Annotated in this window: 53 protein-coding genes; 22 read left to right on the forward strand and 31 right to left on the reverse strand. The window is 52.2% G+C overall.

The genetic code is table 11. The features are described from left to right. Positions 1–68: 68 nt before the first annotated feature. Positions 69–638, forward strand: a complete 570-nt coding sequence (locus OGV69_RS02330) for a recombinase family protein (protein WP_032174449.1) — start codon at positions 69–71, stop codon at positions 636–638. Between the two features lie 19 nt (positions 639–657). On the opposite strand, the gene OGV69_RS02335 is transcribed toward OGV69_RS02330, so the two are convergent. The 6 genes from OGV69_RS02335 to OGV69_RS02360 are packed head-to-tail and all read right to left on the reverse strand — an operon-like array spanning position 658 to position 6,357. Further along, positions 658–1,146: a phage tail protein gene (locus OGV69_RS02335; RefSeq protein WP_032174450.1), complete on the reverse strand. Its 489-nt coding sequence runs from the start codon at positions 1,144–1,146 to the stop codon at positions 658–660. A gap of 12 nt (positions 1,147–1,158) precedes the next feature. After that, the gene (locus OGV69_RS02340; RefSeq protein WP_286469049.1) at positions 1,159–4,140 is read right to left on the reverse strand and encodes a phage tail tape measure protein; all 2,982 of its coding nucleotides are present in this window, start codon (positions 4,138–4,140) and stop codon (positions 1,159–1,161) included. After that, entirely contained in the window at positions 4,127–4,288 is a 162-nt protein-coding gene (locus OGV69_RS02345; RefSeq protein WP_032174462.1) for a GpE family phage tail protein, read from the reverse strand. The genes OGV69_RS02340 and OGV69_RS02345 overlap by 14 nt, the downstream gene beginning before the upstream one ends. Then, the gene (locus OGV69_RS02350; RefSeq protein WP_032174452.1) at positions 4,288–4,599 is read right to left on the reverse strand and encodes a phage tail assembly protein; all 312 of its coding nucleotides are present in this window, start codon (positions 4,597–4,599) and stop codon (positions 4,288–4,290) included. Before OGV69_RS02350 ends, OGV69_RS02345 begins: the two co-directional genes overlap by 1 nt. Before the next feature lie 54 nt (positions 4,600–4,653). Then, positions 4,654–5,166, reverse strand: a complete 513-nt coding sequence (locus OGV69_RS02355) for a phage major tail tube protein (protein ID WP_032174453.1) — start codon at positions 5,164–5,166, stop codon at positions 4,654–4,656. Then, on the reverse strand, positions 5,167–6,357 hold the full coding sequence (locus OGV69_RS02360; protein ID WP_032174454.1) for a phage tail sheath subtilisin-like domain-containing protein: 1,191 nt from the start codon (positions 6,355–6,357) through the stop codon (positions 5,167–5,169). It abuts the gene before it with no gap. 177 nt (positions 6,358–6,534) lie between these two features. Between OGV69_RS02360 and OGV69_RS02365 the strand changes: the two genes are divergently transcribed. The 4 genes from OGV69_RS02365 (at position 6,535) to OGV69_RS02380 (ending at position 9,540) form a co-directional block, all read left to right on the forward strand. Beyond that, positions 6,535–7,644 (forward strand): phage late control D family protein, encoded by a 1,110-nt coding sequence (locus OGV69_RS02365; protein WP_286469061.1) that lies wholly within the window; start codon positions 6,535–6,537, stop codon positions 7,642–7,644. Positions 7,645–7,682: 38 nt separating this feature from the next. Continuing rightward, entirely contained in the window at positions 7,683–7,931 is a 249-nt protein-coding gene (locus OGV69_RS02370) for an Ogr/Delta-like zinc finger protein (protein WP_286469050.1), read from the forward strand. A 115-nt stretch (positions 7,932–8,046) separates the two neighbouring features. Beyond that, entirely contained in the window at positions 8,047–9,060 is a 1,014-nt protein-coding gene (locus OGV69_RS02375; protein ID WP_286469051.1) for a DNA-binding protein, read from the forward strand. A gap of 12 nt (positions 9,061–9,072) precedes the next feature. Further along, the gene (locus OGV69_RS02380; RefSeq protein ID WP_286469052.1) at positions 9,073–9,540 is read left to right on the forward strand and encodes a type II toxin-antitoxin system death-on-curing family toxin; all 468 of its coding nucleotides are present in this window, start codon (positions 9,073–9,075) and stop codon (positions 9,538–9,540) included. Between the two features lie 200 nt (positions 9,541–9,740). Here OGV69_RS02380 and OGV69_RS02385 read toward each other — a convergent pair whose 3' ends face one another. Further along, positions 9,741–10,199: a DUF3757 domain-containing protein gene (locus OGV69_RS02385; protein ID WP_069324866.1), complete on the reverse strand. Its 459-nt coding sequence runs from the start codon at positions 10,197–10,199 to the stop codon at positions 9,741–9,743. A 325-nt stretch (positions 10,200–10,524) separates the two neighbouring features. Between OGV69_RS02385 and fieF the strand changes: the two genes are divergently transcribed. The 6 genes from fieF to OGV69_RS02415 all read left to right on the forward strand — a co-directional run bounded on the left by fieF (position 10,525) and on the right by OGV69_RS02415 (position 17,587). After that, positions 10,525–11,427 (forward strand): CDF family cation-efflux transporter FieF, encoded by a 903-nt coding sequence (gene fieF, locus OGV69_RS02390; protein WP_038635968.1) that lies wholly within the window; start codon positions 10,525–10,527, stop codon positions 11,425–11,427. A gap of 185 nt (positions 11,428–11,612) precedes the next feature. Then, positions 11,613–12,575, forward strand: coding sequence for a 6-phosphofructokinase (gene pfkA, locus OGV69_RS02395; protein WP_006686196.1), 963 nt, complete (start codon positions 11,613–11,615; stop codon positions 12,573–12,575). Between the two features lie 204 nt (positions 12,576–12,779). Further along, positions 12,780–13,769: a sulfate/thiosulfate ABC transporter substrate-binding protein Sbp gene (gene sbp, locus OGV69_RS02400; RefSeq protein WP_038635971.1), complete on the forward strand. Its 990-nt coding sequence runs from the start codon at positions 12,780–12,782 to the stop codon at positions 13,767–13,769. Positions 13,770–13,873: 104 nt separating this feature from the next. Further along, positions 13,874–14,623, forward strand: coding sequence for a CDP-diacylglycerol diphosphatase (locus OGV69_RS02405; protein ID WP_038635973.1), 750 nt, complete (start codon positions 13,874–13,876; stop codon positions 14,621–14,623). A gap of 73 nt (positions 14,624–14,696) precedes the next feature. After that, the gene (locus OGV69_RS02410; protein WP_069324865.1) at positions 14,697–16,001 is read left to right on the forward strand and encodes an SLC13 family permease; all 1,305 of its coding nucleotides are present in this window, start codon (positions 14,697–14,699) and stop codon (positions 15,999–16,001) included. Between the two features lie 113 nt (positions 16,002–16,114). Continuing rightward, the gene (locus tag OGV69_RS02415; RefSeq protein WP_038635979.1) at positions 16,115–17,587 is read left to right on the forward strand and encodes a DASS family sodium-coupled anion symporter; all 1,473 of its coding nucleotides are present in this window, start codon (positions 16,115–16,117) and stop codon (positions 17,585–17,587) included. Positions 17,588–17,627: 40 nt separating this feature from the next. Here the strand turns inward: OGV69_RS02415 and tpiA are convergent, their stop codons facing one another. Both tpiA and OGV69_RS02425 read right to left on the reverse strand, forming a co-directional pair. Then, positions 17,628–18,395: a triose-phosphate isomerase gene (gene tpiA, locus OGV69_RS02420; RefSeq protein ID WP_038635981.1), complete on the reverse strand. Its 768-nt coding sequence runs from the start codon at positions 18,393–18,395 to the stop codon at positions 17,628–17,630. Between the two features lie 111 nt (positions 18,396–18,506). Continuing rightward, positions 18,507–19,103: a YiiQ family protein gene (locus tag OGV69_RS02425; protein ID WP_069324864.1), complete on the reverse strand. Its 597-nt coding sequence runs from the start codon at positions 19,101–19,103 to the stop codon at positions 18,507–18,509. Positions 19,104–19,203: 100 nt separating this feature from the next. Here OGV69_RS02425 and OGV69_RS02430 point away from each other — a divergent pair, with 100 nt between their 5' ends. Next, positions 19,204–19,632 carry a DUF805 domain-containing protein gene (locus OGV69_RS02430; protein WP_038635986.1) on the forward strand — a complete coding sequence of 143 codons (429 nt, stop codon included), beginning with the start codon at positions 19,204–19,206 and terminating at the stop codon, positions 19,630–19,632. Positions 19,633–19,702: 70 nt separating this feature from the next. On the opposite strand, the gene fpr is transcribed toward OGV69_RS02430, so the two are convergent. The 4 genes from fpr to OGV69_RS02450 form a co-directional block, all read right to left on the reverse strand. After that, entirely contained in the window at positions 19,703–20,449 is a 747-nt protein-coding gene (gene fpr, locus OGV69_RS02435; RefSeq protein ID WP_038635988.1) for a ferredoxin--NADP(+) reductase, read from the reverse strand. 95 nt (positions 20,450–20,544) lie between these two features. Beyond that, the gene (gene glpX / locus OGV69_RS02440) at positions 20,545–21,555 is read right to left on the reverse strand and encodes a class II fructose-bisphosphatase (RefSeq protein ID WP_038635990.1); all 1,011 of its coding nucleotides are present in this window, start codon (positions 21,553–21,555) and stop codon (positions 20,545–20,547) included. A gap of 140 nt (positions 21,556–21,695) precedes the next feature. Next, complete coding sequence (gene glpK / locus OGV69_RS02445) at positions 21,696–23,204, reverse strand: glycerol kinase GlpK (protein WP_069324863.1); 1,509 nt, start codon at positions 23,202–23,204, stop codon at positions 21,696–21,698. Positions 23,205–23,226: 22 nt separating this feature from the next. After that, positions 23,227–24,072 carry an MIP/aquaporin family protein gene (locus OGV69_RS02450; protein ID WP_038635996.1) on the reverse strand — a complete coding sequence of 282 codons (846 nt, stop codon included), beginning with the start codon at positions 24,070–24,072 and terminating at the stop codon, positions 23,227–23,229. A 428-nt stretch (positions 24,073–24,500) separates the two neighbouring features. Between OGV69_RS02450 and zapB the strand changes: the two genes are divergently transcribed. Continuing rightward, entirely contained in the window at positions 24,501–24,746 is a 246-nt protein-coding gene (gene zapB, locus OGV69_RS02455) for a septal ring assembly protein ZapB (protein ID WP_019077914.1), read from the forward strand. Between the two features lie 206 nt (positions 24,747–24,952). On the opposite strand, the gene OGV69_RS02460 is transcribed toward zapB, so the two are convergent. From OGV69_RS02460 to priA, 11 genes are all read right to left on the reverse strand, one after another. Then, positions 24,953–26,884, reverse strand: coding sequence for a sigma 54-interacting transcriptional regulator (locus tag OGV69_RS02460; protein ID WP_069324862.1), 1,932 nt, complete (start codon positions 26,882–26,884; stop codon positions 24,953–24,955). A gap of 159 nt (positions 26,885–27,043) precedes the next feature. Beyond that, positions 27,044–28,003 (reverse strand): 2-keto-3-deoxygluconate permease, encoded by a 960-nt coding sequence (locus tag OGV69_RS02465; protein WP_038636001.1) that lies wholly within the window; start codon positions 28,001–28,003, stop codon positions 27,044–27,046. Positions 28,004–28,089: 86 nt separating this feature from the next. Further along, positions 28,090–29,253 (reverse strand): UxaA family hydrolase, encoded by a 1,164-nt coding sequence (locus tag OGV69_RS02470; protein WP_038636004.1) that lies wholly within the window; start codon positions 29,251–29,253, stop codon positions 28,090–28,092. A 21-nt stretch (positions 29,254–29,274) separates the two neighbouring features. Continuing rightward, entirely contained in the window at positions 29,275–29,565 is a 291-nt protein-coding gene (locus OGV69_RS02475) for a UxaA family hydrolase (protein ID WP_038636007.1), read from the reverse strand. A gap of 227 nt (positions 29,566–29,792) precedes the next feature. Next, positions 29,793–30,278: a ribonuclease E activity regulator RraA gene (rraA, locus tag OGV69_RS02480; protein ID WP_008787034.1), complete on the reverse strand. Its 486-nt coding sequence runs from the start codon at positions 30,276–30,278 to the stop codon at positions 29,793–29,795. Positions 30,279–30,370: 92 nt separating this feature from the next. Continuing rightward, a complete protein-coding gene (gene menA, locus OGV69_RS02485; protein ID WP_038636012.1) occupies positions 30,371–31,300 on the reverse strand; it encodes a 1,4-dihydroxy-2-naphthoate polyprenyltransferase in 930 nt (309 codons plus the stop codon). Between the two features lie 67 nt (positions 31,301–31,367). Then, on the reverse strand, positions 31,368–32,699 hold the full coding sequence (hslU, locus tag OGV69_RS02490; protein WP_038636017.1) for an ATP-dependent protease ATPase subunit HslU: 1,332 nt from the start codon (positions 32,697–32,699) through the stop codon (positions 31,368–31,370). A 9-nt stretch (positions 32,700–32,708) separates the two neighbouring features. Then, entirely contained in the window at positions 32,709–33,239 is a 531-nt protein-coding gene (hslV, locus tag OGV69_RS02495) for an ATP-dependent protease subunit HslV (RefSeq protein WP_003028805.1), read from the reverse strand. Positions 33,240–33,330: 91 nt separating this feature from the next. After that, positions 33,331–34,305: a cell division protein FtsN gene (ftsN, locus tag OGV69_RS02500; RefSeq protein WP_074458535.1), complete on the reverse strand. Its 975-nt coding sequence runs from the start codon at positions 34,303–34,305 to the stop codon at positions 33,331–33,333. Positions 34,306–34,398: 93 nt separating this feature from the next. Further along, entirely contained in the window at positions 34,399–35,424 is a 1,026-nt protein-coding gene (cytR, locus tag OGV69_RS02505) for a DNA-binding transcriptional regulator CytR (RefSeq protein WP_003028807.1), read from the reverse strand. 154 nt (positions 35,425–35,578) lie between these two features. Beyond that, positions 35,579–37,777 carry a primosomal protein N' gene (priA, locus tag OGV69_RS02510; protein WP_038636023.1) on the reverse strand — a complete coding sequence of 733 codons (2,199 nt, stop codon included), beginning with the start codon at positions 37,775–37,777 and terminating at the stop codon, positions 35,579–35,581. A gap of 257 nt (positions 37,778–38,034) precedes the next feature. Between priA and rpmE the strand changes: the two genes are divergently transcribed. The 3 genes from rpmE to OGV69_RS02525 all read left to right on the forward strand — a co-directional run bounded on the left by rpmE (position 38,035) and on the right by OGV69_RS02525 (position 40,780). Then, complete coding sequence (gene rpmE / locus OGV69_RS02515; RefSeq protein ID WP_038636025.1) at positions 38,035–38,247, forward strand: 50S ribosomal protein L31; 213 nt, start codon at positions 38,035–38,037, stop codon at positions 38,245–38,247. Between the two features lie 338 nt (positions 38,248–38,585). Beyond that, on the forward strand, positions 38,586–39,266 hold the full coding sequence (locus tag OGV69_RS02520; protein ID WP_286469056.1) for an oligogalacturonate-specific porin KdgM family protein: 681 nt from the start codon (positions 38,586–38,588) through the stop codon (positions 39,264–39,266). A gap of 89 nt (positions 39,267–39,355) precedes the next feature. Beyond that, on the forward strand, positions 39,356–40,780 hold the full coding sequence (locus tag OGV69_RS02525) for an MFS transporter (RefSeq protein ID WP_069324859.1): 1,425 nt from the start codon (positions 39,356–39,358) through the stop codon (positions 40,778–40,780). Positions 40,781–40,833: 53 nt separating this feature from the next. Here the strand turns inward: OGV69_RS02525 and metJ are convergent, their stop codons facing one another. Then, the gene (gene metJ / locus OGV69_RS02530; RefSeq protein ID WP_003825168.1) at positions 40,834–41,151 is read right to left on the reverse strand and encodes a met regulon transcriptional regulator MetJ; all 318 of its coding nucleotides are present in this window, start codon (positions 41,149–41,151) and stop codon (positions 40,834–40,836) included. A gap of 265 nt (positions 41,152–41,416) precedes the next feature. Here metJ and metB point away from each other — a divergent pair, with 265 nt between their 5' ends. Further along, on the forward strand, positions 41,417–42,577 hold the full coding sequence (gene metB, locus OGV69_RS02535) for a cystathionine gamma-synthase (protein ID WP_069324858.1): 1,161 nt from the start codon (positions 41,417–41,419) through the stop codon (positions 42,575–42,577). 2 nt (positions 42,578–42,579) lie between these two features. Further along, complete coding sequence (gene metL / locus OGV69_RS02540) at positions 42,580–45,012, forward strand: bifunctional aspartate kinase/homoserine dehydrogenase II (RefSeq protein WP_069324857.1); 2,433 nt, start codon at positions 42,580–42,582, stop codon at positions 45,010–45,012. Positions 45,013–45,038: 26 nt separating this feature from the next. On the opposite strand, the gene OGV69_RS02545 is transcribed toward metL, so the two are convergent. Beyond that, a complete protein-coding gene (locus OGV69_RS02545; RefSeq protein WP_227409106.1) occupies positions 45,039–46,223 on the reverse strand; it encodes an IS1/IS1595 family N-terminal zinc-binding domain-containing protein in 1,185 nt (394 codons plus the stop codon). A 133-nt stretch (positions 46,224–46,356) separates the two neighbouring features. On the opposite strand from OGV69_RS02545, the gene OGV69_RS02550 reads away from it, so the two are divergent. Next, positions 46,357–47,913, forward strand: coding sequence for a bifunctional metallophosphatase/5'-nucleotidase (locus OGV69_RS02550; protein ID WP_069324855.1), 1,557 nt, complete (start codon positions 46,357–46,359; stop codon positions 47,911–47,913). A 38-nt stretch (positions 47,914–47,951) separates the two neighbouring features. Here OGV69_RS02550 and OGV69_RS02555 read toward each other — a convergent pair whose 3' ends face one another. Next, entirely contained in the window at positions 47,952–48,329 is a 378-nt protein-coding gene (locus OGV69_RS02555) for a carboxymuconolactone decarboxylase family protein (protein WP_061382562.1), read from the reverse strand. Between the two features lie 89 nt (positions 48,330–48,418). Here OGV69_RS02555 and OGV69_RS02560 point away from each other — a divergent pair, with 89 nt between their 5' ends. The 3 genes from OGV69_RS02560 (at position 48,419) to katG (ending at position 52,720) form a co-directional block, all read left to right on the forward strand. Continuing rightward, positions 48,419–49,327 (forward strand): LysR family transcriptional regulator, encoded by a 909-nt coding sequence (locus tag OGV69_RS02560; protein WP_069324854.1) that lies wholly within the window; start codon positions 48,419–48,421, stop codon positions 49,325–49,327. A 157-nt stretch (positions 49,328–49,484) separates the two neighbouring features. Beyond that, positions 49,485–50,372: a methylenetetrahydrofolate reductase gene (gene metF, locus OGV69_RS02565; RefSeq protein ID WP_038636049.1), complete on the forward strand. Its 888-nt coding sequence runs from the start codon at positions 49,485–49,487 to the stop codon at positions 50,370–50,372. Positions 50,373–50,539: 167 nt separating this feature from the next. Beyond that, positions 50,540–52,720 carry a catalase/peroxidase HPI gene (gene katG, locus OGV69_RS02570; RefSeq protein WP_069324853.1) on the forward strand — a complete coding sequence of 727 codons (2,181 nt, stop codon included), beginning with the start codon at positions 50,540–50,542 and terminating at the stop codon, positions 52,718–52,720. An 84-nt stretch (positions 52,721–52,804) separates the two neighbouring features. On the opposite strand, the gene gldA is transcribed toward katG, so the two are convergent. The 4 genes from gldA to OGV69_RS02590 form a co-directional block, all read right to left on the reverse strand. Continuing rightward, positions 52,805–53,908: a bifunctional L-1,2-propanediol dehydrogenase/glycerol dehydrogenase gene (gldA, locus tag OGV69_RS02575; protein ID WP_038636055.1), complete on the reverse strand. Its 1,104-nt coding sequence runs from the start codon at positions 53,906–53,908 to the stop codon at positions 52,805–52,807. A gap of 12 nt (positions 53,909–53,920) precedes the next feature. Next, a complete protein-coding gene (fsa, locus tag OGV69_RS02580; RefSeq protein WP_038636057.1) occupies positions 53,921–54,583 on the reverse strand; it encodes a fructose-6-phosphate aldolase in 663 nt (220 codons plus the stop codon). A gap of 245 nt (positions 54,584–54,828) precedes the next feature. Further along, positions 54,829–55,689 carry an AraC family transcriptional regulator gene (locus OGV69_RS02585; protein WP_069324852.1) on the reverse strand — a complete coding sequence of 287 codons (861 nt, stop codon included), beginning with the start codon at positions 55,687–55,689 and terminating at the stop codon, positions 54,829–54,831. 85 nt (positions 55,690–55,774) lie between these two features. Continuing rightward, positions 55,775–57,508 (reverse strand): phosphoethanolamine transferase CptA, encoded by a 1,734-nt coding sequence (locus tag OGV69_RS02590; RefSeq protein WP_069324851.1) that lies wholly within the window; start codon positions 57,506–57,508, stop codon positions 55,775–55,777. Positions 57,509–57,671: the final 163 nt, after the last annotated feature.

The raw sequence follows: 57,671 nt of genomic DNA on the forward strand, positions 1-57,671 counted from the left end.
AACGTTTAAGAAAATGCAGATTTGCACCCTGGCTGGCATCATTCCGGCTTTTGCATGAGGGAAAGCAAATGCAGGTTGGCTATGTACGCGTATCAACAAATGACCAAAACACTGCATTACAGCGTGACGCGCTGGAGCGCTCAGGATGTAAGCTGATATTTGAAGATAAAATAAGCGGCAAAACGTCAGATAGACCGGGGCTGAAGAAATTATTAAAAAGCCTGTCTCCAGGGGACACGCTTGTTGTCTGGAAGCTGGATCGGCTTGGACGAAGTATGCGGCACCTGGTTGTACTTGTGGAGGAGTTGCGCCAGCGATCGGTAAATTTCCAAAGCCTGACGGATAGTATTGATACATCAACTCCTATGGGGCGCTTTTTCTTTCATGTTATGGGGGCGTTAGCTGAAATGGAGCGTGAATTGATTGTTGAGAGGACTCGAGCGGGCCTGAAGACTGCCAGAGAGCAGGGGAGGATTGGCGGGCGTCGCCCAAAGCTATCTGATGATCAGTGGGCGCAAGCGGGGCGGTTGATTGCTGCCGGTGAGACTCGCCAGCGGGTTGCCTTGCTTTTTGATGTCGGGATATCGACGTTATACAAAAAATTCCCCGCCACGGTGAGGGTTGAGGCGGGGAAATGAAAGCCAGTAATGCAGTTGTTTAGAACAGGCTTGATGCGGCAGCGCTGATATTATTCAGCGCTGAGTTGGCTGTGTTTTGTAGGTTGCCGAGTAGGTCACTCACTGATGAAGACTGGAGGCTTTCGCGCAGGTCTTCATCTTGCCTTTGAAACGTGATCGTAAACTCTATTTTCTTCGGCTCCCCATACTGGTCAAATTCAGTATCGGTGGTCTGAAGCTGTGTTATCGAATACATGCCATATATCCGCCCGGTGCCGCTGATAAGAGGCCAGGGGCGTCCGGTGTATGCCTGTGTATCGAGCACAGTTAGACTCACCTTACCGCCGGTCACTGATGGGTACAAAACGCCGGATAGTGTGATTTGATCGTCACCCGCGCCAATGTATTGCCACTTTGCCGATCGGTTTATGCGTTCGTTCTTCACATGCCGCCAGGTCTTTGACTGCTGCAACTGTTGGTGGGGAACGGTTTTTAACTCAAAGACGAACATTCCGTAAACCATCATCATTGTTTTGCTCTCCTAATCGTTGTCTCTGAAACTGCTACCAGAGCGGGAACGTTTGTTTAGTTCCGCCCCAACTGCATCAGCCACCATCCGTGCAATGTCGCGGGCGTCGTTGCTGAGATTGCCGTGCATATGAATGTGAATATGCATTTCATCAGGCGCGGTGTTTTGCGCCGGTTTGCTGGCTTGTTTACTGGATTGCCCGCCAATAGCCTGGACTTCAGCCGCCGGTTTAATCGGTGCTGATGCCGCTGCGATAACCGGGCGCGCGCTAAGTTGGGCCAGGTTAGCGCCTGGGGCGGATTGCGCTTCCTGCCATGCGCCGTGGACGGCTAATGCGCGGGGCAGATTTTTAAACACAATATCGCCGGGGCCGATCCGCTTTTTGGTTTCATCCAGCATCCCGCCGGTGTTGTCGGCAATTTTCTGTAACCGCCGTTGCGTTCCTGTATCAGCGGCAATTACTGGTGATGGTGGGGTGGAGGCGGCTGGTTTATCGTCACTTTTTGGTGACCAGTTCCATTCCTTTTTCACCATCTTTTTCTGTTTGTCGTCCCATTCCCACGCTACCGGCTCTTTTGTCAGTGCCTGAGCTTTTGCGTGTGCCGCGTCGATGCCGTCAGGGATGATGTCCAGCTTTTTCAGTATCCAGACGATCATGTTAGCCAGCCCGGTCAGAGGCAGCATTAGTCCCTGAATTGCCAGGCCAAGCACTTTGCCGAACGTCTCCCCAGCGCTTGCGCATTTATCAAGCGTCTCTTTGCTGGTTGTCATTGGTGAAAGCAGGTTGCTGAACCACTGCCACAACTGAGAAACGGCATTTGAGATCACATCAAAGACGGGGGCCAGTCCGGCGAAGGCATCACGGAACGGCGTAAGCGCCTGCATTACACCGGCAAAGAAGCCCGCAAAGAAGGCTTTGATCGGCTCCCAGAATCGCCAGATAAGCAACCCTGTGGCAATGAAGGCCGCGCCAATCAGCCCGATCGGGCTTAACAGCAATGACAGTGCACCGCCGAGCACTGAGAGGGCCGAGCTAGCGCTCCCCATGATTGCAGGTATACCGGTCAGGCGGAGCAGGAGACTAGAAAGCCCTTTTACAATTCCTCCCAAGGCGGCACCTGGCGAGATAAACGCGGCGGCAAGCAGCCCGCGCAATGGGGCAAGCGCGCCAGCCAGTTTTCCGGCGTTGCCGGTCATGCTACTGAAGACAATGCCCCAGCCACGGACGCCGCCAAGCGGCCCGGATATAACGCCAGACAGGCGGCTGAAAAGTGTCACCGCGCCACCCAGCCCGCTCCCGCTGGTTAGCAGGGCAAAGCCGAGTTGAAGTTTTGCCAGTGGCCCCAGAAGTAAGCCAATAGCCAGGGATGTTGCGCCAATCCCGGCGGTAAGGGCCAGCGCACTGCCGCCAACAGCCAGAAGGGTTTTTGATAGCTGCGGATTCTTATTTGCCCATTCAGTCATCACGCCGATCGTGCCGGTCAGTGCTTGGGTGAGTTTCCGAAGTGCGCCGTCCGCCAGTTCTTCAATCTGGATACGGAATGCTTCCCAGGCGCTATCGAGTTCTTTTAGATCTCCGCCCAGGTTGTCCGCCATTTTTTTTGCGACGGTAGCGGATTCACCGGCAGCGCCCTGAAGTTCTTTTGTGAGCTTTTGTAGCTCTCCCGAACCTGCCGCCTGTACCAGTGTCTGAAGGCCCACAAAGGCCTCTTCACCGGCGATGTTTTTGATGAAAGATACCTGATCAACCTGCCCGTATTTCTTCGTGGCTTTGAAAAGGTCTAACAGTACCGTTTCCATCGGGCGCATTTTCCCGTTGGCGTCGGCAACCGACACGCCTAGCTCTTTCAGAGCATCAGCTGCGGCTTTTGGTGGTGAAGCAAGGCGGGATAGGCTGGAACGTAATGCTGTACCCGCGTCACTGCCGCGCAGACCGTTATTGGCAAGCATACCCGCCATCGCTGAGGCCTGTTCAAGGCTAATCCCCAGATTAGCCGCCACTGGCCCCGCGTATTTCATTGTGTCGCCCAGGGCGCGCAGGTCGGTATTGGTACGGGTAAAAGCGGCGGTTAACGTATCGCCAACCCTGTCCATCTGATCTGATGACAGCTTGAATTGGGTCAGGATGTTTGAACCGATATCAGCGGATTCACCCAGATCCATGCCACCGGCTAGCGCCATATTCAGAACGCCAGGCAACGCGGCCTGAATTGACTGTGGTGTAAAGCCAGCCATTGCTAAGAAGGCTTGCCCGCTGGCGGCGTCTCGCGTGGTAAATGCGGTTTCAGCGCCAAGTTTTTTGGCCTGGGCGCGGAGGGCGGCAAATTGTTCATCGCCTTTGTCCAGGCGAGTCAGTGCGCCTACGCGCGACATTTCCTCATCAAAACCAACAGCAGGGGCCAGGAAGCGCCCGGCGGCGTAACCCGCCCCCGCGCTTGCGCCAACTGCCATTGCGCCGCCGGTGCGTAATTTGCCCGCTGTGGTGCTCAGTCGGTCGTAACGGGCGCGCGCATTGGTCACGGCGGCAAGTTGTCGCCGTTCTCTCTCAAGCGCCTGGTTGTATTGCTCAGTGCGTCTGATGGCGCTTTGAATTGTGCGATCACCGCTAGCCAGCGAGACGCCGTGCGCGCGCAGTGCCTGGGACGCTTGCTGGAGTTTTGCGGTTTCCTGTGACCGGCTGGCATTCAGGCGATCAAGTTTTGCCGCCAGCGCTGTCATGCGCTCGCGCTGCGCGTCGGTCAGAACGGTGCCGGTCTTCTGGGCTTTATTCAGGCCATCAAAAGCGCGCTGTGTTGTGGTGAGTTGCTGGGCTGTCTTTTTAACGCGCTCATTCAGGCGGTTGAATGCCTGGGATTGCGTTTCCAGATCCTTGATAGAGGACTGTGTCTTTTTGAGGGATTCTGATAAGCCGCCCACTGAGTTACGGGCGGCATTTACCGGGCGGGTTAACTTATCAATCGCACTGAAGGCGACACGGATATTAAGGTCTTTCATCTTCACTGTTTCCGCTTCGGATAGCCGCCCGTTCACGCCAGGCTATCACCTCACTCAGGGACATAGTGAAAACCTCTGAGGGCGGCCAGTTGAAAATAACTGCAATGTCAGCAACCAGATCATCGATCAGGTCAAAGTGGGGTGCGATTACTCGCTCTCCGTCTCCGTCTCGCTCTTCGTGCCAGGCTCCTTCGGTGCCAAAAAAGGCGTTAGCACCTCACAAAGTTCAACAAAGTCAGATGTTTCCATTTCGCTGATTTCTTTGAGCTTCAGGCGTGGGGAGGTGCAGCGGGTTAACAGGGTGCTGATGCTGTCCACGTCCATATTCATGACGTTCACCAGGCGAAGGCCGCGCAGGGTGCCAGCCTGTTTTACTTCGTCAGTAATCGTGACGGTTTTGATATCTTCGTCGCCACGGGAAATCCAGCGGGTCAGTGTTACGGTGTTTTCTTTGGTCATTGTTTTAATCTCCGAGCGGCATCATCACGACGCCGCACCTGTAGTGGTTGTTTGTTACCCCATGCCCAGCGCAGACATCACGCGGGAAGGGTAAATATTTTCGCCGTTGCGTTTGTAGACGAAGTTAAGCAAGTCGATTTCCCATAGGGGTTTATCGTCAATTGACAGCTTGTAGTACGTGTTTTTAATGGCGTAGGTCACGGATGTGTCTTCACCCTGTTTGCTTTCGCCGCCGTCGATTTCAGTGAACTTGCCGCGCATTTCCACATCAACGATCTGGCTCTCGCCAGACGTGTAATACTCCCCGGTAAAGCGGATTAGCGTACCGTCCAGATCGCCGCCGTACTCCAGAAGTAGAGCCTGAACCAGACCGCCAACAACCATCGTTGCATCAAGTGCGCCGCTATCCAGTCCGAGATCGACGGCAACGGAACCAATCATGCCGCCGCCCTGGTAGTCTTCCGTTTTCCGGGTCAGTTTTGGCAGCGTCACAGATGTCACTTTGCCGATATTGTTTACGCTGTTCACGAAGCAGGTGAACAGCCGCAATTTTGCTGGAATCGCCATTTAGTTACTCCCCAGAGACGAAAACGCGCCTTCAAAATATTCATCGGTGAACGTCTGGATCAGCGTTAAATCTTCCATCGGCGGTACTGGCGTATACTTGTAACGGATCGCCACTTTTCCCTGAATCAGGTTTGCGGTCGGGTTGTCCACAATGTCAAACCACGCCTCCGCGCCAAGCAGCTTGCCAGCGGTCACAAGTGCGCTGAGTTTCTTGTTAATTGCACTCACCACGTCTTTCACGTTGGTTGGAGTAAGTGGCCCGTCAACGGTTTCAAACTGTGCCTCTGCGATGGTGTCCGCCAGGATTTGCGCCGTACGGGTGTACACCTCAAAAGTAAATTCATTGGTGTCAGTGGTGCGGTTGCCCCAGAAGCGGAAGCCGTTACGCTTGATGATGGTGGTGATTTCATCGTTGTTCAGCGTCTGGGCGTCGCTGTCTTCAGCCTGGAGCGCCCAGAAAACGTCCTTCGACATGCCAAGCACGTTACTGACGGCGATGTTAGACAGAGAACGATGCCAGCCGTATTGGTTGTCAATAAACGCGCGCAGCCCTACCGCATAGGCTGGGGCGGGAAACTCTTCATTTGCCCCGGACACTTGGTTATAGGCAATGTAGTTAGGCCAGATCAGCATGAGTTCACGTGATGCGAAGGTTTCACGATATTGCCGGGCCTCTGCCAGTGTGTTGCAGCCGTTACAGCCAGCATAAACAAAGGCGCGAAGCTGTTTGGCGATCACGCAAAGCTGTGATGTTACTTCTTCGGTATCGTATTCCGGCACCGCCAGGACGCGCGGGCGATATCCCGTTTTTTGTTCGGCGGTCAGTAGCGCATACATGCCGGTGTAGTTACCGTCAGCATCAGAGCCACCAATAATCAACTGCGACTGTGTTTCCGCCGTTTTCCCTTCCTCCGGCGGTTTAGCCGTGGCAACACGAACAACAATGATTTTCGCGCTTGCCTGGTCTGAAATAGCTTTCAGTGTTTTGTACAACGTCCCTGTTTTCCCTGCCTTGCCGAGCATCGACTGAGGCCGCGTGATAAGCGTTGGGATGTTAAGTGGGAAAGCGTCTTCGTCTGCGTCATCAGCGACGACAATCACGCCAATGACGCTGGAGTCAATGTCGTTAATTACCCTCGTGATGTCGGTTTCTTCTTTGGTGCGAGCACCGTGAAAACGTGTCTCAGACATGTTTGTCACCATTACGTTTTGTTGAGTTCGCCACCATGATTGCTGATTGACGTAACGGCTTCACGCCTTTCTGGTTGTGCTATCTCTCTGACAACTAAAACGAATTCTCCCACGCGCGCACGCGTGGAATTATTCAGCAAAACGGGAGGGTATATGAGTGTTTCAGTGATCAGCAGTATGATTTCGGGCGCGGCTGGCGGTGTCGATGACATCCTGACGGAGGCGTTAAAAATACCAGCATTCAGCGTCCGGCAGGGCGGGAAGGTGTTAACAGAATTATCAGATCGCGTGATATCCATCAGCCTGACGGACAACCGGGGTTTTGATGCCGATCAGCTGACATTAGAGCTGGATGACACTGATGGAAGCGTTGCTCTCCCGCCGCGTGGCGCTGAGTTGTCTTTCTGGCTGGGGTGGATGGGTGAAGCGCTGGTTTATAAGGGCATCTACACGGTTGATGAAGTGGCGCACGACGGGCCGCCCGACCGTATCACCGTGACCGCCAGAAGTGCAGATTTCAGAGAAGAGTTTAATGTAAAGCGTGAAGTCTCCTGGCATGATGTGACTGTGGAGCGGGTTGTGTCTGCTATCGCAAAACGGTATGACCTGACGCCGCAAATCAGCGATCTGTTGATGGATGTGGAAATTGACCACGCCGATCAGACTCAGGAAAGCGATATGTCATTTCTTACCAGAATGGCGGAAATGTTAGGGGCCATCGCCACGGTAAAAAATGGAAGTCTGCTGTTTATCGTGCCGGGTGGTGGTTTCACTACATCAGGGAAGGCTATTCCGTCGATTGCCATCACGCGCAGCAGTGGAGATCAGCACCGCTTCCGGGTTGCTGATCGTGACGCTTATACCGGCGTCCGCGCGTACTGGCTTGATCTGAACTACGGGAAAAAGAAAAAGGTTAGCGTTCGTCGCCGTGCCACAACGAAAAAAAAGGATAAGAGCAGCAGCAGGGAAGGTGACTACATTGAAGGCGCTGAAGGTAACGTTTTTATTATGCGTAAAACCTTCCAGAACGAAGAAGCCGCTAGGCGCGCAGCGGCGGCAAAGTGGCAGCAGTTACAGCGCGGCGCGGCGGAGTTTTCGATCACCCTGGCGCGCGGGCGTGCGGAGTTATACCCGGAAATGCATTCGACGGTGACCGGTTTTAAGGCAGATATTGACGCCCAAGACTGGATAATCAGCAAGGTACAGCATGACGTTGATAGCAATGGATTTACTACACAGCTTAACTTTGAAGCAAAAATATCTGACTGGATTGCAGAAACTGAATAGAATGGTGATGAGTTCAACTCCCCAGGGGAGTCACCATTATGTTCAAATGTCCACATTGCGGCGCTACGGCCCGCACCCGCACCAGTAAGCCTCTCAGTGAAGTCACGATCCGTCAGTACCATCAGTGCCAGAACATGGAATGCGGCTTGTCATTCACGACGCTTAACAGCGTTGAAAAAATTGTCACCAAGCGTGAGCGGCGCGATAAATTAGCGCCTGACTTTATTCCTGCAGGAGTCTTTCCCGCCTCGCATTATGGACGCGATCAACTAAATTTAGCGATTTAATGAAGGCCCCGCGGATGCGGGGCTTTGCTACTGATGTTTTTCCTATGCCCATCCCTAAACTGTACCCCTAATCAATGCTATCTTACGCTTATTAAAACCCCACAGAGGAAAGGGCATGGCCAAGGATCTCACCGCCTCCGCACATGATAGGCAAAATATTCTTAATAATTCGTATGCACTTAAGCACGCCGAAAAGCATCTCTCCTTAGGTGGGGTTGAATTTGACGGCGAAATGGTGTTTACCAAAAGCCAGTTAGTTGAGTTATTTGATGTTAGCGATGCGACGATAGAAAGGTATCTGACCAGCAATATCGATGAGTTGAAGAATAATGGTTATATCATCCTTAAAGGTAAAAATTTAAAAGAATTCAAAGAGGTGGCTGATGGTGTCCTCATGAATGAGGGTACCAAAACCTCGGTTCTTGGCGTGTTTAAGTTTCGGGCTGTTTTAAACCTTGCAATGTTGCTTGTTGAAAGCGAACAAGCGAAAGCGATTCGAGCGCGGTTACTGGATATTGTTATTGATACGCTGGCAGAACGTGCGGGGGGGCATACCAAGTTCATCAACCAAAGAGATGAAGATTACCTTGTTGCGGCATTCAAAGAGGAAAGCTACCGAAAGCAATTTACCGATGCCCTCAATGATTATGTTGATGCTAATGGCTGGAAGTTCGGAAAGCTTACCAATGCGATTTATCAGAGCATTTTCCATGAAAATGCAAATGAGTATCGAAAAGTACTGAAACTCCATCAGAACGATAAAATTCGCGACACAATGTATTCAGAGGTGCTTACCCTGATTGCAAGTTTTGAAGCTGGTTTAGCCCACGAGATTAAACAGAAAGCGACCCAACTGGGTAGAAAGCTGACATACAAAGAAGCTGAAGCCATTTTATCAACGATGGAGCAGCACCCGCTGTATGAGCCAATGCTGGTTGATGTACGCACTAAGATGGCAAGTCGAGATTTATGCTTTCGTGATGCCCTGCATGAAAAGCTTGAAGCGTATGTTCGCTCTGTTCCGGAGGGCGATTTTGAACGCTTTCTAGGGGAGAAAAGTAAATCTCTCGAAGATAGGTTGAATGACCCCGAAACCCTCGAAGTGTTTAAACGCTTAAAAGACCGCTAAGAGGGCCGCGTAGTGGATGAGATCCAGTTTAATTATTTTGATATTAAGCACGCCGTAGCGGTACACGATAAGATCATTGAGCGTTCAGGCGGTTTACACGGTATACGAGATCAGGGTGTACTGGAGAGCGTCCTTGACCACATACAGAATGATTGGTATTACCCAAGTTTTGAGTCGAAGCTTACCCATCTATTTTTCTCAGTTAACAAGCTTCATGCTTTTACCGATGGCAACAAAAGGTCGGGGATAATCCTTTCCGCGTTCTTTCTGGAAATAAACGGCTTTGAGCATTGCGTGGATCTGTTCATGAGGGAGATGGAGAACATCGCCGTCTGGGTTGCCGATGGAGCTATAAGTAAGGAGTTGCTCCAGCAGATAATCCATGATTATGTACTTTGTGAGGAGTTGCTGGAGAGCACAAAACTGGAACTCACTATCGCGATAATAGAACATCAGGCTCAGATGGAAGAAGGGGATTAAAGTATGAGCCTCACAATGTGAGGCCCGTCGATGTGGACAATGTGTGGACATCAAGTGAAACAAATCCTTTTGTTTCATTCAGTTATGGTGATATTTAAATCACCATCCCTGTCTTCCCCCACATGATGTGGGGGTTTTTTTTTGCCCAAAAAACGGTCTCTGATGGGGCGTGCTTGGGTGGCAGGCGAAGGGAGAAGGGATCAGTTATTGACTGTCTGCAGTGGTTCGAATCCGCAGGCGTCTGCTGACTTGTCGCAATCATAAAAACGTTCGGTTTTTGCGGCCGATTCAGGATACCAGTTATCGTTTCCTTCAATCGACACAATCAGATTGCTGAGTATATTCTCTTTCCCTTTACGGCTATACGTCAGGTCAATTTCCTGGCCGTTTGCCAGTTCGTAAGTGCAGTTGACTAATACGCCTTCAGCCAGTTTATTTTTTGCAAAATAAAGTGCAGTGACGAAGCGTTTAATGTCCTTCTGTTGGTGTACTTGAGAATTCCAGCTCCCTTCCCATCCGGATAAGGTAACGGGAGAGGTATAAATATGGTTTTCATAAGTGATGTTTTCTGGCGCTGGGCATTGCATGCTTTCCGTCGCGGCTGCCGCAGAGCCTGAAAGCAGGGCGAGCGTAAGCGCAGTACATATACTATGTTTCATTATTTTTTCCTTTATATTCGCTTGACTTATCTATTACTGAGTGAATAAGTGACCTGCAAGGAAAATATAATGAAAAAAGAGTGGTAAAGGCAATATTAATTATGAGTAATTCAGAGGTTGTGCCGATTTTTATTATTATTTAGGTCGTTTGATTTTTAATTGATGCTAAATGATATATATATAAAATGTTTTCTATTATTCACTTTGTTGATAATTGTTTACGCAGGCTGGTGCTAAACGGCTATATCTCATTTTCTACACTTCGCTGTCGTCAGACGATCATCGCTATGAGTTATACTACGCCAAGATGATGGCAGGAGTGTGTATGAATCAAACCTATGGGCGGCTGGTTAGCCGGGCGGCAATCGCGGCGACCGTGATGGCATCGCTGTTACTTTTGATCAAAATTTTTGCGTGGTGGTACACCGGATCGGTCAGTATTCTGGCTGCACTGGTGGATTCTTTGGTGGATATCGCGGCGTCGTTAACCAACCTGTTGGTGGTGCGTTATTCATTGCAACCGGCCGATGATGAACACACGTTCGGACACGGTAAAGCGGAATCATTGGCGGCGTTGGCGCAAAGTATGTTTATTTCCGGTTCAGCGCTGTTTTTATTCCTGACCGGGATTCAGCATCTTATCCAACCCACGCCGATGAAAGATCCCGGCGTCGGGGTGATTGTTACCATCATTGCGTTAGTGTGCACCATCATACTGGTCTCGTTTCAGCGCTGGGTGGTGAAGCGTACGCAAAGTCAGGCTGTTAGGGCGGATATGCTTCATTATCAGTCTGATGTTATGATGAACGGTGCGATTCTCATTGCGCTTGGGCTGGCATGGTACGGCTGGCATCGCGCAGATGCCTTGTTTGCGCTCGGGATTGGCATCTATATTTTATATAGCGCATTACGCATGGGGTATGAGGCGGTGCAGTCATTGCTGGATCGCGCTTTACCCGATGAAGAACGTCAGGAAATTATTGATATCGTGACGTCATGGCCGGGAGTCAGCGGCGCTCACGATCTTCGCACGCGGCAGTCAGGGCCGACCCGCTTTATTCAGATTCATTTGGAAATGGAAGATAATCTGCCGCTCGTTCAGGCGCATGTAGTGGCTGAGCAGGTCGAGCAGGCAATTTTGCGACGTTTCCCGGGATCGGATGTCATTATTCATCAGGATCCCTGTTCGGTCGTACCCAAGGAAGGCAAGATGTTTGAGCTTTCATAATTCGTTGTAAAAAAAGTGAACCAGGCCAGCATTTTGTGTATAAATTACCACCATTTGGCCTGACCTGAATCAATTCAGCAGGAAGTGATTGTTATACTATCTGCATATTCGTTGGATCGTTTCGATATGCGGAATCGACTTCCGGCAGCAGATTTCATTTTGCATTCCAAAGTTCAGAGGTAGTCATGATTAAGAAAATCGGTGTGTTGACAAGCGGCGGTGATGCGCCGGGCATGAACGCAGCAATCCGTGGTGTTGTGCGTGCAGCGTTGACGGAAGGGCTGGAAGTCATGGGGATCCATGATGGCTACCTGGGTTTGTATGAAGACCGTATGGTCCAGCTCGACCGCTATAGCGTGTCCGACATGATCAACCGTGGCGGTACCTTCCTCGGTTCTGCCCGCTTCCCGGAATTCCGCGACGAAAACGTGCGTGCGGTGGCTATCGAAAACCTGAAGAAACGTGGCATCGACGCCCTGGTTGTTATCGGCGGTGACGGTTCTTACATGGGTGCGAAACGCCTGACTGAAATGGGCTTCCCGTGCATCGGTCTGCCGGGCACTATCGACAACGATATCAAGGGCACCGACTACACCATCGGTTATTTCACCGCGCTGGGTACTGTCGTCGAAGCGATTGACCGTCTGCGTGATACCTCTTCTTCTCACCAGCGTATCTCTATCGTTGAAGTGATGGGCCGCTACTGTGGCGATCTGACCCTGGCGGCAGCGATTGCTGGCGGTTGTGAGTTCGTAGTGGTTCCGGAAGTAGAATTCAGCCGTGACGATCTGGTTGCTGAAATCAAAGCCGGTATCGCGAAAGGTAAAAAACACGCGATAGTAGCGATCACTGAGCACATGTGCGACGTTGACGAACTGGCGCATTACATCGAGAAAGAAACGGGTCGTGAAACGCGTTCAACCGTACTGGGTCACATCCAGCGTGGTGGTTCTCCGGTTCCTTATGACCGTATTCTGGCGTCCCGTATGGGCGCGTATGCCATTGAATTGCTGCTCGAAGGTCACGGTGGCCGTTGCGTAGGTATTCAGAACGAAAAACTGGTTCACCATGACATCATCGACGCTATCGAAAACATGAAGCGTCCGTTCAAAGGTGACTGGCTGGACTGCGCGAAAAAACTGTACTGATTGTTTTTTGCGCGCCTGATGGCGCTACGCTTATCCGGCCTTCAGGTTGCTGAGACTTGCAGGCCGGATTAGGCGCTAGCCGCCATCCGGCAATCCCTCAGATTTATTCCTCGAAGTTATAGCAAATCTTTTTTTATTCTTTAATGTTTGGATCGCTTTCTGGCACGCTTTGCTCATCACAACACCACATAAGAGAGCTGGGCGATGAACAAATGGGGCGTAGGGTTAACATTATTGCTGGCATCGACCAGCGTTCTGGCAAAGGACATTCAGTTACTTAACGTATCGTACGATCCAACGCGTGAACTGTACGAGCAGTACAACAAAGCTTTTAGCGCGCACTGGAAGCAGGAAACTGGCGACAACGTCGTGATCCGCCAATCACACGGCGGTTCGGGTAAACAGGCGACTTCCGTCATTAATGGCATTGAAGCCGATGTCGTGACGCTGGCGCTGGCTTACGATGTGGACGCTATTGCTGAACGTGGTCGTATCGATAAAAACTGGATCAAGCGTCTGCCGGATAACTCAGCACCTTACACCTCCACCATCGTTTTCCTGGTCCGCAAAGGCAATCCAAAACAAATTCATGACTGGAACGATCTGATCAAACCGGGCGTATCGGTCATTACGCCAAACCCGAAAAGCTCAGGCGGCGCACGCTGGAACTATCTGGCGGCATGGGGCTATGCCCTGCACCACAACAATAACGATCAGGCCAAAGCCCAGGACTTTGTCAAAGCCCTGTTTAAAAACGTTGAAGTGCTGGACTCTGGTGCGCGTGGCTCAACCAATACCTTCGTTGAACGCGGTATCGGTGATGTGCTGATTGCCTGGGAAAACGAAGCGCTACTGGCGACGAACGAACTGGGTAAAGATAAATTCGAGATAGTGACCCCGAGCGAATCGATTCTCGCGGAGCCGACCGTTTCCGTGGTCGACAAAGTGGTGGAAAAGAAAGACACCAAAGCGGTAGCGGAAGCCTACCTGAAGTATCTCTACTCGCCGGAAGGTCAGGAGATAGCAGCGAAAAACTTCTACCGTCCGCGTGATGCTGAAGTGGCGAAGAAATACGAAAATGTCTTTCCGAAGCTGAAGCTGTTCACCATTGACGAAGAGTTTGGCGGCTGGACGAAAGCACAGAAAGAGCACTTTTCTAACGGCGGTACGTTCGACCAGATCAGCAAGCGTTAAATAAATCTGTGAGTTACCAACCCGGTGGCATAACGCGACCGGGTTTTTTATTTGTCATGGTTTTGCGTTACTCTTGCCCCTCAATAGGATACAGGGAACGCGTAATGAAAAAAGCAGGTTATCTTTTACTGGCGGTGATTGTGGTGGCTGCCGCTGCTGGCATTGGTTACTGGAAATTCACCGGCAACCCGGACGCGTTACGCCAGATTGTTCTTCAGCAATGCTTGCCGCACCAGTTGCAGCAGCAGGATCCCGCACCGTGCGTGGAAGTGAAACCTGACGCCGGATATGTGGTGTTCAAAGATCGTAACGGTCCGCTGCAATATCTGTTGATGCCTGGTTACCGTATCAATGGTACGGAAAGCCCGTTGCTGTTGGAATCAGGCACGCCGAACTTTTTCTGGCTGGCCTGGCAGGCGCGTAGCTTTATGAGCCAAAAATACGGTCAGGAGATCCCTGACAAAGCGGTATCGCTGACCATTAACTCGCGTAGCGGTCGTACGCAAAATCACCTACACATTCATATCTCCTGCCTGCGGACCGATGTCAGAAAACAGCTGGATGACAACATGGCGAAAATCAGCACCCGCTGGTTGCCTTTGCCGGGTGGATTACGTGGGCATGAATATCTGGCGCGTCGCGTCACGGAGAATGAACTAGCGCAACGCAGCCCGTTTATTATGCTGGCGGAAGAAGTACCGGATGCGCGAGAACATATGGGCAGCTATGCGCTGGCGATGGTGCGCCAGAGCGATGAGTCCTTTGTCCTGCTGGCGACTCAGCGTAACTTGCTGTCGCTGAATCTGGCCTCTGCTGAGGAAATTCAGGATCATCAATGTGATATTCTGCGCTAACCCTACCTAATCTGGCGTTTACTCCGTATGCCTGTCCCCGTATTCTTGTTGAAAAAAACAACAGGAGACAGGCATGTCGCTCTGGCTTTCGCACCCTCTGTTTATCCCTTCTCTGGTGGTTGGCATCACCATTCTTCTCTGGGCGACGTCGCTGCTGCCGGAATTTATAACGGCGCTGCTGTTCTTTGCCGTGGCGATGGTGGCCAAAATCGCGCCACCGGATGTGATTTTTGGCGGCTTTGCGTCGTCGGCGTTCTGGCTGGTTTTCAGTGGATTCGTGCTGGGTATCGCGATTCGTAAAACGGGATTGGCGGACAGGGCGGCGAGGGCGCTGTCATCGCGATTGACTGACTCCTGGCCGTTAATGGTAGCGAGTGTGGTACTGCTAAGTTATGCACTGGCGTTTGTAATGCCGTCCAACATGGGGCGCATTGCGCTACTGATGCCGATTGTTGCCGCGATGGCGAAACGGGCTGGAATTAACGACGGCACGCGAGCCTGGTATGGTCTGGCGCTGGCCGTCGGGTTTGGGACGTTCCAGCTTTCCGCGACGATTTTACCCGCTAACGTGCCGAATCTGGTGATGAGCGGCGCAGCGGAAGGTTCCTACGGTATCCACCTGAATTATCTGCCTTATTTACTACTGCATACGCCGGTTCTGGGCTGGCTCAAAGGCGCGATACTCATCGTACTTATCTGCTGGCTGTTTCCTGGTAAGCCCCATGCGCCGCGAGATTTAACGCCGCCTGAGCCGATGAGCCGGGATGAAAAACGTCTGGCATGGATGTTAGCGGTGGTGTTGTTTTTGTGGGTAAGCGAAAGCTGGCACGGCATTGGTCCAGCGTGGACCGGACTGGCGGCGGCGGTTATCACGCTGCTACCTCGGGTTGGCTTTATTAATGGCGAGGAGTTTTCCAGTGGGGTCAATATCCGTACCTGTATCTACGTGGCGGGTATTCTGGGGCTGGCGATCACCGTCACGCAGACCGGTATTGGCAGTGCGGTGGGCGAGGCGCTGTTACAGGTGATGCCGCTGGACGCGGAAAAACCGTTCACCAGCTTCCTCGCGCTGACCGGCATTACCACCGCACTCAATTTTATTATGACGGCAAACGGTGTTCCGGCGCTGTATACCACGCTGGCGCAAAGCTTTGCCGATGCCACGGGATTCCCGCTGCTGTCGGTGATTATGATTCAGGTGCTGGGGTATTCCACACCGCTGCTGCCGTATCAGGCTTCACCCATTGTTGTGGCGATGGCGCTTGGGAAAGTGCCTGCGAGGGCGGGGATGCTGCTGTGTATGGCGCTGGCGGCGGCAACGTATCTGGTGCTTCTGCCGTTGGATTACCTCTGGTTCAGTATACTGGGTAAATTATAACTGTATCTAAATGTTAATTTTTTGTTTTGTGAGATGATGAATTGTTTTATTTGGGCTGATGGCGGTTAATACCGGGGCGCAGATTTGCGCACTGGAAACTCAAGGATTGATTCATGGACAGTTTGACCCCTATCCGCTGTTGGCCTGCCATCATTTCGCTCGCGATCACGCTGACCATCTGGTTTGTTATCCCGTGTCCGCCTGACGTCACTCCGCAAGCGTGGCATCTGCTGGCGTTGTTCATTGGTACGATCGCAGCGATTATCGGTAAAGCCATGCCCATTGGCGCCATTGCGGTTGTGGCGATTATGCTGGTGGCGATGACCGGCGTCACTAACCCCGGTAAACCCTCGGCCGCGCTGAACGATGCCTTGAGCGGCTTCTCTAATCAACTGATTTGGCTGATTGGTTTATCCATCATGCTGTCGCAAAGCCTGTTAAAGACCGGGTTGGGCGCGCGTATTGGCTACGGGTTTATTGCGCTGTTTGGTAAAAGAACGCTGGGTATTGCGTGGGCATTAACCCTTGCGGAAACCCTGATTGCGCCGGTTACGCCAAGCAACACGGCGCGTGGCGGCGGTATTATTCACCCGGTAATGCGGGCGATTGCGGAAAGCCTCGGATCGCAGCCGGGCAACAACGAGAATGGCTCAACGGGCCGCTATCTGGCGCTGGTGAATTACAACATTAACCCCATCAGCTCGGCAATGTTCATCACCGCGACCGCGCCTAACCCTTTAATCGTTAGCTTTTTAACGAAGGGAACCGATGGTGTGCTGAATATGACCTGGGGAATGTGGGCTATCGCCGCGCTGCTTCCCGCGGTGGTCTCACTGGTCGTTATGCCGATTGTTATCTGGTGGCTCTACCCGCCAGCCATCACACGCACGCCAAATGCGCCTCAGTTCGCACGACAAAAACTGGATGCGCTAGGTCCGCTTTCACTGGCAGAGAAAATTACCCTGGCCGTCTTCATTTTGCTGCTCTGCCTGTGGGCGGGAGTGCCCGCGATGTTGATGGGTAGTGGCTGGAGTGTAAACCCTACCAGCGCCGCGTTAATTGGTTTGTCGATTCTGTTGATGGCGGGCGTATTAAGTTGGGATGACATTCTTAAGTGCCGTGGCGCGTGGGATACCATAGTCTGGTTCGCGGCGCTGGTAATGATGGCGGATTTTCTCAGCAAGTTGGGGCTGGTGGGGTGGCTGGCAACCAGCGTGGGTAGCGCAATCGACCATCTTGGTGTGCACTGGAGCATCGCGACGCTATTGCTGATCCTGCTTTACGTCTACTCGCACTACTTTTTCGCCAGTACAACCGCGCATATCACGGCGATGTTCGCTGCATTCTTCGCCGCAGGATTAGGCCTCGGCGCGCCGCCGGCGCTGCTTGGGTTGATGCTCGGCTTCTCCTCCTCGCTGATGATGTCGCTCACGCACTATGGCACGGGTACTGCGCCTATCATCTTTGGTTCAGGCTATGTCACGCTGGCGGAGTGGTGGAAAACGGGGCTGGTAATGAGTGTGGTCAACCTGACCATTTGGGGGATAACCGGCGCCTTCTGGTGGCACTGGCTGGGATACTGGTAAACCTGATGCGACGGGAGGAGTACTCCTCCCGCCATACAACTTAAGCCTGTTTAGCGGCTTCTGCTGCTTTAACGATAACTGCGAAGGCGTCTGCTTTCAGAGAAGCACCGCCAACCAGCGCGCCGTCGATGTCCGGCTGAGCGAACAGTTCAGCAGCGTTGCCCGCGTTTACGGAACCGCCGTACTGGATGATAACCTGTTCAGCGATTTTCGCGTCAGCTTTAGCAATGTGGTCACGGATGAATTTGTGAACAGCCTGAGCCTGAGCCGGAGTTGCAGATTTACCGGTACCGATAGCCCATACTGGTTCGTAAGCGATAACTACGCCTTCGAATGCCGCAGCGCCCTGAGTTTTCAGAACGGCGTCGATCTGACGTGCGCAGACTTCTTCAGTTTTGCCCGCTTCATTTTCTGCTTCGGTTTCACCAATGCACAGAACGGGAGTCAGACCCTGCTCTTTCAGCACAGCAAATTTCTTCGCGATCAGTTCGTCAGACTCTTTGTGGTAAGTACGGCGCTCAGAGTGACCGATAATGATGTACTGCGCGCCGATATCTTTCAGCATTTCAGCGCTTGTTTCACCGGTGAATGCGCCAGACAGGTTCAGGTCAACGTTCTGCGCGCCCAGGATGATGTGGCTACCGGCAGCGGCATGTTTCGCCAGGTCGATATACATTTCCGGCGGAGCAATCGCTACTGCACAGCCAGCAACGCCAGCCAGTTCTTTACGCAGATTAGCAACCAGTTCGTTTACCATATGGCGGCTGCCGTTCAGTTTCCAGTTACCCATCACTAAAGGATGTCGCATTTCATTTCTCCACGCTTGTCAGCGAATTAAGGAATATGGCCGCCCGTCAGGGCAGCATGGTCTGTGAAACAGTATAGAGATTCGTCTGCGGAAAGGCTTTGCTTTTTGTCATCAATTCGCCTTCTCAAGACTTTCTGATAGTGCCAGCTTAATCGGTTCAACAGCGAAGGTCAGCCCCTTTTCACCGTTATCTGCTATGACATAGCGAATAGCGCCTTCTGTTTCGGCGTAATAGTGCTTACCTTTACCGGCGGCGAGCAATTTTTGCAGCTTTTTCTGACTTTGTTCTTTTGTCAGCAGCGGCGCGACGGTGTGAATGACGGCAGTCATGTATTCCAGCGCTTTCGCTTTTGCCGCCTTTTGTTCAGGCCCCTGAATCGGTAGCCAGGTGATCTGCATACTTTTGATTTTCAATGTACCGCGTTCAAGCGCGGATGACGCATACAGATTTTCGTTGATTTTGCTGGCGGCGCGGGTGAGATTCGCCCGGTCGCGGCTGCTGTCGATGGCACGGAATTCATTGAGGATAAGCTTTGGATTCTGTGTATTAAAGTTTTCACGAAACTGACTAATCGATAGATCAAAAGTCGGCGCGCCCGCCAGCAAATAGGGGGCCGTGATTGCCGTCGATGGCTCTTCCGCCTGCGCTGTAGCGCTGACGGTTAAGGCTGAAAACAGTAATAAAAACAGTGTAAATCCTTGCTTCATCAATTGTACCTTTCATTCTCACTGCTCACGATTAAAACGGTAACCGTCCGGCTTGTCAAAAGGGTAAACTGTCCTGGAAGGTAATAATAAAGGAACCTCCATGACCATACAGCAGTGGTTATTCTCATTTAAAGGGCGTATTGGACGCCGTGATTTCTGGATTTGGATAGGTCTGTGGATCGTCAGTATGCTGGCGTTGTTCTCTCTGGCAAGTAAGCAATTACTCGATATTCAAACCGCAGCATTTTGTCTGGTGTGTCTGTTATGGCCGACGGCGGCGGTGACGGTAAAGCGTCTGCATGACCGAGGGCGTTCAGGAGCGTGGGCGTTGCTGATGATTCTGGCGTGGATGCTGCTGGCCGGAAACTGGGCGATGTTACCTGGCGTCTGGCAATGGGCGGTAGGTCGTTTTCTTCCGACGCTGATTCTGGTCGGCATGCTTATCGATCTGGGCGCGTTTGTCGGCACCCAGGACGAAAATAAATACGGTAAAGATACGCAGGACGTAAAGTACAGAGCTGATTCGTAGGCCGGATAAGGCGCGTTAGCGTCGCCATCCGGCAAAATGCCCGGGGTGCTTACCGGGCAGTAAAACGTTCTTACCAGTAGTGTTCAGCGGTCATATGGCCTGGTCGACGGCGCAGGTGTTTGGTCATCTGCCGGGTCTCTTTCAACAGTTGCTGCGTGTCGCGCACCATTTGTGGATTTCCACACAGCATTACGTGGCTGGTTTCTTTATCCATTGGCAGACCTACCGCTTTTTCCAGCTCACCGCTTTCAATCAGCGCCGGCACTCGCCCGGTCAGCGAATTTGCCGCAGTTTCACGGCTAACAACGGTCTGGATACGTAATTTACCTTCGTAGCGTTTTTCCAGCGCCTGCATCAATGGCAGGTAGCTTAAATCGGCGGCATAGCGCGCGGCGTGGACCAGCACCAGATTTTTAAAGCGATCCAGATCTTTGCCTAACTGCAGAATCGACAAATACGGGCCGATAGCCGTGCCGGTCGCCAGCATCCATAGCGTGTCGCAATCGGGGACCTCATCCAGCACGAAGAAGCCAGCGGCTTCACTGACCACCTGAACGTCATCGCCAGGCTTCAGCGCGGCCAAACGAGGGCTAAGCTTGCCGTCGGGAACCGTCACCAGATAAAACTCTAAATCGGGATTGTCGGGCGCATTCACGTAGGAATAGGCGCGCTGGACGCGCTCGCCGTCGATTTCCAGACCAAGCTTGGTAAACTGGCCAGCAGTAAAAGGAAGAACCGGAGCTCGCACGGTCAAACTAAATAAGGCATCGGTCCAGTTCTGCACCTTTGTGACTTTGCCTGTTACCCAATCTGCCATGGTTTTCTCCTGTCTGCTTTGATTGCCTTATCTTCGTTCGTTGGACGAAAGATTTCCAGCCCGGATGGGCTGGAAGGCTCTATTGATCAAATCAATTACAGGATGTGCGCCTGCACATCGGGATCTTTGCGATCGAGATAGTGAATCGACTGAATGCGGCGGATTGTGCGCGATTTGCCGCGGATCAGCAGCGTTTCGGTGGTCGCGATATTGCCTTTGCGGCTAATGCCTTCCAGCAGATCGCCTTTGGTGATGCCGGTGGCAGAAAAAATGACGTTGTCGCTGCGCGCCATTTCGTCCAGACGCAGCGCTTTGCCCGCTTCAATGCCCATCGCGGTGCAGCGTGCCAGTTCCTGTTCGCCAATGCGGCGGTTTTCTTCGCTGTCGCCTTTGACGTCATGACGTGCCAGGAGACGGCCCTGCATATCGCCATCCAGCGCGCGGATAACGGCGGCGGAGACCACACCTTCCGGTGCGCCGCCAATGCCGTACAGCACGTCAACTTCGCTGTCAGGCATGCAGGTCAGAATTGAAGCCGCAACGTCGCCGTCGGGAATAGCGAATACGCGCACGCCCAGTTTCGTCATCTCTGCAATAACGTCATCATGGCGAGGTTTTGCCAGGATAGTGACGGTCAGGTCACTCAGGGGTTTGTTCAGCGCGGCGGCAATGTTACGCAGGTTGGCTTCCAGCGACAGATTCAGGTCAATGGACCCTTTTGCGCCTGGGCCGACAATCAGCTTTTCCATATACATGTCCGGCGCGTTCAGGAAGCAGCCTTTATCGCCCACGGCCAGTACCGCCAGCGCATTTGCCTGGCCCATTGCCGTCATACGCGTGCCTTCGATAGGATCGACTGCGATGTCTACCGCATCGCCAAGACCCGTACCGACTTTCTCACCGATAAACAGCATCGGCGCTTCATCGATTTCACCTTCGCCAATCACGATGGTGCCGTCGATGTTGACCTGGTTGAGCATAATACGCATGGCGTTCACCGCCGCGCCGTCAGCGGTATTTTTATCGCCGCGGCCCAGCCATTTATAGCCAGCCAGCGCGGCCGCTTCGGTCACGCGTGAAAATTCAATGGCAAGTTCTCGTCTCATTGCAAACTCGTAGCTGAAAGGAATGGCGCGAAGTGTAGCACAGGGGAGGGGGCGAGATTATTGATGTGTGTGCGGGGTTGTCCCCGCACGAAGATATTGCCGGATAAGACACCTTAGCGTCGCCATCCGGCAATGACGTATTACTCGTCGTGATCTTCCCACGCCATGGCGCGTTTGACTGCTTTTTTCCAGCCGCTGTAACGGAAGTTACGTTCGGTGGTTTCGATGCCAGGACGGAATTCACGCTCGATGACCGCTTTTTCCTGCAGCTCATCCAGGTTTTGCCAGAAGCCGACCGCCAGACCGGCCAGGTACGCCGCACCCAGCGCAGTGACTTCGCGGACTTCCGGGCGCTCAACGCGTGTGCCGAGAATGTCCGACTGGAACTGCATCAGGAAGTTGTTGGCGACCGCACCGCCATCGACGCGCAGGGCGTGCAAGCGAATGCCGGAGTCAGCCTGCATCGCTTCCAGTACGTCACGGGTCTGGTAAGCGATAGACTCAAGCGTTGCGCGAATGATGTGGTTGGAGTTTACGCCACGGGTCAGACCGAAGATGGCGCCACGCGCATACGGGTCCCAGTACGGTGCGCCCAGACCGGTGAATGCCGGAACGACGTACACGCCGTTGGTGTCTTTCACTTTAGTCGCGAAATACTCAGAGTCGAATGCATCGCTGATGAGTTTCACTTCATCACGCAGCCACTGGATAGAGGCACCCGCCATAAACACCGCGCCTTCCAGGGCGTAGTTCACTTCCCCGGTCGGTCCGCAGGCGATGGTGGTCAGCAGCCCGTTTTCGGACTTAACGGCTTTCTCGCCGGTGTTCATCAGCATGAAGCAGCCGGTACCGTAAGTGTTTTTCGCCATCCCTTCTTTCACGCACAACTGGCCGAACAGCGCCGCCTGCTGGTCACCGGCGATACCGGAGATAGGAATACGAATGCCGCCCTTACCACCGATGTTGGTCTGACCGTACACTTCAGAAGAACGACGTACTTCCGGCAGCATGGCGCGCGGAATATCCAGCGCATCCAGCATCTTGTCGTCCCAGTCCAGGGAGTGAATGTTGAACAGCATGGTACGTGAGGCGTTGGTGTAATCGGTGACGTGTACGCGCCCCTGCGTCATTTTCCAGATAAGCCAGGTATCTACGGTACCAAACAGCAGTTCACCGCGACGGGCGCGCTCACGCGAACCTTCTACGTGGTCGAGGATCCACTTCACTTTGGTACCGGAGAAGTACGGGTCAATCACCAGACCGGTGTTGCTACGGATGTAATCTTCCATACCGTCGCGCTTGAGCTTCTCGCAGATATCCGCGGTACGACGACACTGCCACACAATGGCGTTATAGATAGGTTTACCGGTCTCACGTTCCCAGACGATGGTGGTTTCACGCTGGTTGGTAATACCGATCGCGGCAATTTCATCGGAACTGATATCGGCTTTCGCCAGCACTTCTACCAGCGTGGAGCTTTGGGTCGCCCAAATTTCCATTGGGTCGTGTTCTACCCAACCTGCTTTCGGGTAGATTTGCTCGAATTCGCGCTGTGAAACGGCAACGATATTTGCATCGTGGTCCATGACGACCGCGCGGGAGCTGGTAGTGCCCTGGTCGAGCGCAACGATATATTTTTTTTCAGTCATAATTTTTTGTCCCGTAGTCACATTACTGCGAAGCTTTTTGTTGAGTGTTGGCCGCAACGTCTTTCTCTTCAATCGCGCAGACGTCGCACGGCAAATGACGACCAATCAGTTTGCGATAGGCCCATGCGCCCAAAATTGCGCCGGTAATCGGTCCAAACACCGGTACCAGGAAGTAAGGGATATCACGACCACCCGTGAAGGCAATCTCACCCCATCCGGCCAGTCCGGCGAAGAGTTTCGGTCCGAAGTCACGTGCCGGGTTCATCGCAAAACCTGTTAGCGGGCCCATGGAAGCACCAATAACGGCAATCAGTAAGCCGATCAGCAGTGGCGCCAGCGGACCACGAGGTACACCGTTACCATCGTCGGTCAGGGCCAGAATCAGCCCCATTAGAATAGCGGTAATGACCATTTCAACCGCGAAGGCCTGCACAAAATTGATATGCGGGTTCGGATAGGTGGAGAAAGTACCTGCCAGACCCAGGCTCTCGGTACTGCCGCGCACGATATGGTTGGTTTGTTCGAAATCGAGGAAAAGATTGTAATAAAGCCCGTAAACCAATGCCGCTGCGCAAAAGGCGCCGGCAATTTGCGAAATAATAAAAGGGACGACTTTGCGTTTATCAAAACAGGCAAACAGCCAGAGTGCGATGGTGACCGCTGGATTCAGGTGTGCGCCAGAAACGCCTGCGGTCAGATAGATAGCCATCGCTACCCCCAGACCCCAGATGATGCTGATTTCCCACTGACCAAAAGTAGCCCCGGCCACTTTGAGTGCAGCGACACAGCCCACACCGAAGAAAATCAACAACCCGGTACCGAGGAATTCAGCAATGCACTGGCCTTTTAAGGTTGATGTTTGACTCATAATCGGATCCTGAAGAGAGTTTAATGTTTATTGTGTGCGAGAAGGTCACTGACATCCCCGGAGCCGGTAGGCACACTGTTAATTTATCGTTAACGCTCAAAAACGAGAAATATCGAAATTAAAATGTGTGTACTGCATCAACAAAATGAGCGTTTTCGCGCCATTGCGCGGTATTTGTTATACAAAAATAGTGTGAGCTGAATCATTTCACCGATCAATCTCTTAACACTTAAGCGTTATGACAGTCATGTCACCAGGAGAAAGACTAAAAGTGTTGCAAACCGCAATCTGCGCGGGATGCCGCTGGACAGGGATGACGCGGCTTCATACAATCGGTGTTAAGTAGAGTGCGCTCGTTTTTATTAAGGCGTCGCCGGTTATCGGGACGAGGATTTTTATCCATCAACGCCTTGCAATTCAGGAGAGGTATGACGATGTCATTAGAAGTGTTTGAGAAACTGGAAGCAAAAGTACAGCAGGCGATTGATACCATCACGCTGTTGCAGATGGAAATCGAAGAGCTGAAAGAAAAGAACAACTCACTGTCGCAGGAAGTTCAGTCTGCACAGCAGCAGCGTGAAGAACTGGAGCGTGAGAACAACAATCTGAAAGAACAGCAGAACGGCTGGCAGGATCGTCTGCATGCCCTGCTGGGTCGTATGGAAGAAGTCTAATCCTCGTCATATTTCACGTTATGGCGGCGTTGGCTGCGTGCGTTCACCCCAGTCACATAGTGGCCTATGCTCCTGGGGATTCACTTACTTGCCGCCTTGCCCTGACGCGAAATCTATAGAGGATTTAGTTTGTAGGCCGGATAAGGTGTAAGCCGACATCCGGCAATACTTATCTTTGATAACGGCCTTGCTTGCGGGCTTTCCCATCAATCACCAAGCCAACGGGTGAACGAGCTACGGTCAATATCCAGTTGCTTCGCTGCACGGCTTTTGTTGTTTTGCTGTCGTAGTAGCACCCCTTTGAGAATACGGCTACGGATCCGTTTATACGGCCCTTCGAGCAACTGGCAGTCCGGGCAGTGATGGCGAGGTTGTTGGGGGGAAGACGCTTTATCGGCTTGTAAATCCTCAATCAGTAACGTGGCGGCAGAAAGAGACACCACGCCGGATGAAAACGATAACGCCAGGCGCTCCATAATATTATTCAACTGACGTACGTTACCCGGCCATAAATATTTTTTCAGCTCACTCCATAAACTTTCGCTCAATGCAATGGGAGGCAACTGATAGGACTTTCTCAGCGCATCTAAAGTTATTTGCCCGATAAGTTGGATATCGTCCGGGCGTTCACGTAACGGTAATGTGGTGACCTTGAGCACATTCAAGCGATAAAAAAGGTCTTCTCTAAAATCACCGGCTGCAATCATTGCCGGTAAGTTTCGGTTTGTGGCCGCAATAACGCGGACGTTGACCGGAATCATGTGATCTGCGCCCAGGCGCATCAGTTGGCGCTCTTGCAGAATGCGTAAGAGTTTTGCTTGTAAGAACTTATCCAGTTCGCTGATTTCATCAAGAAAGATGGTGCCGTTATGCGCCAGTTCAAACATCCCTGCGCGGCCTTTTTTAGAGGCACCGGAAAACGCGCCATCGACATATCCAAAGAGTTCGCTTTCCATAATTGAAGCGGGGATTGCGCCGCAGTTAACTGCAACAAATGGCCCATTGCGATGTGAACTGGCGTTATGAATGCTCTGCGCCAGAACCTCTTTGCCGGTACCATTTTCACCGAGTAGCAGTATTGTTGCTTCGGTTTCCGCATATATCCTGGCTAACCTTAAGCGATCCTGCATTTCACGGTTGCAGGTAATAAAATCTTCGAAGTGATACCTGGCGTGAAATCCTAACTTTTTCGCTTCTTTGATTCTTATCTTCTGCTCAGCATTCTGTAAGTTAGATGATGTCTGGAGGGTGATCACTACGCGGTTGAGATTTTCGTTTTCTACAATGGGGAACTGGTTAACCACAAATTCGCCATAGGGTGTGTTGATTAACTCATTTTCTATCGGGATATTATTTTGCAGATCTTCCCAGTTTAGCGTTAAGGAAGGTATTTTTTTACTGATTAAATCATGTTTACTGAGTTGTAAAAGCTCGACGGCTTTATGATTACAGTGAATGACCTTACCGCAATTATCAATGAGAAGAATGAATTTATTGGTGTGGTCAAGTAACAGGTTTAGCTGGTTTTGCTCAATGCGCTCATTAGCGAGCGCCTGATACAGCTGAATTGCCTCATGTAATGCCAGTTCTATGGACTCGACACCTGAATGGAAAGGGATGAAATGTTCCATGCTGTGTGTGCCAAAATAAAGCGGGCAAATGGCATCGCCAATAATAAGATCTATCTGGTTATTTTGTGTGTAATTGACAAAGTCATTTCTGACATTCTCAATGCAAGGGTTGGCCATTTCGTCAATGATAAACTCAGTGAGTTGCAGATTAAGCATCCTGGCTATTTTCATACAGCCGTCGATAACGCTGCGAAACCCAATAACCCCAATATTTTTATTGAGCCCAAGATATGGCCTGAGGGCATCGATAATATCATAGGCGGATGTTTTTATTTCAATGACAGGCTGCGGTATTTTTTGTTTAAGCATCCATGCCATGCCACCGCGACTAATCACAAGATCAGGAGGATTCGTGCGCAATATCGGGATCACGGAATCAACATCGTCGAGGGTGGCATTTAATATCGTTATATTTGCGATGTGATTATATCGGATAGACAGGCGTTCAGCTTCGAGAGAGAGCGCTTGTAAAGGAGAAACGATGTAAATATTAGGTAATTTTAACATGTTGAATCCAGCATGATCATGATGTGAAGTCGATAACGGTGGAAACAGTTGTCGGCATTATTGCAAAAACAGTAATCCATTCACGACTTACTGTTTCTGCAATCTTTTTGTCACATAAATGGTGAACAGCGGAATTGTTTTCGATCAACTCTGTGGAATTTATGTTTTTGATAACTGCTGGCGTTGGGCGATTCTCCTTTGTTCGCGGCGAGCAACCCAGGCGGTTATAAACGGTACGACTAAGGAGGTGACGATCGTAGAGGCGGCAATCTGCGGCGTCGCTACGGCGATTAATGCTGACACGCTGGGGTCAACTGCGGCGATGGCTGCGGGGGTCGCAACGGCGTTACCGGCCGTCGTGGAGACTGCCGCTCCGGCGATGCCTGAACCTCCGACAAAACGGGAGACGGCAACATTAATCAGCGCGCCAATGAATGCGGTCATGAGACCCAGAATAACCCCTGCGAATCCGGCCATCAGCAGGGTGCTGAAATCGATTCCGGTACCCAGACCAAAAGAGAAGAAGGGGATCAGCATCGCGCCGCCGCTTTTCAGGAACGAACGCATATCCTCATCCAGATTTCCGAGCAGCATACCAATCAGTATTGGTAAAACAACGGCGAACAGCTCCATTATTGGGATCGACACCAGCCCAGCGGCACCCATCGCCACCATCGTCAGAAAGGGGCCTTCAAGTACGGAAAGCACAGCGATAGCGCCCGCATCGGTTTCATTGCCAAACTGTTTGGTCAGTGCAGCGTAGAGGCCCATATTCGCATTGGTCATAGCCGCGATAATGGCGAGTGCAGACAAACCAAAGAAGCCGTTGGCGCCGCAAAACTTTGCGACCAGTAAGCCAATTGCTGTCCCGACAACCAACTTGGACAGCATAATGGCGAACCCTTTTTTCAGGGCGACCGGCGCGGCCTGTAGGCGGATTTCAGCGCCCATACAGACAAAAAATACGCCCAGGATAGCGAGAGCGCCATGAGCTACCGCCGTCGAAAAGCTCCCTATTTCTAAAGCACCAGGACAAAATGTCTTTAATAATGCTCCGATCAATAACGGGATTACCATCATCCCGCCTGGGAATTTCTCAATTGTTTGTTTTATTTTCATGAGGAGACTTCCGTGTTTTCGTAACGGATATAAGTGATGGGAATATGTTATTTATTCCCACCGTATAGGGTTATATTTCTATCGTCTTAAAATGTTGGTGCGATCTTGTAAATAGAGAATTCCTTATGCCCAAGATCTTCAGCTTTGGTTGTTTTACCATTAGAAACCTTAATGATTTCCTGATAAATCACCTCGCCCATCTCATTAATAGAAGATTCTCCCCGCATAATCGATGAAACATCAATATCAATGTTGTCGCGCATTTTGGTAAATGTTTCTTCGTTGGCGGTGATTTTGATCACTGGCGCAATCGGGTTTCCCGTGGGGGTTCCGCGCCCGGTAGTAAAGATAATAATTTGTGCGCCGCCGGCCACCATCCCGGAGATGGATTCGATATCTTGTCCAGGGGAGTCCATCACCCATAGTCCACGACCGCCAGGGAAATCTGCGTATTGCAGGACGCCCTGTAGCGGTGAATGACCCGCTTTGTGCATGCAGCCCAGAGATTTTTCCTCAATGGTGGTGATACCGCCCTGGATATTACCTGGCGTCGGTTGCCCGCCCCTGATATCTGCGCCCAGGGCTTTCGCTCTTTCTTCACACCCCACAACCAGCTTGATTAAATCGTCTGCGACTTGTGAATTAATGGCCCGACGAGCAACAACGTGTTCTGCGCCAATGAATTCGGTGGTTTCTGAAAGAATCGATGTGCCACCATCGTTAACTAACAAATCAGATGCAACACCACAGGCAGGGTTGGAGGCGAGGCCAGAGGTGGTATCAGAACCTCCGCATTCCATTCCGAGGATCAACTCGCTGACGCTTATTTCTTCGTAGTCTTGCTGGGACAAATCCTGCGCATACTGACGTGCGATTGAAATTCCGCGCGCCTGACACTGCAAGGTCCCCCCTTCATTCTGAATTGTGATGCAGGAAACCGGCTTACCAAATTTCGTGATTTCTTGCGCAATGTGAGTAGGTTCAGCGCCTTCACAACCCAATCCGACAACGAGTATGGCGCCAACGTTGCCGTTCCTGGCAACGTTGATCAGTGTTTTTTCGGTTAATGCAGCATCACCAGCAATCTGGCAGCAACCAAAATCATTATTAAGCCAGGTTGAGCCATGAACCTGAGCGGAGATGTCCTGAGCCACTTTATTGGCGCAAACGCTGGTAGGTAAAATTAAGACGTAGTTGCGAATACCCACGCTGCCATCCGGACGACGATAACCTTTGATTGTTTTTTTCATTTTCACTTATTCCTTCAGCCTTTATTTCCAATCCCCACGGCCACGTTCACTTTCAACATTATGAACATGAACATAATCTCCGGTCTGGATAGGCTTTGTTGCCCGACCAATGGATTCACCGTATTTGTAAACTTCGCCATGAAGCGCAACGGCTTTAATGGCAAATTTATGACCGTAAGGGATGTCATCCCGTAAGGTGATGGTCAGATTTTCATTGCCAACAAACATGTTGGCGACGTCTCCGGCCTTGAGGGGCTGGATAGCAGTAGCAACGCTATCTTGCGGGTTAATAACCACTGCATTTTTCTTCATAAAAAATCCTTATGCGCTTTGATTGGATACAGTGGTATAAAGCATAAGGCGTGCCATGTTTTTAACTTATTGTTTATTAAGACAAATAATATGCAGAGTGGGAAGGGGTGGAGAGAGCCGCTGTAAGTAGCTTCATCAGTTGCGGCAAATAGCTACAGTTGCAAGGCGTGCAAAAGGTGGGTACGACGGAAACGCATAAAAAAAGGCACCTTGCGGTGCCTTTTTGATCACTCGATATCGAGCGGGTCTTCGGAGAGGATTATCCCGGTGTTGTCGGCGTACAGGTGGTCGCCGGAGAAGAAGGTCACGCCGCCAAAGTTGACGCGCACATCGCTTTCCCCAATGCCTTCACCTGAAGCGCCTACCGGAATTGCGGCAATCGCCTGAATGCCGATATCCAGTTCTTCCAGATCGTCTACCTGGCGTACTGAGCCGTAGATGACCAGACCTTCCCATTCATTCTGTACGGCCAGCCGCGCCAGTTCGGCATCGACCAGCGCGCGGCGAACAGAACCGCCACCATCGACCAGCAGAATGCGACCACGGCCGTTCTGTTCGAGCAGATCGTACAGCAACCCGTTGTCCTCGAAACATTTTACCGTGATGATTTGTCCGCCAAACGACGACCGTCCCCCAAAGTTAGAGAACAGCGGTTCCACGACGTTGACATCTTCCTGATAGATGTCACAAAGCTCGGATGTATCGTATTTCATAGGCTTAACGTTTAGTTGCTGCGAGAATTTTTAGTATATCGCGCTATGTGTACTGTTGGCAAAATCATCAATTGTTAATTGATATTTGTCAGTTAAAGAGACCACTGACTTAAGAAAATTCCAACGACAAACAGCAGGTTAGTTAATAGTGCCGCTTTTACGGTGCGTTCCAGCATCGGGCGCATTGCCTCAGGGTTCATCTCACGCATCACGTAACGCGCCTGTTTGAAAAGCAGCGGAGCGGCGAGAATAAACAGCCATCCCCACAGGCTTTGCAGCGAGAACAGGTTAAACAGCGCCAGACAGACCAGCGTACCCATCAGCAGGCAGGCATGGTAGCGGCGGGCATTCACGGCGCCTAAACGCACGACCAGCGTGTTCTTGCCATTCTCTCTGTCGCTGTTGATATCGCGCAGATTGTTGACGTTGAGCACAGCGGTTGCCAGCAGGCCGCAGGCGGTGGCAGGCAGAATCAGCGCCGGAATCAGCGTATGGGCCTGTAAATACCAGCTTCCCATCACGCTGAGCCAGCCGAAGAATACCAGCACGGAAATATCGCCCAGACCGATATATCCGTAAGGGCGATTACCCACGGTGTAAGTGATCGCGGCGATAATCGACAGGCCCCCGAGCACCAGGAAACCGACAAAATCCGCCAGCGTGTGACAGGCCACGGCAACCAGGGCCAGACCAGACAGACAGATCAACACTACGGTGACGATCAGCGCGCGCTTCATCTGCTCTTGGGTGATAACCCCTTTTTGCATCCCGCGCAGCGGTCCAATGCGATCGGGCTTGTCGCTGCCTTTGACGGCATCGCCATAGTCGTTAGCGAGATTGGACAGAATTTGCAGCAGTCCCGCCGTAATCAATGCCAGCAGAGCAACCAGCGGATCGAAGTATCCTTGCCACCATGCTAATGCCGTACCGACGATGATCGCCGCGAAGGCGAGCGGTAAGGTCTTAGGTCGTAAACTTTCCAGCCAGGCTTGTGAGCGGCTAATTTGTTGTTGTTCAGTCATATTTAGCGCCAATAAAAATGGGGCTTTATCAGCCCCATCAACAGTGATGAAAATGCATTGAACGCGATTATAGGATAAAACGGCTCAGATCTTCATCTGCGACCAGCGCATCCAGATGTTTGCTCACATAATCGGCATCAATTGTGATGCTTTGGCCGTTCAAATCGCTCGCATCATAGGAAATATCTTCCATCAGACGTTCCAGAACGGTGTGCAGACGACGCGCACCGATGTTTTCGGTGGTTTCGTTAACCTGCCATGCTGCTTCGGCAATGCGTTTAATGCCCGATTCGGTGAAGTTAATGTCCACACCTTCGGTCGCCATCAGCGCTTTGTACTGAACGGTGATGGAGGCATTCGGTTCGGTCAGGATACGCTCAAAATCGCTGGTGGTCAGAGCCTGTAGTTCAACGCGAATCGGTAGACGACCCTGCAGTTCCGGGATCAGGTCCGACGGTTTCGCGACCTGGAATGCGCCAGAAGCGATAAACAGAATGTGATCGGTTTTCACCATGCCGTGCTTGGTGGAGACTGTGCAGCCTTCAACCAGCGGCAGCAGGTCGCGCTGTACGCCTTCACGGGACACGTCCGGACCAGAGGATTCGCCGCGCTTACAGATTTTGTCGATTTCGTCGATAAACACGATCCCGTGCTGCTCAACGGCGTCGATAGCTTCCTGTTTCAGCTCTTCCGGGTTCACCAGTTTAGCCGCTTCTTCTTCAATCAGCAGCTTCATCGCGTCTTTGATTTTCAGCTTACGCGGTTTTTGCTTCTGACCGCCCAGGTTCTGGAACATGGACTGCAACTGGCTGGTCATCTCTTCCATGCCCGGAGGCGCCATGATTTCAACGCCCATCGGTGCGGCAGCGAGATCGATTTCGATCTCTTTATCGTCGAGCTGGCCTTCGCGCAGTTTTTTACGGAACGCCTGACGTGCGGCAGAAGGTTCCTGCGGCTGCTCAGACTGTCCCCAGTTATTTTTAGCTGGTGGGATCAGCACGTCGAGAATGCGCTCTTCCGCCATCTCTTCAGCGCGGAAGCGGTTTTTCTCGATGGCCTGAACGCGAACCATCTTAATGGCAGCGTCGGTCAGATCGCGTATGATCGAGTCAACTTCCTTACCAACATAGCCAACTTCGGTGAATTTGGTTGCTTCAACCTTGATGAACGGCGCGTTGGCCAGTTTTGCCAGGCGACGGGCGATTTCGGTTTTACCGACGCCGGTCGGGCCAATCATCAGAATATTTTTCGGCGTCACTTCATGGCGCAGCTCTTCGTTGAGCTGCATACGGCGCCAGCGGTTACGCAGGGCAATCGCCACGGAACGCTTAGCGTTATCCTGGCCGATGATGTGTTTGTTCAGTTCGCTGACAATTTCGCGTGGGGTCATTTCAGACATGGGGGATCCTTACGCTTTGGAGTTCAATTCTTCGATGGTATGGAAGTGGTTGGTATAAATGCAGATATCCCCTGCAATATCCAACGCTTTCTCAGCAATCTCGCGCGCGCCAAGCTCGGTGTTTTCCAGCAGAGCGCGTGCAGCAGCCTGGGCGTAGGGACCGCCGGAGCCGATGGCAATCAGATCGTTTTCTGGCTGGATGACGTCGCCGTTACCGGTGATGATGAGTGATGCCGTTTCATCTGCGACGGCCAGCAGCGCTTCGAGTTTGCGCAGCATACGGTCGGTACGCCAGTCTTTTGCCAGTTCAACTGCCGCTTTCACCAGGTGACCCTGGTGCATTTCCAGCTTGCGTTCGAACAGTTCAAACAGCGTGAATGCATCCGCAGTACCGCCCGCAAAGCCCGCAATGACTTTGTCGTTATACAGACGGCGGACTTTCTTCACGTTGCCTTTCATTACGGTGTTACCCAGTGTGGCCTGACCATCACCGGCGATTACCACATGGCCGTTACGGCGTACGCTTACTATTGTTGTCACGAGCAGACCCCTTGGTTACAAATGCAGAATACAGGCCCCGCACAGGATGCGGGGCGTAATGCATGTATAGATGGGGGGGATTTTGGGGGTTTCAACCCCCAGTAGCGAGTCGAATGCAGTTTGTGTGACCAGCAACCTTCAGGCGGCTGATGGTGTTGTCGGCATTCTCTTTGCCTTTGAGCGGACCAATAACCACGCGATTCCAGCCGTTATTAGTGGTAATTCGCGAGTTGAACCCTTCAAAGGCCAGCTGTGCGCGCACGGTTTCTGCCTGCTCAGCGCCTTTAAATGACCCGCACTGAACCATCCAGCGGCGTTCATCTTTTTTCTCCGCCGTCTGTTTTGGCGGCTGCGTTTCATTCGTTATTGGCGCGGCCGGTTGCGTTTTCGGCTGAGCGGCGGTGGTATGCGCAGGCGTTTGCAGCAGATCCTGATACGGCTGTTGCGCCGCCGGTTTTGGCTGCGGTTTCGGCTGTTGTACCGGTGCGGTTTGCGCCGTACGCGTTTGCGGCTGCTGGTACGGCTGTTCCGTTGCCCGTTGGCGTGGCTGTTGAGCCTGCTGCTGCGTAGTGTTCCACTGCTGCTGTTGCACCTGACGCTGACGCTGCAGCGTTTGCTGGCGTTGCTCAGGCGTTTGTTCGTTCCATGGTACTTCGTTGAGCTGCGTTGGCTGTTGACGCATATCAGCCTGCATTTGCGCTAACAACTGGCGCTGCTCATTGGTTAACTGGTCGGCGTTCAGCACCTCGCCGCCGGCAGACGGTTCGGTAGGCGCGCGTACGCCAGGCTGACGGCTTTCCAGCTCTTTGATGTATCGCCAGCGCTCTTCCGGTTTTGGTGGAATGCCATTCCCGGTGACTTTCTGGTTTTGCAGCGTTTCGGACTCTTCTTTCTTGTGATGCGTAATGAAGTACAGACCACCGATAAAGGTCACGAGTACGGCTGCAGCAATAGCAACCATAGCGGGCGATACCGCAGGCGTATTGCGTTGTTTTTTCCGTGATGTGCTCTTTTTGCGCCGCGAAGGTGCCGGTTGGCCGCGACGTACATAATCTCGTTGTGCCACTATCGTTTCGCTGTATTTATTCGTTCGTCAGCCCGCCATGTTACTTAAGCGGCGGGCCTTTGACCAGACAGGGGAGTCCGAAAGCACTTTACTTTACGTCAGTGCCCGGGTTGTACCCCGAATAATAAGCTCGCAGTCCAGTAAACGTGAGCCACTGCTGACGTTCTGCCCTTGTAATTGATCGAGCAGTAACAGCATAGCTTCGCGTCCGATATCGAAACGCGGCTGTGCGACGGTTGTCAGGGGTGGATCACAAAATTCCGCGAGCGAAATGTTATCGAAGCCAATGATCGATAAATCGTCGGGTACTTTCAGGCCCTGACGTTTGGCGTAAGAGAGGGCGCCAAGCGCCATGACATCGCTGTGGCAGAAGACTGCGGTAGGCGGCTGTGGTAGCGCCAGGAGCTGTTTAAGCGCATTAGCTCCCGCTTCATAGGTAAAGTCTCCGCGCGCGATGAAATGCGGATCGACCGTAATTCCGCTGCGGCGCAGTGCCTGAACGTAACCTTGCAGACGGTAATGGCACAGCGGCATATCCTCTGGTCCGGCGATACAGCCAATGCGTTTATGTCCCAACTCCAGCAGATAATTCATCGCGTTGAAGGCGGCGGTGAGGTTATCAATGTGCACGGTGGGGAGTTCCAGCTCTGGCGCGAACTCGTTGGACATAACCATCGGCGGTAAATTACGCTGCTCTTCAACGCTGGCATCAAACGGCAGGCGCGAGCTGAGCAGGACCATGCCATCGATCTGCTTGGTGATAATGAGGTTAAGAAAGGTCTTTTCCTGCTGATTCTGGTGCGCGCAATCGCCGATAAGCACCAGATATCCCTGTTCTGCGGCGGTGACTTCTATGCCACGAATGACTTCGCTAAAAAACGGATCGCAGATATCAGGCACAATCACCAGAATGGTACGTGACTCATTACGCTTTACGTTGCGTCCCATCGATTGAGGTAGATATCCCACTTCCAGAGCTGCCTGCTCAACCTTGTTACGGGTTGACTGCGAAACTTTGTCTGGATTCATTAATGCGCGGGATACGGTTGCCGTTGAGACTTTCGCCTTCAGGGCAACATCTTTCATCGTAGCGGCGGCAACCTGCTTATTCGGTTTCACTCTTTCTCCTCGCCAGGGCGGCTGGCACAGACTCGTCCCTGGATAACCTTCATCTGAAACATTTTTATCAGATAGTGAATGGAAGCGGTTACAGAATTTTCATAAAAAGTGTGATGGATCTTTAATTTTACGATCCGCCTCGCATCGTGAGGGATTATCCCTCGATGGGATCGACATCCAGCACCCATTTAACTTTACGCGCATCGGGTAACGTATTGATCAGCGCCAGTGTGCCGCTGACGATATGCTGCAGGCGAATTCGCGATGGGTGCTGCAACAAAATTTGCCAGCGATAGCGACCGCCACGTTTGGGCGCCAGGGCGGGAACCGGGCCTAACACCCACAGTTTTTCATCGGCCAGCGGACTGGCCTGAATCAGATTTCGTAACTGCTGCAAGAACATCGGCGCATGCTGGTTGTTGTGATCTTCTGCCCGCACGATCACATGGCTGGTCCATGGGGGAAGCTGGAGCGTTTGTCGCTCGGCCAGCGCCTGCTCGGCAAAAGCGTCATAACCTTTATACAGTAAGGTTTGCAGTAGCGGATGTTCAGGGTGGTGCGTTTGCAGCACCACTTCACCCTGTTTCCCGGCGCGACCGGCACGCCCGGAAACCTGCGTGTAGAGCTGGGCGAAGCGTTCTGCCGACCGGAAATCTGCGGAGAACAGCGCGCCGTCAACGTCCAGTAGCGCCACCAGAGTGACGTCCGGGAAATGGTGGCCTTTCGCCAGCATTTGTGTGCCGATCAGGATTCGCGCGCCGCCGCGATGCACTTCCGCCAGATGCTGCTCCAGCGACCCTTTACGGCTGGTCGTGTCGCGATCGATGCGTGAGATGGGCACGCCGGGGAAAAAAGGCGCCAGAACCTGCTCAAGCTGTTCGGTGCCGAGTCCTACCGGAACCATATGCGTTGAGCCGCAGGAAGGGCACTGACGCGGTATCGGACGCTGACTGTCGCAGTGGTGGCAGCGCAGATGGTGCTGCGCCTGATGCAGCGTGTAGTAGTGATCGCAGCGCGGGCATTCAGCAATCCAGCCACAGTCGTGGCACAGCAGGGCAGGAGCAAAACCCCGGCGGTTTAAAAACAGGATCACCTGGTTATCCGCCTGCAGGTGCTGACGCATACGGGCGATAAGCGCAGGGGCGAGTCCGGCCTGTACCTGCTGACCTTTCAGATCCAGCACGTGCTGAGTGGCTGGGCGCGCATTTCCGGCGCGGCGCGTCAGGCGCAGCATGCGGTATTTTTTCTGCCGCACGTTGCACAGCGTTTCCAGCGCTGGGGTGGCTGAGCCGAGAATAATGGGAATTTGTTCGCTATGGGCACGATAAACCGCGAGGTCGCGCGCATGATAGCGCCAGCCTTCCTGCTGTTTATAAGAGCTGTCGTGCTCTTCGTCGATGACAATCACGCCCAGATTTTTAAACGGTGTAAATAGCGACGAGCGCGTGCCGATGACAATCGCCGCTTCGCCATTTTTCGCCTTCAGCCATGCCGAAAGACGTTCGCTGTCATTTAAACCCGAGTGCAGGACTTCGACCGGCGCATTGAAGCGCTCGCGAAACCGGGCAATAGTTTGCGGCGTCAGGCCAATCTCCGGCACCATCACCAGCGCCTGTTTGCCCTGGGCGAGCACATTTTCCAGTACGCTTAAATAGACCTCTGTTTTACCCGATCCCGTCACGCCCGCTAATAGCCAGGCGCTAAAACTGTCCGAGGCGCTGTGGATCGCCCCGACGGCGGTAGCCTGTTCGGTATTCAGCCGCAGACGCTCACCGGAAACCGCGTAGTGTGTACGCCAGTCGCTAAAGTCTGGTGTTTCGCTTGCCAGATCGCACAGGCCTTTTTTACGTAGCGCCTGCAAGGCGGCGTCATTAAATTCCAGCTCTGCCACCTGGTCGCGCCAGATTTTTCCCTGGCGTAATGCTGCCAGCGCCTGCTGCTGCTTGGGAGAGCGTTTCAGGCCGTTGAGATCAATAACCTGGCCCTCTTCAGTGGCAAACCAGTACCACATGGGCGCGTTGGCAGCTGGGCGTCCCTGGCGTAACAGAATCGGCAGGGCATGAAACAGCACGTCGCCAATAGGATGATGATAATAGTCAGCTGCCCACAACAGCAGACGCCAGACGGAGGTCGAATAGACTGGCTCACTGTCCAGCACTTCGAGAACGGCTTTCAATTCGTTGAGCGGCAGTTCGCTGTGCTCGCTAACGGAAAGGACGATGCCCACGCGCTCCTGCTGCTTGCCAAAAGGCACGCGTACACGACACCCGGCTTTGGCGCTCATGCCTTCCGGCAGAAGGTAGTCAAAGGTGCGAGGTAGCGGAACGGGTAAGGCAACGTGCGCAACGGGCATTGAATCATCCTGACTTGAAATCTGGCGGGTTAGTATACACATTAGTGAAGGGTAGAATGCGGATCAGTTTGCATGAGCAGGTTAATTTCTGTATGATTCGCCGCCTTTGATGCAAATTGATTGCGTCAAACAATGACCATTACCCGAGAATTTCAAGCTGTTGATGCAGTGTGAAAGGTGACGGGGAATAATTAACATCGCGTGGTGTCTGGCGTTAGGGCTGGAAGAGCGACGCGGCCTTAAACTGAGGTTTTCCCATGAAAAAAGATATTCACCCGAAATACGAAGAAATTACTGCAAACTGCTCTTGCGGTAACGTCATTAAAATCCGCTCCACCGTCGGTCACGATCTGAACCTCGACGTGTGCAGCAAGTGCCACCCGTTCTATACTGGCAAGCAGCGTGATGTTGCTACCGGTGGCCGCGTTGATCGCTTCAACAAGCGTTTCAACATCCCAGGCAGCAAATAAGTTTCAGCTGTCAGAAAAAAGCGCCTTTCGGCGCTTTTTTTGTTTCTGCGCCTGAAGAATGAAATTTATATTGATGTGTTGAATAGTGTCTTTTATTTAATAAATAAAACAGCGTTTTTATTTTTTAGGTAAAATGTTTCTGCTGGTGATCTGCATCCTTTTTATCTTCTGATTTTTGCCACTCATGCCAATTGTTGGCAAAATACCAAAGGTTTCTGCTTTCTTTCTAAAATACACTTTCGTGGAAATATAAAATTATTCTTAATCTTTCATCGTTTCCCATTAATGGACGGAACGAGATGGATAATTTCCTTGATTTAGTGTGAAGAGGGATGGTCATGAAATTTAAATCTGCGTTATTACTGATTCCATTATTCTCTGTGACCGCGCAAGCGGGTTATGTTGATTATCGTCATGAATATTATGACGATGGGCGCAATTACGATCGTGTTTATATGTCTCATCGTTTTGCGACTGGTTTTGGTGTAGCCGTTGAAGCCATTTCACGTTCCGAAGATACGCAATCTAATGATGCGTGGAATAATATGGAAAGTAATGGCAACAAGTATACTGCAAGCTACCAGTTTACCTGGCGGGATCTTATCTGGCAGCCGGGTATTGCGATCGAAACGGGCGATAACATCACGATTTATAAACCTTATATCCGCGTACAGTACAATATCAATGACAGCTGGTGGACTGCGTTCCGCTATCGTCAGGAGTACATGCGCAGAAGCACTGACGGCAAGGATGATCGCATGGTCTATCGTCCGGAAGCATGGCTCGGTTATAACATTCATGACTGGATGTTTGAGCTGAACGGTATTTATAAAATTGCCGATAGCGAAGATTTATATAACAACCGAAAAGACGATTATGAATATAACTTCCGTGTAGCTTATAAAATAGGTTCCTGGATTCCATTTGTTGAGGTGGGTAACGTTTCCTCCGGTTATAACACCACCACCACAGACGATCGCCAGACTCGTTATCGTGTCGGTCTCGGTTATAACTTCTGACCGTTAATACTCTTCATAGCGGTTTATTACGCTGAGCATCGGTATATCCATATAGTTTGCGTGAATAATGAGTCTAAGGAGTTGATATCATGTCTAATGATGGAACTATAATCGGAAGTAATCAAAGTATTGCTGTCAGGCCTTTCGGATTAAGAGATAAATTTGGTTATTTGTGTGGCGACCTCGGAACCTGTTTTATTCTTGGACTGGTGAACAGTTTTTTAATGATTTATTACACCAACGTACTCGGTATTTCCGGGATTATTGTTGGCTCGCTCTATTTTGTGACCAAACTCTTTGATGCGTTTGTCGATGTTGGCGTAGGGCGCTTATGTGATACCTCTAAACTAACGGTACATGGACGGTTTAACCCGTGGGTGCGCCGTATGAAATATCCGTTTTGCATCATTGCGGTCGTCCTGTTCCTGCCATTTGTGAATGATTTCTCTTATACGGCGAAAATTATCTACATCTGCTGCTCCTATTTTATCTACGGTTCGTTGTTATCGACGGTCAGTATCCCGTATGGCGCCATGTCTGCGGCGATTAGCTCGAACCCGGAAGATCGTGTTTCGCTCTCAACCTGGCGCAGCGTTGGGTCTGCCATCGGCGGTGGGGCAACCGGCTTTTTTATTCCCATTCTGATGTACACCACCCTGGTGGACGGAAGCCAGGTGATTTCCGGGCAGCATTTCTTCTGGATCGCCATGGGTTGCGCAGTACTGGGTTTTCTCTTTTTAACCCTGACCTGTCAGTTAACGACAGAACGTGTGCGTGTGGAGAGAAAAGAGAGCATGCCCGTGTCGGTACTGCTGAAGGGGCTATTACGTAATAAGGCGCTGATTGTTTTGGTTGTGGTGGATCTGCTGATTGTGATTAATCAGGGGTTGTCCGGGACCAATATGACCTACCTGTTTAATGACTATTTCCATAACAAAGAGGCCATGTCCGTTGCATTGCTGTTTACCTTTGGTTCTCTGGTTTTGCTGGCGCCATCGGCATCCTGGCTCACGAAGCGGTTTGGTAAAAAAGAAGCAAGTGTAGGCGCGTTGCTCTTTGCGGTAGCGATGTATCTGATTATGTACTTCGTCCACATTACCGACGCGAAAGTCTATTTGGTTTTCCTGTTTCTGGCGACACTGGGGGCGGGGTTATTCAACCTGATGATATGGGCGTTTATGACCGATGTTTGTGATTATCACCAGTATGTCACTGGCGATCGTGAGGATGGTACCGTTTATGGCGTGAACTTCTTCGCCCGCAAGGTTGGTCAGGCGTGCGCCGGAGCTATTGGCGGCTTTATGCTGGCCATCATTGGTTATCAATCTTCCTCAACGGGTGGGGCTGTACAAACCAGCATCGTGCAGGAAAATATTTATACGATGGCGAATCTCTTGCCGGCTTTGTGCCTGTTTTTGGCGGCGGTCATTCTGATTTATTGCTATCCATTGAACCGTAAAGAAACGCTCAAAATGGAAGAAACATTGAATAAACTCAATGGTATTAGTAAGTAACGTTGTGAAAGATGGCGGGAGCAATCCCGCCTTCTTTCATCTTTCTCTAACGATCAGTATTCCCACGTTTCCGGGTTGATACCCAGTTCACGCATGATTACCTTTGCTTCTTCCGGGATTTCATCACTGCGTTCTTTACGCAGGTCGTCATCGTTGGGTAGTGGTTGCCCGGTAAAAGCATGCAGAAACGCTTCACACAGCAGTTCGCTGTTGGTGGCGTGGCGCAGGTTGTTCACCTGACGACGCGTGCGTTCATCGGTAAGGATTTTTAACACCTTCAGAGGAATGGAAACCGTAATTTTTTTTACTTGCTCACTCTTCTTACCGTGCTCAGCGTATGGGCTGATATATTCGCCGCTCCATTCAGCCATGAGATACCTAATCCTCTTCGTCATTAATATTGAGGCCAGAACCTGAGCCCGGACCATAATTGCGCGTAGTTTATCGTAGTGGCGCGGCCCTGACACGAAGTAAGCCGACGCGGATGTACGCTAATGCATATAATTTTAACGGCTATTTGCGGTTTGCTCAATCTATACGCAAAGAAGTTTAGATGTCCAGATGTATTGACGGCTATCGTAACTATGATTAATCTGGTGCCTGACTTTTCACCGACTCAGCCAGGATCTCCTCTCTATGACGCGTAAACAGGCCACCATCGCAGTGCGTAGCGGATTAAATGACGACGAACAGTACGGTTGCGTTGTCCCGCCGATTCACCTCTCCAGTACCTATAACTTTACCGGTTTTAATGAGCCTCGCGCCCATGACTATTCACGCCGCGGTAACCCGACGCGCGATGTGGTTCAGCGCGCGTTGGCAGAACTGGAAGGTGGCGCGGGTGCGGTACTAACCAATACCGGCATGTCGGCGATTCATCTGGTGACGACGGTATTCCTGAAACCTGGCGATCTGCTGGTCGCGCCGCACGACTGTTACGGCGGCAGCTATCGCCTGTTTGACAGTCTGGCAAAGCGAGGCTGTTATCGCGTACTGTTTGTTGATCAAGGTGATGAGCGGGCGTTGCAGGCGGCGCTGGCGGAAAAACCGAAGCTGGTGCTGGTAGAAAGCCCAAGCAACCCGCTACTACGCGTGGTGGATATTGCGAAAATCTGTCAATTGGCGCGTGAAGCTGGTGCAGTCAGCGTGGTAGACAACACTTTTTTAAGCCCGGCACTGCAAAATCCACTGGCATTGGGCGCCGATCTGGTGTTGCATTCATGCACGAAATATTTAAACGGTCACTCAGACGTGGTGGCTGGTGTGGTGATAGCGAAAGATCCGGAAACGGTCACTGAACTGGCGTGGTGGGCGAATAATATTGGCGTGACCGGCGGCGCGTTTGATAGTTATCTGCTGTTGCGCGGCCTGCGTACTCTGTCACCGCGTATGGAGGTGGCGCAACGTAATGCTCAGGCGATTGTTGATTATCTGCAAACGCAGCCGCTGGTGAAAAAATTGTATCACCCATCATTGCCGAATAATCAAGGGCATGAGATTGCCGTGCGTCAGCAAAAAGGCTTTGGCGCGATGCTGAGTTTTGAACTGGATGGCGATGAGCAAACGCTGCGTCGCTTCCTTGGCGGGCTGTCATTGTTTACGCTGGCGGAATCGTTAGGAGGCGTTGAAAGTCTGATCTCCCACGCCGCAACCATGACACACGCGGGAATGGCGCCAGAAGCGCGCGCGGCGGCAGGGATTTCGGAAACGCTGCTGCGTATCTCCACCGGTATTGAAGATGGCGAAGATTTAATTGCCGACCTGGAAAATGGCTTCCGGGCTGCAAACAAGGGGTAAACATGAGTGTGATTGCGCAGGCAGGGGCGAAGGGTCGTCAACTGCACAAATTTGGTGGTAGTAGTCTGGCTGATGTGAAATGTTATCTGCGTGTCGCAGGCATTATGGCGGAATACTCGCAGCCTGATGACATGATGGTTGTTTCAGCCGCAGGCAGTACCACTAACCAGTTGATTAGCTGGCTGAAGTTAAGCCAGACCGATCGTCTTTCTGCGCATCAGGTTCAGCAGGCGTTACGTCGCTATCAGAGCGAGCTGATTAGCGGTTTGTTACCACCAGAAGTGGCCGACGGCCTGATCGGTGCGTTTATTCACGACCTGGAGCGTCTGGCCGGATTACTCGACAGCGGCGTGAACGATGCCGTTTATGCTGAAGTCGTCGGACACGGTGAGGTATGGTCGGCGCGTTTGATGTCCGCTGTCCTTAACCAACAAGGTCTGGAATCGGCCTGGCTGGATGCGCGCGATTTTTTACGTGCGGAGCGTAGCGCTCAGCCGCAGGTGGATGAAGGTCTCTCCTACCCATTGTTGCAGCAACTTCTGGCGCAACATCCGGGTAAACGCCTGGTCGTTACCGGCTTTATTAGCCGTAACAACGCCGGTGAAACGGTACTGCTGGGGCGTAATGGTTCTGACTACTCGGCGACGCAGGTTGGCGCGCTGGCCGGGGTTTCCCGCGTAACCATCTGGAGTGATGTCGCCGGGGTTTACAGCGCGGATCCGCGTAAAGTAAAAGATGCCTGCTTGCTACCGCTGCTGCGTCTGGATGAAGCCAGCGAACTGGCGCGTCTGGCGGCTCCGGTTCTCCATGCCCGTACCTTACAGCCGGTTTCCGGCAGTGATATTGATCTCCAACTGCGTTGTAGCTATACGCCTGAGCAAGGCTCAACGCGTATTGAACGCGTGCTGGCTTCCGGGACCGGGGCGCGTATCGTGACCAGTCATGACGACGTCTGCCTGATTGAGTTTCAGGTTCCCACCGGTCAGGACTTTAAGCTGGCCCATAAAGAGGTCGATCAGATTTTAAAACGCACCCAGGTGCGTCCGCTGGCGGTCGGTGTGCATCCCGATCGCCAACTGCTGCAATTTTGCTATACCTCCGAAGTCGCTGACGGCGCGTTGAGAATTCTTGATGAGGCCGGATTGCCGGGCGAGCTGCGTCTGCGCCAGGGGTTGGCGCTGGTGGCGATGGTCGGGGCGGGCGTCACCCGTAACCCGCTGCACTGCCACCGCTTCTGGCAGCAACTGAAAGGTCAGCCGGTCGAATTCACCTGGCAGTCGGAGGAGGGCATCAGCCTGGTTGCCGTACTGCGTACCGGACCGACGGAGAGCCTGATTCAGGGTCTGCATCAGTCAATTTTCCGCGCGGAAAAACGAATCGGCCTGGTGTTGTTCGGGAAGGGGAATATTGGATCACGTTGGCTGGAGCTATTCGCCCGTGAGCAAAGTACGCTCTCGGCGCGTACCGGATTAGAGTTCGTGCTGGCGGGCGTGGTCGATAGCCGCCGTAGTCTGCTGAATTATGAAGGGCTGGATGCCAGCCGCGCGTTGGCCTTCTTTGATGATGAGGCAGTGGAACAGGATGAAGAGTCATTGTTCCTGTGGATGCGCGCCCACCCGTATGATGATTTAGTGGTGCTGGACGTAACCGCCAGCGAGCAGTTGGCGGATCAATATCTGGATTTCGCCAGTCACGGTTTCCATGTTATCAGCGCTAACAAACTGGCGGGTGCGAGCAGCAGTAATAAGTATCGCCAAATTCATGATGCGTTTGAAAAAACTGGTCGTCACTGGCTGTATAACGCCACCGTGGGCGCTGGTTTGCCGATCAACCATACCGTGCGCGATCTGATTGATAGCGGAGATACCATTCTGTCGATCAGCGGGATCTTCTCTGGCACGTTGTCGTGGTTGTTCCTGCAATTTGATGGCACGGTGCCGTTCACCGACCTGGTGGATCAGGCGTGGCAGCAGGGGCTGACCGAACCAGACCCGCGGGTGGATCTTTCCGGCAAGGATGTGATGCGCAAGCTGGTGATTCTGGCGCGTGAAGCGGGTTACGACATCGAGCCGGATCAGGTTCGCGTGGAGTCGCTGGTGCCTGCGCATTGTGAAGAAGGCTCTATTGACCATTTCTTTGAAAATGGCGATGAACTGAACGAGCAGATGGTGCAGCGTCTGGAAGCGGCGCGTGAAATGGGGCTGGTGCTGCGCTATGTGGCGCGTTTTGACGCTAACGGTAAAGCACGTGTGGGTGTTGAAGCGGTACGTTCTGAGCACCCGCTGGCGGCATTGTTGCCGTGCGATAATGTGTTCGCCATTGAAAGCCGCTGGTATCGCGATAACCCGCTGGTGATCCGCGGACCTGGCGCAGGCCGCGATGTGACCGCCGGAGCCATTCAGTCGGATATCAACCGCCTGGCGCAGTTGCTGTAGTTTGCGTTGCCGGATGGCGCTTACGCTTATCCGGCCTGGCTATGACACGAACCATAGGCCCGGGAAGCGGCAGCGCCACCGGGCAAATCGCTCTGGGTGATCAGGATGTTGTATTTCTCCGTCAGCGTCCTTATCGTCTGAAACACCGCATGGGCTGAGTAACGGGCGCTATACCGAAATTCCGGCTGTTGCTGTAGCCAGGCGATAAAATGATGACTTGCCCTCAGGGTTATCGAGGCCCCTTTTTCAACCTGACCCTCCGTTAACAGACACACCATTTTACGCCTGTTGCCCTGTTGCCAAATCTGCCACTGGTTTTGCAACCATCCCTGATAACTTTTACCCAGTAATTGCCAGGGCCTGGTGTGTTGATCGTCGCCCATTTCTTCATCCACAAACCAAAGCGAGGCGTGATTTTCGCGAAACTGTTCCGCCCATGCGGTAATCACAGCGCCGCGCAGAAAGCATTCGTGGGCGATGATGTGCATTTTAATCGTAGGCCAGAGATGGCTCAGGACGCGGAAATGCCCATGCGCGGTAATGACCGGGCGTAAAATCTCACCGCTGGCGTTACGTTTGAGCATCGCGCTGCCGTACTGAATTTCGTCAAACTGGCTGCGGCGTAAAAACTGCGTTTCTCGCTGATTTACACGCTGGATCTCATCGTCATGATTCACTGTGGCCTCGACCATCCCGCGCCAGCGGTAAACTAATGACTCGCCAACAGAATGAGGAGTGAAGTTGCTGGAAATATGCAAAATATTGCCGCGAATAGCATCAAAACTGAGTAATACATACAGTTTCTGATCTGCACTTGCGCCCTGAAAAGGGACGATCAGTGGCACCGTCACTATTTGTTCTGGCGGATCAATAGTCGTCAATGGCGGTTGTCTGGGGGTCCAGACTTTTCTACAGCTCCGGCACTGTAGGCGCTGGGTTCCCTGTGGGTTATGTCCATAACGGATCAGTTCCCGCTGATAGCAATTTGGGCAAAAAAGACCGCTGTTAATTGCAAAATGTGTAAAACAGGCGGCCAACCACTCGCGGAAATGTTCAGCGTTAAACAGCGGGGGATAACTTCCGCATGCCCGGCAGTGCAGGGCGGCGTAGCCCAGTCGGTAATCGGGCCAGCTGTAATCAACGGAGTTTGCCAGCCCCAGATTTTTGCAGCCAAAAGACTTGCAGCAGTTGATGGTGAACAGAGAAGTCATCGCATTACCAACGATTTTTAATGGTCGTTGATTTTGCCCTGCAACTATTACCGATGGGTGTGAGTCTTCTCACATAAAAAAACCTTTCAGAACGTAACGTAGCGATTCTTTATATGACTGAAAGGGATTGATTATGAAGTTAAAAATGCTTGCTGTCGGTGTTCTGGTATCGCTGCCGTTATGGGCGTCAGCGAAAGACGTCACGATTATCTATACCAACGATCTCCATGCCCACGTCGAACCTTATAAAGTCCCGTGGATTGCTAATGGCGCACGCGATATTGGCGGTTGGGCCAATATCACGACGATGGTGAAGCAGGAAAAAGCGAAAAATAGCGCGACCTGGTTCTTTGACGCGGGTGATTACTTCACCGGGCCGTACATCAGCAGCCTGACAAAGGGCAAGGCGATTATCGATATTATGAATACGATGAATTTCGACGCCGTCACTATGGGTAATCATGAGTTCGATCACGGCTGGGATAATACGTTGTTGCAACTGAGCCAGGCGAAATTCCCCATTGTGCAGGGCAATATCTTTTACCAGAACAGCAGCAAAATGTTCTGGGATAAGCCCTGGACCATTATTGAAAAAGATGGCGTAAAGATTGGCGTCATAGGTCTGCACGGTGTGTTTGCTTTTGATGATACGGTTTCGGCTGCGACGCGCGTTGGCATTGAGGCGCGGGATGAGGTGAAGTGGCTGCAACGTTATATCGATGAATTAAAAGGTAAGGTCGATCTGACGGTGGCGTTGATCCACGAAGGTACGCCGGCGCGTCAGTCCAGCCAGGGAAGTACAGATGTGCGTCGTGCGCTGGATAAAGATATCCAGACTGCAGGTCAGGTGCATGGCCTGGATATCCTGATCACCGGCCATGCGCATGTGGGCACGCCAGAGCCGATTAAAGTCGGTAATACCTTAATTCTCTCCACCGACAGCGGCGGTATTGATGTCGGTAAACTGGTGTTGGATTACCAGCAAAAACCGCATCAATTTACCGTGAAGAATTTCGAGCTGAAGACGATCTACGCCGATGAGTGGAAACCCGATCCGCAGACGAAACAGGTGATTGATGGCTGGAATAAGAAGCTTGATGAAGTGGTACAACAGACGGTTGCCAACTCTCCGGTTGAGCTGACGCGTGCTTACGGGGAATCCTCCTCGTTGGGGAATCTGGCGGCGGATGCATTACTGGCTGCGGCGGGTAAAGATACCCAGTTGGCGCTTACCAACTCAGGCGGCATTCGTAATGAAATCCCGGCAGGTGCGATTACGATGGGCGCAGTTATTAGTACCTTCCCGTTCCCGAACGAGCTGTCTACGATGGATCTTACCGGTAAGCAACTGCGTAGTTTGATGGAGCATGGCGCGGGTTTAAGTAACGGCGTACTACAGGTATCCAAAGGGTTTGAGATGAAGTACGACAGCAGCAAACCGGTTGGCCAGCGGGTCACCGTATTGACGCTAAACGGCAAGCCAATTGAGGACGCTGTGATTTATCACATTGCCACCAATAGTTTTCTGGCAGACGGCGGTGATGGTTTTACGGCATTCACCGAAGGCACAGCGCGTAATACATCCGGCGGTTACTATGTCTCTAATGCCGTCGTTGATTATTTCAAAGCGGGAAATACGCTGACGGATGAGCAACTGAAAGGCATGCGTGTGGAAGATGTGAAAAAGTAACGCGTTCAGGCCAGCAGACAAGCCGCTGGCCTGTTGTTTTAGCCTCTGTGGGAGGCAAACACCTCTTTCGCGGCGAACAGACCATTCAACGCGGCCGGAAAGCCAGCGTATACGGCCATCTGCATAATCACTTCGACGATCTCATCCTGTGTTAAGCCAACGTGTAATGCCGCGCCAATATGCACCTTCAATTGCGGGGCGGCATTACCCAGCGCCGTTAACGCCGCGACGGTAGCAATCTCTCTACTGCGTAAATCCAATCCCGGTCTTGAATAGATGTCGCCAAAAGGAAATTCAAGCAGGTAGCGGGCGAAGTCTGGCGCAATATCTTGCAGACTTTCGATGACCGCATCGCCCCCTTTACCATCCACTTTTTGCAGCATCTTCTGACCGGTAATAAAGCGTTCTGAATGCATAATCTCTTCCTCATTTGTCTGGTATATAGCCTGAGGATAGAGCGTGCAGAATGATTGGGATAATACCGTTTCCGTGATACCTTTTTGGTATGACAACATCGCCTTTGCACTCTCTGGATATTCGTCTGCTGCGTTACTTTTCCGTAGTAGCGGAAGAGAACAATATGAGCCGGGCGGCGCAACGTTTATTTATGTCGCAGCCGCCGCTGAGTCGCCACATTCGCCAGCTTGAAGAACGTCTGGGGATGACGCTTTTTGTCCGTCATACCCGTGGGCTGACGCTGACGGAAGACGGTCTGCGCGTACTTGAAATAGTGCGTCCAGTGCTGACGATGTACGAAGAAACCTGCGCGACGTTGAGCCAGTTAGCGCAAGCTGGGGAGCACTCTCTGCGCCTGGGGCTAAGTACAGCGTTTGAACAAGGTGTTTTTGCTCCGCTTGAATCGCAGCTACACGGGCGTACGGAGAGGCTACATATTGTTCGTCATGGTTCGCCTGAGCTGGTGTGTCAGGTTCGTCGGGGAAAACTGGATGCAGCGCTGGTGGCGTTACCGCTTGAGACTCCCGGGCTTACCGTCATGCCACTCGGCTGGCAAGAGCCGATGATTGCCGCATTACCCGCGATCTGGCCAGAGGCGAGCCTGCCGTCACTCTCATTAACGACGTTGAACCACCGACCACTGTTCTGGTTTAAACGCGAACGGAATCCTGCCTTTTTTGATTACACCCGACATATTTTTCGCCGCGCCGGTTACTCTCCAGCCTGTATTGAAGAGCCGCTGGAACATGACGTGCTGCTGGCGCGGATCGCGCATGGCGACGGTCTGAGTTTACTCCCGGCCTCCTTTTCCGCTATCCAGCGTCAGGGCGTGATATTTCTGCCGCTTACCGATTCCGAATTGCGTATCCACGTGGGACTGGTAATGCTGCCTGAGAGCGAAGCAACGTTGCAGTGGTTGCAGACGGTTGTGAACCAATCCCTCGGTCTTTCAGGTTGATGTGAATTATTTTCACGTTGACTGAGTATTCCTCACCTTTAACGATGATTTTTGTGTTGACGCCAGCGTGCTTTTCCGTCATTTTTACATCTAGACGTCTAAACGTATAGCAGTTCACAACACAACATATAACGACAAAAGATTGATGAGGTAAGGTATGAGCTTTTTTCACGCCAACCAGCGGGAAGCGCTGAATCAGAGTCTGGCCGAAGTACAGGGGCAGATTAACGTTTCTTTCGAATTTTTCCCGCCGCGCACCAGTGAAATGGAGCAAACCCTGTGGAACTCTATCGATCGCCTGAGCAGCCTGAAGCCGAAATTTGTTTCAGTCACTTACGGTGCAAACTCTGGTGAGCGCGACCGCACGCATAGCATTATCAAAGGGATCAAGGATCGCACCGGGCTTGAAGCGGCGCCGCACCTGACCTGTATTGATGCGACCCGCGATGAGCTGCGCACTATTGCTCAGGACTACTGGAATAACGGTATTCGTCATATTGTTGCCCTGCGCGGTGACCTGCCGCCGGGAAGCGGTAAACCGGATATGTATGCCTCTGACCTGGTGACTCTGCTGAAAGACGTTGCGGACTTTGATATCTCCGTTGCGGCTTACCCGGAAGTGCACCCGGAAGCGAAGAGCGCTCAGGCCGATCTGCTGAACCTGAAGCGTAAGGTTGATGCCGGTGCGAACCGCGCGATCACCCAATTTTTCTTCGATGTAGAAAGCTACCTGCGTTTTCGCGATCGCTGCGTGTCTGCGGGTATCGATGTGGAAATTATTCCGGGCATCCTGCCGGTATCTAACTTTAAACAGGCGAAAAAATTTGCCGACATGACCAACGTCCGCATTCCGGCATGGATGTCGACCATGTTTGCTGGCCTGGATGACGATGCGGAAACCCGCAAGCTGGTGGGCGCAAACATCGCCATGGATATGGTGAAAATTCTCAGTCGCGAAGGGGTGAAAGATTTCCATTTCTATACTCTCAATCGCGCCGAAATGAGCTACGCAATTTGTCACACGCTGGGAGTAAGACCGGCATAATCAGTACGTCAGCCCTCTGCGGAGGGTTTTTTATTGATCATTTTGATCTACATCTCTGTAACTAAAAATATAAAAGGATCTGGCTATCGAATCTGTGGGTTATTTCGACTATATCTAATCTCTGGTGGTGTATATCGTAGTCATAACACTGTAAAGGGAGCATATAGATGAGCATGTCCGACGATAGCCAGAACGCATCAACTGCCGGTAAGTGTCCTTTCCATCAGGGCGGGCCGGATCACAGCGCGGGAGCAGGAAGAAATAACCGCGACTGGTGGCCTAATCAACTCCGCGTTGATCTTTTGAACCAACATTCCAATCGTTCGAACCCGCTGGGTGAGGACTTCGACTACCGCAAAGAATTTAGCAAACTTGACTACTCTGCCCTGAAAGGGGATCTCAGAGCCCTTCTGTCCGAATCTCAACCGTGGTGGCCCGCTGACTGGGGCTCTTATGCCGGTTTATTTATCCGTATGGCATGGCACGGCGCAGGGACCTATCGTTCCATCGATGGACGCGGTGGCGCGGGTCGCGGGCAGCAGCGTTTTGCACCACTGAATTCCTGGCCGGACAACGTCAGCCTGGATAAAGCGCGTCGTCTGCTGTGGCCAATCAAGCAGAAATATGGTCAGAAAATCTCCTGGGCCGACCTGTTTATTCTCGCCGGTAACGTGGCGCTGGAAAACTCAGGCTTCCGTACCTTCGGTTTTGGCGCGGGTCGTGAAGACGTCTGGGAACCGGATCTCGACGTAAACTGGGGTGATGAGAAAGCCTGGCTGACTCACCGTCACCCGGAAGCGCTGGCGAAAACCCCGCTGGGCGCAACCGAGATGGGTCTTATCTATGTTAACCCGGAAGGGCCGGATCACAGCGGCGAACCGCTTTCTGCGGCCGCGGCGATTCGCGCGACCTTCGGTAACATGGGAATGAACGACGAAGAAACCGTGGCGCTGATTGGCGGCGGTCATACGTTAGGTAAAACTCATGGCGCAGCACCTGCCTCCCACGTTGGGGCCGATCCTGAATCTGCGCCGATTGAAGCGCAAGGCTTAGGCTGGGCCAGCAGCTACGGTAGCGGCGCGGGTGCAGACGCGATTACTTCCGGCCTGGAAGTGGTCTGGACGCAAACGCCGACCCAGTGGAGCAACTATTTCTTCGAGAACCTGTTCAAATATGAGTGGGTGCAGACTCGCAGCCCGGCGGGCGCTATCCAGTTCGAAGCGGTGGATGCGCCAGAGATTATCCCCGATCCGTTTGATCCTGAGAAAAAACGCAAGCCGACGATGCTGGTCACCGACCTGACGCTGCGTTTCGATCCTGAGTTCGAAAAGATCTCTCGTCGTTTCCTTAACGATCCGCAGGCGTTCAACGAAGCCTTTGCCCGTGCGTGGTTTAAACTGACGCACCGCGATATGGGGCCGAAAGCGCGTTACATCGGACCGGAAGTGCCAAAAGAAGATCTGATTTGGCAAGATCCGCTGCCGCATGCGTTCTTCAACCCAAGCGAAGAAGATATCCTTAACCTGAAGGCGACCATTGCGGCTTCCGGCCTGTCCGTAGGCGAGCTGGTTTCGGTGGCATGGGCTTCTGCATCAACCTTCCGCGGTGGGGATAAACGTGGCGGCGCGAATGGCGCTCGTCTGGCGCTCGACCCGCAGCGTGGTTGGGATGTGAATGCTACCGCAGCACGCGTACTGCCCGTGTTAGAGGGTATCTATAAATCAGCCCATACCGCGTCGTTGGCCGATATTATCGTGCTGGCTGGCGTCGTAGGCGTGGAGCAGGCCGCAAGCGCTGCGGGTGTCAGCATCAATGTTCCTTTTGCGCCGGGCCGCGTGGATGCGCGTCAGGATCAAACGGATATTGAGATGTTTGAACTGCTCAAGCCAATTGCGGACGGCTTCCGTAACTATCGTTCTCGCCCTGACGTATCAACCACTGAGTCACTGCTGATCGATAAAGCACAGCAGCTGACGCTGACCGCACCGGAAATGACCGTGCTGGTGGGTGGTATGCGCGTACTGGGCACCAACTTCGATGGTAGTCAGCACGGCGTCTTTACCGATCGTCCTGGCGTACTCAGCACTGACTTCTTCGTCAATTTGCTGGATATGCGTTACGAATGGAAAGCGGTTGATGAGTCACAAGAGCTGTTTGAAGGCCGTGACCGTCTGAGTGGCGAAGTAAAATACACCGCAACTCGCGCCGATCTGGTGTTTGGTTCTAACTCTGTACTGCGTGCAGTGGCTGAAGTTTATGCCTGCAGCGATGCGCACGAGAAGTTCGTGAAGGACTTTGTGGCGGCATGGGTGAAAGTGATGAACCTGGATCGTTTCGATCTGCTGTAAACAAAAACGCCGGATGGCGCTTGCGCGTATCCGGCATGGTATGAATAAAAAATCCCCGCGATTGCGGGGTTTTTTATTGGCAGGTTATTCCCACTCTTGCAGATAACGCTGCCCATACTGGTCAGCGACCAGCAGCGCGGCATACACCTGGTCCGGGGTTGCGCCGCCAGGCATGTTGTGGATGGTTTCGCCTTCAGCACAGGCAGCTTCTGCCACAATGCGCATTTTCGCCGGAATATCCTGTTTGATGTCCAGTTGCGCCAGAGTAATCGGTAGTCCAACGGAATGACACAGCGCCGCCACGGTTTCGATCTCATCGACCGGCGCGTTTTCCAGCACCAATTGCGTCAGCGTACCAAACGCCACTTTCTCGCCGTGGTAGTAATGATGCGCATCCGGGATCGCCGTCAGGCCGTTATGAATGGCGTGAGCCGCTGCCAGACCACCGCTTTCAAAACCGACGCCGCTCAGATAGGTATTGGCCTCAATAACGCGCTCCAGCGCAGGCGTAACCACGTGCTGCTCGGCTGCCAGCATCGCTTTTTCACCTTCTTCTATTAACGTATTAAAGCACAGCTCAGCCAGAGCCAGCGCCGCCTGCGTGCACTGACCGCCCGCCATGGTGGTTGCGCCGCTGCGTGAACAGGCGCGTGCTTCGAACCATGTCGCCAGCGCATCGCCGATGCCTGCGGCTAACAGACGCGCTGGTGCGCCCGCGACTATTTTAGTATCCACAATGACCCTGTCCGGGTTGTTCGGCAGTAGCAGATAGCGATCGAATTCACCCGCATCGGTGTAAATGACGGACAGCGCGCTGCACGGTGCATCGGTAGAGGCGATGGTTGGCGCAATGGCGACAGGCACGCCCATAAAGTGCGCCAGCGCTTTGGCGGTATCCAGCGTTTTCCCACCGCCAATACCAAGTACTGCGCCACACTGCGCTTTTTCCGCCACGCCGCGCAAACGGTCGATTTCGTTTTGCGAACATTCGCCGCCAAAAGGCGCGATCTCCAGCGCCAGTCCGGCATCCTGGAAGCTTTTTTCCAGTGCGGACTGTGCGAAGCCTAAGACAAACTTGTCCCCAACAACCAGCCAGCGTGCTGCCAGTGGTTTGAGGTAGCTGCCAAGACGGGTAATAACATCGGCACCCTGGATGTACTTACCAGGTGATTGAATAATGCGATCCATACTTTATTTCCCTCACAGGTTGATGTGACCAAATGCGTTGTTCCAGTCCTGCTCAAACTTCTCTATTGCTGACTCTACCGCAGGGGTATTGAGCATTTGTTGCGCTACGTCTAAGGGCAGGGTAATTGCTTCACATCCTGCCAGTAAGCAATCGAGCGCCTGACGCGGGGTTTTAAAGCTGGCCGCCAGTACCATGCTGTTTGGCGCATGTAGCTCCAGTAGCGTTTGCAGTTCCTGTACCGTGCGGATCCCGTCGCCGCCCTGAGCGTCAATGCGGTTAACGTATGGCGCGATATATTTTGCGCCAGCCAGCGCGGCCAGTAGACCTTGCGAAGCACTGTACACGGCGGTTCCCAGGGTGGTGATACCCTCTTTTTTCAGTAACCTGATGGCGGCCAGACCTTCAGCAGTGACGGGGATTTTCACTACGATACCCGGTACGGCATTGCTCAGACGTTTGGCTTCTTCCACCATCCCCTGCGCGTCGCGGCTCATGGTTTGGGCAAAAAGAATGCCCTCTTCGCCAATGGCGTTTTGCAGGCGCGGCAGCACATCCCAGATGGATTCTTTGCTTGCCGCCACAATGCTTGGGTTAGTGGTGACCCCCGCGATAGGGAAGATACGGGCCAGACGTTCGACTTCCGCGACGTTGGCGGTATCAAGGTAAAGTTCCATACAAAACATCCTCTTAATTTTGCGTGAGCAGCCCGTTGCCGGAATGCGTTGTTGTGCACAGGATAAGAGTGTTTCGCCGCATCGCGCTATCTGACAAATCTGTCAAAAGCTGGATAAATGTAATGTATCGACAAAAGTGAGACTTACTTCACATGTCAGTTGCAGGCGGGTTTTATTAAGGTGATGTGGGTTATGAGTTCATTTCTTATATTACAAAAATCCAGTTAATGTTATTTTTGTCTTCTTTATTGCTGATGGATCGCTTTTTCCGTCAACTGGCTGTGATATTGCCGACGATATTCTGAGGGGGAACGTTCGGTATTCTTGCGAAACAGGCGGCAGAAGTAGTTGCTGTCAACAAACCCACAGGTGTGCGCCACGTCTTTGATCTTCAGCTCGTAACCCTTCAGTAGCGTCTTCGCGTGTTCAAGTCGCGTGTGGTTCAGGTATTCGTTAAAACCGATTGCGCCCGTTTTTTGAAACAGGTGGGAGAGGTAATTGGGCGAGATGTAGAACGCTTGCGCCACCGATTCCCGGGTCAGGGGTGAAGCGTAGCGTTCGTCAATATAGTCGCGAATGGCTTCGAACAGCGCCTGACTGCGCGACGCGGTCTGTATTTGGCTGCCGAGCAGATCGCGACAGTGGCTCAGCAAGCTCGCGACGATTAGCCTGGCCGTTTGCTGCTCCTGCGGCTGCATCTGTATTTCATTAAGCGTTTGCAGCAGGAAAGAGCCAATACGCGGTCCACGCCGTGCGACATGCTGCCTGGCGAGGTTTTGATATTGCTTGCCGTCCCACTGAACGACGTTGAAACCCAACTGCTGCTTGCTGAACAGAATGCTGAGCGTGGTGACCGGTGTGAGCCATTGCGGAAAGTTCCAGCCGCCAGCCGGAACGAACAGGACATCGCCAGGTAGTAACGTCGCGGCTGCGCCGGCAATACCCTGATCGGTGAACTCACCTTCCAGCACAATCTCCAGCCGGGGAAAATCAACCTGATATGCCAGTTCCGGCATTGAGCTACAGGTGCTGGCAAAGTAAATCTGGCGCAGCGGTGTGGGGCCGTTAATCAGGCGGGCGAGAAGGTGGCTGATGTCGTGATACATGTTAATCCCTTGCAGGCAGCAGACAGGGAGAACAGTAACCGCCATCATAAAAAAAGGCCACTCTTAAAGAGTGGCCTGTGTAGGATTATTGATTACCGATTTGATCGCCGTAAGGCAAGGTATCGTAATCAATCAGGGCATTCTTCTTGTATGGATTGCCAATCCAGCGAGTCGTCTCTTTAAACTGTGGGCTGGTAATGGAACGCGTTGGATCGAAGCCATCGTAAGTGAAGCCCGCTAAATCAGACCAGGTATGGATTAGCTCTGAGCTGCTGTATTTACGATTCACATCCTGTGAGAAGTCCCGAGGGTGCGCGGCCTGCCATTTTTCCGAGGTCCACAATAAGAACGGCACCGTATACATATGGCGTGTCGGATTGTCTTCATTACGGCCCTGCGTTTTATGCGGCGGCGTGTCGTACACCTCTTCACCGTGATCGGAGAAGTACAACAGGAAACCGTTCGGATCGGTCGCTTTGTAGTCTTTGATCAGGCTGGCAATGATGTGGTCATTGTAGACATTCGCGCTGTCGTAATCGTTGTAGGCTTCCAGCTCATCATTGCCCAGGCCAGGGGGAACATTGTCGATATTGTTGTCGAACTTGCCCTGACCATCCGGATAACGGAATTTATACTTAATATGGGTACCCAGCAGGTGAACGATGATGAATTTTCTCGGCGCCGGGTCGGCCAGGACTTCTTTAAATGGCGCCAGCACATTGCTGTCATACTCGCGTGCGCTTTGCGTACGCTGCTGGTTCATATAGAACTGCTTATCTGTCTGCTTAGAGAACACCGTCAGCATGGTGTTGCGGGCAGTCATTGTCTGCTGATTGGTGATCCAGAAGGTTTTATAACCCGCCTGTTTCATCATGTTCATCAGGGATGGCTGGGTCAGATACAGATCCGGGTTCTTCTCGTTGGCAAAGGTCAGCGCCTGCTGCAGGATTTCAATGGTATACGGACGTGAGGTCACGACATTATTGAAAACGGTGAAGTTAGGATCGGTTTTATGCAGCGCATCCAGTTCCGGTGTGGTTTCACGCGGATAACCATACAGGCTCATACGACCACGCTGCGTTGACTCACCAATCACCAGCACTAATGTGCGTGGCGCGTCACCGGAATGGTCTTTAAAGTTGGCCAGCGGAGGCAGGGCATTGTTTTCATTCAGCAGGCTATTCAGTGCGGTTAACTGCTGGCGATACTGATAATACCCGGAGATAAATTGCCACGGCGCGGCGGGCTCCATACGCGAAGCGAGACCATCCAACGTTTTTTCAAACGGTTTATGTTTGATGAACGTGTTAACCGCCATTGGGTGCAGAATCAAGCTATATAACAGCGCAAACGACACCAGATAGCGCCAGGGCGATGGAATATGAACAGGGCGCAGACGCGTCCACAGCAGAATCGCCATTGCCGTATACGCCAGCGCGATTAACACAATCTTCAGACTGAAATATTGGCTCAGATATTCGCTGGCTTCGTTCGCATTGGTTTCGAACATTACGTACAGAACGCTTTGCGAGAACTCTTGCCCGTAGATGACGTAATAGCTCAGAGCGGCCAACGAGGCAGCCCATAGCATGACACCAATAACGGCAGCAATAATACGGATACGGTTTGGAAATAAAAATACCGGAATCAACCACAGCGAACTGAATAGCAAGGAGTCGCGTAAACCGGTAGATCCGCTGTAGCCGCTAAAGTAGATAACGGCCTGCAGTAATGAGGAAAAAAACCAAAAATAGAGGAGCGCCCAACCCAGGGCTTTCCAGCTAAATGCAGGTTTAGACTGGGGTTGTAAGGATTGCATAGTGTGAGCCTGTCTTTAATCGTGTCGCCAAGAGTAGCGGGTAAATATTAAGAGGAACTGAAGCGTCGCGATGTTAAAAAACGCGTTTTGTTGATGATCCATTCATTAAATGAATAAATTCAGGCGGGAATATATTGAAAATGAAGCCGTTATAACAGCGATT

The sequence above is a fragment of the Citrobacter sp. Cc139 genome (assembly GCF_030334645.1).
GTDB lineage: Bacteria > Pseudomonadota > Gammaproteobacteria > Enterobacterales > Enterobacteriaceae > Citrobacter > Citrobacter werkmanii.

What these genes read in the sequence shown, in the direction of transcription:
- OGV69_RS02545 (WP_227409106.1), bottom strand. Translation starts at nt 46,223, where the DNA reads ATGACTTCTCTGTTCACCATCAACTGCTGCAAGTCTTTTGGCTGCAAA.
- sbp (WP_038635971.1), top strand. Translation starts at nt 12,780, where the DNA reads ATGAACAAATGGGGCGTAGGGTTAACATTATTGCTGGCATCGACCAGC.
- OGV69_RS02470 (WP_038636004.1), bottom strand. Translation starts at nt 29,253, where the DNA reads ATGAAAAAAACAATCAAAGGTTATCGTCGTCCGGATGGCAGCGTGGGT.
- hslU (WP_038636017.1), bottom strand. Translation starts at nt 32,699, where the DNA reads ATGTCTGAAATGACCCCACGCGAAATTGTCAGCGAACTGAACAAACAC.
- OGV69_RS02410 (WP_069324865.1), top strand. Translation starts at nt 14,697, where the DNA reads ATGTCGCTCTGGCTTTCGCACCCTCTGTTTATCCCTTCTCTGGTGGTT.
- OGV69_RS02465 (WP_038636001.1), bottom strand. Translation starts at nt 28,003, where the DNA reads ATGAAAATAAAACAAACAATTGAGAAATTCCCAGGCGGGATGATGGTA.
- OGV69_RS02335 (WP_032174450.1), bottom strand. Translation starts at nt 1,146, where the DNA reads ATGATGATGGTTTACGGAATGTTCGTCTTTGAGTTAAAAACCGTTCCC.
- zapB (WP_019077914.1), top strand. Translation starts at nt 24,501, where the DNA reads ATGACGATGTCATTAGAAGTGTTTGAGAAACTGGAAGCAAAAGTACAG.
- OGV69_RS02360 (WP_032174454.1), bottom strand. Translation starts at nt 6,357, where the DNA reads ATGTCTGAGACACGTTTTCACGGTGCTCGCACCAAAGAAGAAACCGAC.
- OGV69_RS02520 (WP_286469056.1), top strand. Translation starts at nt 38,586, where the DNA reads ATGAAATTTAAATCTGCGTTATTACTGATTCCATTATTCTCTGTGACC.
- OGV69_RS02350 (WP_032174452.1), bottom strand. Translation starts at nt 4,599, where the DNA reads ATGACCAAAGAAAACACCGTAACACTGACCCGCTGGATTTCCCGTGGC.
- OGV69_RS02560 (WP_069324854.1), top strand. Translation starts at nt 48,419, where the DNA reads ATGACAACATCGCCTTTGCACTCTCTGGATATTCGTCTGCTGCGTTAC.
- OGV69_RS02590 (WP_069324851.1), bottom strand. Translation starts at nt 57,508, where the DNA reads ATGCAATCCTTACAACCCCAGTCTAAACCTGCATTTAGCTGGAAAGCC.
- metB (WP_069324858.1), top strand. Translation starts at nt 41,417, where the DNA reads ATGACGCGTAAACAGGCCACCATCGCAGTGCGTAGCGGATTAAATGAC.
- OGV69_RS02405 (WP_038635973.1), top strand. Translation starts at nt 13,874, where the DNA reads ATGAAAAAAGCAGGTTATCTTTTACTGGCGGTGATTGTGGTGGCTGCC.
- glpX (WP_038635990.1), bottom strand. Translation starts at nt 21,555, where the DNA reads ATGAGACGAGAACTTGCCATTGAATTTTCACGCGTGACCGAAGCGGCC.
- OGV69_RS02375 (WP_286469051.1), top strand. Translation starts at nt 8,047, where the DNA reads ATGGCCAAGGATCTCACCGCCTCCGCACATGATAGGCAAAATATTCTT.
- fpr (WP_038635988.1), bottom strand. Translation starts at nt 20,449, where the DNA reads ATGGCAGATTGGGTAACAGGCAAAGTCACAAAGGTGCAGAACTGGACC.
- menA (WP_038636012.1), bottom strand. Translation starts at nt 31,300, where the DNA reads ATGACTGAACAACAACAAATTAGCCGCTCACAAGCCTGGCTGGAAAGT.
- metJ (WP_003825168.1), bottom strand. Translation starts at nt 41,151, where the DNA reads ATGGCTGAATGGAGCGGCGAATATATCAGCCCATACGCTGAGCACGGT.
- OGV69_RS02525 (WP_069324859.1), top strand. Translation starts at nt 39,356, where the DNA reads ATGTCTAATGATGGAACTATAATCGGAAGTAATCAAAGTATTGCTGTC.
- fsa (WP_038636057.1), bottom strand. Translation starts at nt 54,583, where the DNA reads ATGGAACTTTACCTTGATACCGCCAACGTCGCGGAAGTCGAACGTCTG.
- metF (WP_038636049.1), top strand. Translation starts at nt 49,485, where the DNA reads ATGAGCTTTTTTCACGCCAACCAGCGGGAAGCGCTGAATCAGAGTCTG.
- OGV69_RS02365 (WP_286469061.1), top strand. Translation starts at nt 6,535, where the DNA reads ATGATTTCGGGCGCGGCTGGCGGTGTCGATGACATCCTGACGGAGGCG.
- OGV69_RS02430 (WP_038635986.1), top strand. Translation starts at nt 19,204, where the DNA reads ATGACCATACAGCAGTGGTTATTCTCATTTAAAGGGCGTATTGGACGC.
- OGV69_RS02460 (WP_069324862.1), bottom strand. Translation starts at nt 26,884, where the DNA reads ATGTTAAAATTACCTAATATTTACATCGTTTCTCCTTTACAAGCGCTC.
- OGV69_RS02555 (WP_061382562.1), bottom strand. Translation starts at nt 48,329, where the DNA reads ATGCATTCAGAACGCTTTATTACCGGTCAGAAGATGCTGCAAAAAGTG.
- OGV69_RS02550 (WP_069324855.1), top strand. Translation starts at nt 46,357, where the DNA reads ATGAAGTTAAAAATGCTTGCTGTCGGTGTTCTGGTATCGCTGCCGTTA.
- OGV69_RS02450 (WP_038635996.1), bottom strand. Translation starts at nt 24,072, where the DNA reads ATGAGTCAAACATCAACCTTAAAAGGCCAGTGCATTGCTGAATTCCTC.
- tpiA (WP_038635981.1), bottom strand. Translation starts at nt 18,395, where the DNA reads ATGCGACATCCTTTAGTGATGGGTAACTGGAAACTGAACGGCAGCCGC.
- OGV69_RS02355 (WP_032174453.1), bottom strand. Translation starts at nt 5,166, where the DNA reads ATGGCGATTCCAGCAAAATTGCGGCTGTTCACCTGCTTCGTGAACAGC.
- fieF (WP_038635968.1), top strand. Translation starts at nt 10,525, where the DNA reads ATGAATCAAACCTATGGGCGGCTGGTTAGCCGGGCGGCAATCGCGGCG.
- OGV69_RS02425 (WP_069324864.1), bottom strand. Translation starts at nt 19,103, where the DNA reads ATGAAGCAAGGATTTACACTGTTTTTATTACTGTTTTCAGCCTTAACC.
- OGV69_RS02385 (WP_069324866.1), bottom strand. Translation starts at nt 10,199, where the DNA reads ATGAAACATAGTATATGTACTGCGCTTACGCTCGCCCTGCTTTCAGGC.
- priA (WP_038636023.1), bottom strand. Translation starts at nt 37,777, where the DNA reads ATGCCCGTTGCGCACGTTGCCTTACCCGTTCCGCTACCTCGCACCTTT.
- rraA (WP_008787034.1), bottom strand. Translation starts at nt 30,278, where the DNA reads ATGAAATACGATACATCCGAGCTTTGTGACATCTATCAGGAAGATGTC.
- OGV69_RS02475 (WP_038636007.1), bottom strand. Translation starts at nt 29,565, where the DNA reads ATGAAGAAAAATGCAGTGGTTATTAACCCGCAAGATAGCGTTGCTACT.
- gldA (WP_038636055.1), bottom strand. Translation starts at nt 53,908, where the DNA reads ATGGATCGCATTATTCAATCACCTGGTAAGTACATCCAGGGTGCCGAT.
- katG (WP_069324853.1), top strand. Translation starts at nt 50,540, where the DNA reads ATGAGCATGTCCGACGATAGCCAGAACGCATCAACTGCCGGTAAGTGT.
- OGV69_RS02330 (WP_032174449.1), top strand. Translation starts at nt 69, where the DNA reads ATGCAGGTTGGCTATGTACGCGTATCAACAAATGACCAAAACACTGCA.
- OGV69_RS02415 (WP_038635979.1), top strand. Translation starts at nt 16,115, where the DNA reads ATGGACAGTTTGACCCCTATCCGCTGTTGGCCTGCCATCATTTCGCTC.
- glpK (WP_069324863.1), bottom strand. Translation starts at nt 23,204, where the DNA reads ATGACTGAAAAAAAATATATCGTTGCGCTCGACCAGGGCACTACCAGC.
- rpmE (WP_038636025.1), top strand. Translation starts at nt 38,035, where the DNA reads ATGAAAAAAGATATTCACCCGAAATACGAAGAAATTACTGCAAACTGC.
- OGV69_RS02370 (WP_286469050.1), top strand. Translation starts at nt 7,683, where the DNA reads ATGTTCAAATGTCCACATTGCGGCGCTACGGCCCGCACCCGCACCAGT.
- OGV69_RS02340 (WP_286469049.1), bottom strand. Translation starts at nt 4,140, where the DNA reads ATGAAAGACCTTAATATCCGTGTCGCCTTCAGTGCGATTGATAAGTTA.
- metL (WP_069324857.1), top strand. Translation starts at nt 42,580, where the DNA reads ATGAGTGTGATTGCGCAGGCAGGGGCGAAGGGTCGTCAACTGCACAAA.
- pfkA (WP_006686196.1), top strand. Translation starts at nt 11,613, where the DNA reads ATGATTAAGAAAATCGGTGTGTTGACAAGCGGCGGTGATGCGCCGGGC.
- OGV69_RS02585 (WP_069324852.1), bottom strand. Translation starts at nt 55,689, where the DNA reads ATGTATCACGACATCAGCCACCTTCTCGCCCGCCTGATTAACGGCCCC.